This window comes from Streptomyces sp. NPDC097129, assembly GCF_055668065.1.
Genome location: NZ_JBVOQE010000016.1, coordinates 1 through 54,863 on the forward strand (window position 1 = coordinate 1; position 54,863 = coordinate 54,863).

Below are 54,863 nucleotides of genomic sequence, written 5' to 3' on the forward strand. Positions count from 1 at the left end.
CTCGCCCTGCACGGTCTCCACGATCACCGCGGCGGGCTTGTTCAGGCCGGAGCCCTGGTCCTCCAGCAGCCGCTCGAACCACAGGAAGTCCGGGATCTGGCCGTCGAAGTAGTTGTCGAACGGCATCGGCGTGCCGTGCACCAGCGGGATGCCGGCGCCGGCCCGCTTGAAGGCGTTGCCGGTGACCGCGAGGGAGCCCAGCGACATGCCGTGGAAGGCGTTCGTGAACGACACGATCGCCTCGCGGCCCTTCACCTTCCGGGCCAGCTTCAGCGCCGACTCCACGGCGTTGGTGCCCGTCGGACCCGGGAACATCACCTTGTACGGCAGGTCACGGGGGCGCAGCACCAGGTCCTGGAAGGTCTGCAGGAAGGACCGCTTGGCCGTGGTCGACATGTCCAGGCCGTGCGTGACGCCGTCCCGCATCAGGTAGTCGATCAGCGCCCGTTTCAGTACGGGGTTGTTGTGGCCGTAGTTCAGTGACCCGGCACCGGCGAAGAAATCGAGGTACTGGTGCCCGTCCTCGTCGTACATGCGGCTGCCCTGCGCGCGGTCGAAGACGGTCGGCCAGCCACGGCAGTAGCTGCGTACCTCGGACTCCAGGGTCTCGAAGACGCTGAGGTCGGGCTGGGTGAGCGTCATGCCGCGACCTGCTCACCCCGTGTGGCGAGGACGAAGTCGGTGAAGGTGTCCACGGAGACGAAGTCGTCCGCGTCCAGCTCCTCCGGGTCGACGACCAGGCCGATGGAGTCCTCGAGGAACATGAGCATCTCGAGCATGGTGGTGGAGTCCAGGTGCAGGTCGGCGAAGAGCTTCACGTCGCCGGTGAGACTGGTGACGGGGCGCTCCAGGACGTCGGTGAGGGCGTTCTCGAGGGCGGTGACGACGTGCTGGCGGTCCATGATCAGTTCCTCACGTGGGTTGGTTGTCGTTCTCGGACGTTGTTCTGGTGGGGCGTATGGGAGGGGGTCAGTGGGCCAGGCGTGCCTGGAGGGCCTCGGTGGTGACCGAGGCGGGCGGGTCCTGTTCGATCAGGGCGGTCAGCTTCTTGCGGTCGACCTTGCCGTTGCCGTTGGTGGGCAGGGCGTCGAGGCGGACGCAGCGGCGCGGGATCTTGAAGGGCTCGATGTGGTCCCGCATGCCCTCGCGCACCTGGTCGGCGGTGATGTTCGCGACGACGGCGAGGAGCGCGGTCCGCTTGCCCTCAGGAGGCAGTACGGCGGCAGAAGTCACTCCGTCGACCCGGGTCGCGGCGGCCTCGACCTCGGTGGTGCTGAGGCGGAACCCGCGCTCCTTATAGAGGTCGTCCCTGCGGCCGGAGAAGTAGAGGTAGCCGTCCTTGTCCTGCCAGCCGTAGTCGCCGGTGCGCAGCTCGGGGAACAACCCCTCTGTGCGCGGGAAGCGCTCGGCGGTCAGCTCGGGGCGGCGCCAGTACCCGGCCATGACGTTGGGTCCGCGGACGACGACCTGGCCGATCTCTCCCGCTGGCAGCCGGTCGCCGTCGTCGTCGACGATGAAGACCTCGGTGCCCGGCAGCGGCAGCCCGCAGGAGCCCGGGTGGTCCAGGTCTCCGTCGGGGGGCATGATCGTCGTGCGCTTGCACTCGGTGAGGCCGTACATGACCTGGATTCGCAGGCGGGGCAGGGCGGCGCGCAGCGCGGTCATGGTGGTCTCGGAGAGCGCCGCACCGGTGTTGGTGAGCAGGCGCAGGCGGCTCGGGCCTCCGCTGCTGCGGCCGAGCAGCCAGGCGAGCCGGTCCGAGACGGAGGGCATGGAGGGCAGGACGGTGGCGCCCGCCTCTTCCAGACTGTGCAGCAGCGGGGGGCCGACCTCGGCGACCGTGGCCAGGTGGAGCCGGGCGCCGCTGAGGGCCGCGAGGAAGACCTGGTAGAGGCCGTAGTCGAAGGAGAGCGGAAGCGGGCAGTAGACGACGTCGTCGCTGCGGTAGTCCAGGCACTCCTGGATCGCGGTGGCGGCGAAGAGAACCTGCTGGTGGGTGCTGACCACGGCCTTGGGCAGGGAGGTGGTGCCCGAGGTGTAGATCAGGCTGACGGGGTCCACGCCCAGGGCGCTCGGGCCGGCGGAGGTAGCGGCCTCGGCGGTGTCCGCGTCGAGTGCCGTGCGCACGAGCTCGTCGAGCGCGAGGGAGCGGACGCCGTGCTCGGCGGCGGTCCGTCCGGCGTCCGGGTCATCGGAGACCAGGAGTGCGGGCTCGCAGTCGCGCAGGACGTGTTCCAGCGGCCCGCCGCGTACTTGCTCGTGGAGCACGCTGAAGACGGCGCCGACGCGCGAGGCGGCGTAGACCAGGATGGCGATGCTGATGCCGTCGGAAGCGGTGACGATGATCCGGTCACCGCGCCGCAGGCCCTCGCGCCGCAGGCGGGCGGCCATGGCGGTGGTGGCGGTCGCGAGTTCCCGGTAGGTGAGGCCGTGATCGCGCGAGCTCAGTGCGGCCGACTCCGGATCGCGGTCGGCGGCTCGGTCCAGTATCTCGTGCAGGAGCTGCGGAGTGCGGGGCATCAGGCCTCCTCGGCCGTGGGGGTGCGGGCGGTCGCCATGTGCGCCCGCCGGTGGGGTACGACGGTGGTGGCGGTCGCGGCGCACACGAGTTGAGGCTCGTCGAGGACCTCGCCGGCGCTGTCGGCCTCTTCGGGACTGGCGCGGATGACCTTGTGCGCCTCCAACTCGACCACGCGGCGCAGTCGGGTCTGGCGGACCAGCCGTGCGTGCGCCTCGATGTAGTCGCCGGGCCTCACGGGTGCGGTGAAGCGGATGTCGCTGTACTGGGCCAGCAGCCCTTCGTCGCCGTCCGTGTGGAGGGTGATCTCGGTGACGAGGTCGCCGAACAGGCGCAGGATGCGCGCACCGTCGACGAGGTTGCCCCCGTAGTGGGCCTCTTCCTGACCGATGCGTACACGGAGGAGGGCGGTGGTCGGCGCTTCTCGCTCGTCGCGGGTACTGGTCCCGACGGTCGCGGTCGCGGGGGTGTTCGGCGGCGGCACGGCGTCAAGCTCCTTCGGTGCAGTGGGTTCGGTTCGTCCGTTCCTGGCGGCTTCGCTGGTGGCGTCGCCGGCGGTCGCACCATTGGCCTCGGGGAGGCTGACGGCGACGGCGGCCACGACGTTCTGCTTGTGGGTGATGGAGACCGAGACGGATGACGGGGCCAGTTGCGCTGCTCGTCCGCGGAGGTGGACGACGGGGGCGCCGTGCGCGGTGTGCTCCACGCAGATCTCCCGTGGCGTCACACCTTGCAGGAAACCGATTCCCAGGACTTTGAGGAGGGCCTCTTTGGCGGCGAACCGACCGGCCAGGAATTCCAGGCGGCGGTCTTCGCCGAGGGTCTCGGCGTGGGCTATTTCCTCCGGGGCGAAACTGAAGCGCAAGAACCAGGGTCTTTCGATGAGGCGGCGGAGTTCGGAGCGGTCGAGTACGTCCAGTCCGACTCGCGCGACCTGCTTCGCTGCGGTTCTCATTCGGATCAGGTTCTCGTTCGGATCAGGTGTCCATACGGATCACGTGTTCAGGCGGAGGCGGCGCGGAGATCGACGAGGCGCTGCTTCGCCAGCAGGTCCTCCGTCGTGTCGCGCTCCCGGATGAGGTGGGCGCGCCCGCCGTGGACGAGCACCTCGGCCGGGAAGCCGTGGCTCAGGAAGAGGCCGGGCGAGGCGGTCGGCCCGTAGGCCCCGGACCGCTCCACCGCGAGCAGGTCTCCCGGCCGCACTTCCGGCAGGCGGACCTTCTTGGCCACCACGTCGTTGGGCGTGCACAGGGGCCCGGTAACGCTGTAGGGGCGCGAGGCTCCTGCGGCTCGGTCCTCCAGGTGGCGGACCGGGAAGTTGCGCTTGACGAAGCTGCCGACGCCGACGGCCGCCATGTGGTGGTTCGTGCCGCCGTCGGCGACCACGAAGCTCTCCCCCATGGACTCCTTCACGTAGCGGGCGCGTACGACGTACGTACCGGCCGTGGCGGTGAGGAAGCGACCCAGTTCCATGATCATTCGACAGTCCGGGTTGCGCACCGAGAAGGGGGTGATGACCTCCGCGAGGCCGGCGCCCAGCGCGTCGAGGTCTAGGTCCTCCTCGTTGTCGAAGTAGGCGACACCGAGTCCGCCGCCGAAGTCGACGGTCTCCAGGGGGAAACCGAGCTGTCCGGCCAGGTCCTCCGCGGTGGCGAGGATGCGCCGGGTGTTCTCGACGACGTCTTCGTGGTTGAGGAACCGCGTCCCCATGTACGCGTGCACGCCCTTCACCTGGATGTTGCGGAGGGCCGCGAGGCGGTGCTTGGAACCGCGCAGTTCGGCTTCGTCGATGCCGAACTGCCGAGGTTTGCCGCCCATGGCCAGCCCGGACCCCTTGCTGCCGAAGGCCGGGTTCACCCGGAGGAGCACTGGGAAGTCGTCACGTCCTGCCGCTGCCAACAGCGAGTCGAGCAGGTCGAGCTCGTCCAGTGACTCGCAGACGATCGCGTGGATGTCGGCTTCGACGCACGCGGTGAGTTCCCGCTCGTCCTTGCCGGGGCCGAGGAAGATGATGTCGCCGGGGTCGACCCCCGCCCGCAGGGCGGTGGCCAGCTCGGCGTAGGAGGAGACCTCGGCTCCCGTACCGAACGAGTTCAGCAGGGCACAGACGCTGATGTTCGGGTTGGCCTTGAGCGAGTAGAAGATGTCGGCACCGTCGGGGAGCAGGCCGCGCAACGTGCGGTACGTGTCCGCGAGGACGTCCGCGTCGTAGACGAACAGCGGGGTGCCGTACTCCTCGGCGAGGTCCGCCATCGACTTTCCCTGGACACTGTTCTTCGAGGTCGTCATACGGTCACTGCCATCCGCCGTCGTCTTCGGGTGAGAGGCAAAGAATTCGCTGCTCCACCGCTAAGCCATCGGAGATGAACATTCGCTCTTTCATGACTCGCCTCTCTCGCTGGTTTGCTGTCCGGCGATAACGAGTCTGCGAACTTCGGAGCGGCGAGGGAAGGGCGGACGGTTGGCATAAATCGTCCCTGACCTGTTTAGGACCGCGGTCGGATTAGTCATCCGGCCAAAGGGCCACAGCGATCGCGACATTCTCCGGGCTGGACCGTTTGGGACACGGAAAAATGCGCATGTAGGTCCCACGCATCGCCCCGGCACGGGTCAACGACGTCCCGTAAGCCCTGATCAGACCTGTGATGATCTTGGTGTGGGTGCGGTGGTGACGGCGGCAGAGCCGCAGTGGGTGGGCCTGTTCGTGGGACTGAACGGACGTCAGTTCCGCAGGCTCGTGGGACTCGTACGGTGCCGGGGCGGCGGCAAGCCCACCGGCGGACGGCCGTGGGCCTTGTCATTGGAAAACCGCATACTGCTCGTGGCGGCTTACTGGCGGACGAACCTCACGATGCGGCAGCTCGGCCCCTTGTTTGGGGTCTCGAAACCCGCCGCTGCCCCCGTCATTGACGACATTGAGCTTTTTCCAACCTGCGGCAGAGCGCGGCGGGTGGCGCGATCGCCGTACTTGACTGCTTCATATGACGTCGGCGTCCAACCGCTCCGCGGACTTGAGCAGGTACTCGGGAAGTTTTGAACTGGCGGCCAGCACCTCGATGCCGATGAAGCGGCCGTGCTTGTCGAAGTCGAGGTTGATCATGCCGTCGACGTCCACCGGATCGCAGGGGTAGTGCGCAGACCGTACGCGGACCTGGGGTTCGGTGAAGTACACGTACGCTGCGTCCACGGACTTGTCGTAGGTGACTTTGACCTCTGTCACAGTGAGCCCTTTTCCAATCTGGGTGGCTTGTTGAGCAGTTGGGCTGACAACGTGGTGAAGCCCCTGGTAGATGGGTTTTCGACCAAGAGAACCGTCTCCACCAGAGGCTTCACATGATTGTTTACCCGTCCGGCGTGGACGTGTCCACCTCTTCCCTGCGCTTCCTCGCTCAGCAACTGCGGCGGCACCGCCGCGCGATCGGTTCTCGTTGGCGGCGTCTGAGCGCCGGCCGCCAAGCCCTCCTCGCACTCGCTCACCTGCGCGTGGGACACACCTACGCCCAACTCGCCGCCGGATTCGGCGTCGGCATCACCACCGCGTACCGTTACGTCGCCGAGGCCGTCGACCTCCTGGCCGACCTCGCATCCACTCTGGCCGATGCCGTCCGCAATGCGACGACGAAGGTGTTCGTGCTCCTTGACGGCACCCTCCTGCCGATCGACCGCATCGCCGCGGACCGGCCTTTCTACTCGGGCAAACACAGGAAGCACGGCATGAACGTGCAGGTCCTCACCGACCCTTTCGGCAGACTGCTGTGGGCTTCACCTGCCCTGCCCGGAGCTGTACACGACGTCCGCGCAGCCCGCGAGCACGGCATCAGCGACGCCCTGGCCGAGGCCGACGTCATGTGCTGGGCCGACAAGGGATACCGGGGCGCCGGCGGCACGGTCCGCATCCCGCACTGGGGACGGTGGGAGACGCTTTCCGCCGGACAGCAGGCTGTGAATCGGTCCCACGCGAAGATCCGTGCACTTGTCGAGCAGGCCATGGCCACCCTCAAGTCCTGGCGGCTCCTCCGCAAGCTGCGCTGCTCCACCACCCGAGCCACCGCTCTCGTCCAGTCCGTCCTTGCCCTGCGTCTGGCCTGCTCAGCCGGATGATGGAAAAGGCTCATTGCCCGCGTCTCGCGCTGTCCCCCGTCCGGGGCCGGCACCCGGCGGCACTGTGCTGATCGTGGACGGCACCCTGATCCCGACCCGCGACCGGAGTGTGGCCGCCTCCAGCTAGAACTACCGCTACTCCACCAACCCTCAGGTCGTCATCGACGCCAACACCCGGCTGGTCGTAGCGGCCGGACGGCCCCTGCCCGGCAACCGTCATGACGCCCGTGCCTACCGGGAATCCGGCGTGGACCGTGTTGTGAAGACCGCGCCCGGTTCTCGGTGACGCGGCTATCGCGGCACCCCTGCCCTCATCCCGCACTGGCCACGCAAAGACAGACCACTTACACCTGAGCGGCAGGCGACAACACCGTCCACCGCCGGGCCAGAGCCCGTGTCGAACACGCCTTCTCCCGGATGAAGACCTACAAGATCCTCCGCGACTGCCGGCTACGCGGCGACGGCGTCCACCACGCCGTTCTCGGCGTGGCCCGACTGCGCAACCTGGCCCTCGCTGGGAAAGCACACCTCGACCCAAGGCCATCCCAGTCATGACCCAACACGCTTTACGGGACGTCGTTTAGTGGCGGGGCGTGACACGGGCGTCGGGAGGAGCCGGGCTCACTCCACGTCGTAGGGGTGCAGGGGCACTTCGGCCCGCCGCAGGGACCAGGCGGCTAGGGGAGTGCAGCTGGCGGTCGCATGCTGCCAGATCCGCTTCGCCGCCGCCTCGGCCTCGTCCAGGCAGGCGGAGCGGAGGAAGAGGCTGACGACAAGGTGGGGCCGCGTCTGAGTGTGAACGCTGACGTGTTCGACGATGTCCGGCGCCGCGACCTGGAGCGCCTGCTTGAGCTCAGCCTCAGCGGGCGGGTGGGCATCGCCCGGGGGCGCGAGGGTGAGCTGCACGAGATACATGAGTGGGGTGTCCTGTTCGAATGGTCATTCCCTTTCGGCTGCCTGTCGATCGATCGGCGACGTAGGGCCGTCACGGCCGGATGAGGCCCCTAACAGCCGCGTGCAAGCCGGCCTGGAATCGACTTCGCGCTCCGAGGTGGTCCATGAGCTTCGTGGCGATCCGGCGGGCCGTGCGGCCTGACACGCCCAGCCGCGCCGCGACGTAGTCGTCGGTGTGCCCGAGGGACAACAGCCGCAGAGCTTCCAGTTGTTGCGGACTGAGGCCCTCTTCCTCACTCGGCTGGGCGGTCTCCCCCATAGGTTGGGCAGCCTGCCAAATATTCTCGAAAAGGGCGTACAGGGACGACACTACTCCAGCCGTCTGGAGAACCACCGCCCCAGCCGAGGTGTCGTCCGAGTCGACGGCGACGATGGCGATCTTCTTGTCGCAGATGATCAGGCGGTTCGGCAGCGAGGGCACGGTGCGTATGCGACCCCCACGTTCGGCGAGCCACTCCGCGTGCGCGACCGTGAGGGGATCGTTGCGGACGCTGTCCAGGTACACGGTGCGCATCCGCACTCCGCGCGCGAGCAGGGCGTCCGCGATCGGGCGCGAGCTGCGCAGGTTGGCCTCCGTCTGCGCTCCGCCCGGGGCGAAGGTCAGCAGCTCGTCCTGGACCTCGTCGTGCAGCGCCGCCAAGTAGTCGCGTACGGAGTTGACCCCGGTCAGGCGATGCATCTCGTCCTTGGGACTGTCCTGGGTGAACTCGGACTTCAGCTGTACGGCGGCGGCCTGGGCCTCCTGCACGCGCTGCTGCTGTGCCGCGAGCTCGGCCCGTTCCCTGGCGAGCAGGATCTCCGCGGCGAGGTGAGGTTCCACGACGTGGAAGCTCTGGGAGTCTTCGCGGGAGTGCCACACCAGGGCCAGCTCGCCGAGGGTGTCGAGCGCCCCTCGTACCTCCTGCTCGCTCAGTTGGAGCCTGTGCACCAGCTCGGCCACGCCCTCCTGAGGATGCGCCAGCATCTCGCGGTAGACCATTTCCGCCGTGGCGTCGATTCCCAGAACGTCCAGCATGTACTTCCCTCTCTGCACCTGCGTGCGGTGGCGGGACGAGGGGTGCGGGAGTCTGGTGGCAACTACGCCCTGCCCTCGTCGTCAACAGTGCTCGACGGTCGTCGAGCGGCAGCGTTCCGAACTAGCGAGCAGCACTCCGCGGCGCGGGCCGCTTCCAACGCACAGGGCGGTTCCTGGCGTTGGACACGATCGCGGTGAGCCACGACGGCGCGGCTACCCGCTCGGGACGGTCGTAAAGGGGGGCGTTCCGGCCACCGTGCAAACCAGGTCGGGCACCTGCCCGGTGGAGAGGAACGGCCAAGAGGCAGGCGCGCGGGGGTGAGGCCGCGCCGGTGCGACTTCAGCCGGCGCGCCTCGGGTCCTGGCGCTTGTTGGCGAGGAAACGCGCCTTCTTCGCGCGGTTCCCGCAGGTGTTCATCTCGCACCATCTGCGCGTGGCGCCCCGACTGGTGTCGAAGAAGGCGGCCCGGCACGTCGGGGACGCGCACAACGCCATCGCCCCCTCGCGCGCGCCCGAAACGATGTCGACCGCGTCGGCGGCGATCACGCTGAGGGCGTCCTCGACGGAGGCGGAATCCAGGTGCCACTCCCGTCCGCCCTGGGGCGAAAGGACCGCCGAGGCCCGGCCGCCCGTACTGCAGTCATTGATGACCTGAACGGCCGCGGCGGGAGGGGGGGCCTGCGTCGCGACGGCGGTAGCGGCTTCGTGGATCGCTTCACGCAGCTGCCGAGCATGCTCCAGCTGGGAGTCGCTGCACGAATCGACCCGGAGCCCGTTGACCGCCAACCAGTCGACCAGCCGCTCGGGGACGGGAACCCGCTCGACGGGTTCACCGCAGCGTTCCGTGAGGGTCGCCGTGAAGCTGGTCGCCAGCACCTTGCCAAGACGGAACTCGGGGAACTGCTTGACGGACATGGAACCACCTTAGCCGGTTGCTACGTGGGGAACAAGCAAGAGAACCGCTCCAGGCGGTTCCGTACTGCTGGAGGGCACGGCCCCTGCGTCCGCATCCCCGTGGACGGACACGCAATTCGCGGTCCTGATTAGGTCAAGGACGATTCAGGACACTCGTAGGCCCTTCCTTTGCCCTCTGCGATCTTGCAGTATCGAAAGAGCCGGAGGACGAACCAGTGAGCCGCAGGAAAAAAGGCCTGGAATTCCGGCACCTCGCCCCGCAAGCCGATGAATCACGCCCCTATGCGGGCAGAAAAAGCCGCCGCTCGCCTGAAAAGGAGAACAGCACATGACTGTCGCTCAGCGCCCCGACCTTTATCCGACCCGAGTCCTCGGCGAGGCCGTTCCTCAGCCGCGGACGGACCCGTCGGTGTGGGGAGAGGCTCCGGGCCCGCTCGACGGCAAGCAGCTCACGCAGTACGAGTCCAACGGCTACCTGGTCCTCGACGACCTGCTCTCCGCGCACGAGGTGGACCTCTACCTCTCCGAACTCCGGCGCCTCGGTGAGGACCCGGAGCTGCGCGCGAGTGAGCGCGTCATCCTGGAACCGGATTCCGACGAGGTCCGTTCCGTCTTCGAGGTCGAGAAGGTCAGCGAGATCTTCGCCGAGCTGCTGCGGTCGCCCCGGCTCGTGAACATCGCCCGCCAGGTACTCGACTCCGAGGTCTACATTCACCAAAGCCGGGTCAACTACAAGCCGGGGTTCGGCGGCGCCCCGTTCCACTGGCACTCCGACTTCGAGACCTGGCACTCCGAGGACGGCATGCCCCGGCCGCGCGCGTTCAGCGTCTCGATCTCCCTCACCGAGAACCACCCGTTCAACGGCCCGCTCATGGTCATGCCCGGCACTCACAAGACGTTCGTCCCCACGGTCGGGGCCACTCCGCAGGACTACCACAAGGAGTCGCTGCGCGTGGCCGCCCCCAGCGTCGGCTCCCCGGACCGCAAGCACCTGACGCGCATGGCGGAGGAGCACGGTATCGAGCAGATCACGGGTCCCGCCGGCTCCGCGGTGATGTTCGACTCCAACCTGCTGCACGGTTCCAACGGGAACCTGTCGCCGTTCGCGCGCTCGAACATCTTCATCGTCTACAACAGCGCGGAGAACACGCTGGAGGCGCCTTACGCCGCGGACGCGCCGCGTCCGCAGTACCTCAGCAACCGCGAGTTCTCCTCCCCGCGAGGCATGTAGGCGCCCGCGCCCGTCGCCGTACAGGTGAGGCCGTGCTGGCCCCGGCCGTGTCCGCGCCCCCTCTGCGGGCGCCGCACGGGCCGGGGCCCGGCTTGCGTAGTTCCGGCCGCCGGTCCGCCGCGGGGTCGGCTCCGGCACGTTACTCGCGAGGCGCCCCGGGCAGGAGCGTGGAACCGGCTTGGCTGGTTGCCACGAGAATCACGGACTGGTAGAACCGTCTTAGGTGGTTCCATATCGACTCGGAGACTTCATGGCGCCCTCGAGAACCAGCCCTGAGTGCCCTGCGGCGCACGCACGCCCCACCGGGCTCGTAGAGAGAAGACCGACGGCGGATTTAGCAGTCCTGCCGGGCGTCGTCGCAGTGGTCCCCCCCTTTGCTGCGCTCGCCGAAGAAAGCCAACTGAGACGAGGTCTGCCATGACCGCAACTGTCCTTGCTCCAGCGCGGTCCACCGCCGTGTCGAAGAAGGTCCTCTTCCCGCTGCTGCTGGTCCCCATGTTCCTGGGCGGTGTGGACTCCACGCTGTTCAACTCCATCGCCTACGACCTGCCAGTCCTGACCGACTCATGGCGCCTGTGGTTCATCGACGGGTACACCATCGCCCTCGCCTCCAGCGTCGTCCTCGGCTCGCGTCTCGGCGCACGCCTGGGGCCCGGCGTGACGCTGGCGACCGGCCTCTTCGTCTTCGCCCTCGCGGGGGCGAGTCCCGCACTGCTGGACTCGGCGGCGACGTGGACAGCGAGCCGGTTCATCCAGGGCTTCGGCTACGCCCTGATCGTCTCCAGCGTCGCCTCGGTCATCGGCGGACTGCCCGAGACGTCGGAGCGCACTCTCGGCTACTCCCTGTGGATCACCACATACAGCATCGGAGCCGGTGCGGCACCTCTGATCGGCCGGGCCTTCGTCGGCATGGACGCCTACGCGATGCTCTTCTGGCTGCCCGCCGCCGTCGCCCTGGTATGCGGGGTGCTCGCCACCGCGCTGCTGCGCGGCATCACCCTGGGACAGGCCTCGTCGACCAAGGTCGACGTCGCCTCCTCTGCCCTCGCCTTTGTGGGCTTCGGACTCTTCGTGGCCGGTCTGCAGAGCCATGGCGCCGCGCTCGGGCGCGTCCTCGCGACGGCCGCGGGCTGCCTGGTCCTGACCGTCTTCTGCACGCGGCAGCTCCGCTCGCGCGACCCGCTCATCGACGTACGCATGCTCAGCTTCTCCCGGCTCGGCGCGCCCTCGCTCGCGCTCGTCGTGAGTTCCGCCAGCTACACGGGATCAGTCTTCCTGTTCAGCGCGGAGGCCGACTCGCTCCTGTCGATCCTGCCGGTGTCGGTGCTGGCCCTGTGGGTCTCCCTCGGCGGGTTCGCGTTCCACAAGCTCCAGGCCCGCTTCACCGCCGTGCACATGCTCCAGGTCAGCCTGGCCACCTGCGCCGTCGGCCTCGTCGTGGCCGCCTTCGTCGGCCTGTGGCCCGCCAGCTTCCTGATCGGCCTCGGCGTCGGCGTCTCCATGGCCTCCGGCGACGCCTACCTGCTGGGCAGCGTCCCGCCGAAGGACGTCGCGCGCGCCGCGGCCCTCCAGGAGACGGCCCTCGCGGTGGGTGCGGCGCTGGGCGTGGCGGGTTTCGGCGGCATCTTCGCCGCCACCGGCTCGGTCGTAGGGACGGCCGTCATCACGGCGATCATCGTCGCCGTCGTCGTGGCGGTGCTGCGCTGCAACCGGGGCGTCTTCAAGGCGTAGCCCGAACGCCTCGCAGGTCACGCAGGTGGCCACCGGTCCACCGGTAGCCACCCGCGTTCCGGCGCCAGGCGAGCGCAGGGAGAACCTCGGCGGCGACGCGATGGCCGGACTCGACGGCCCGTCGATGACAGCACCGCTTCCCGGCACGGCATGCAGCGCGTCGCCGACGGCCACGGTCGTCTCGCCTCCGCCGCCGCAGCCTGGCCCATCTCGCCGCGCGGCCGACGACTTCCCTGCCGTCCTCGATACGGCCCTCACTCTCGGCTGGGAAGGCCGGCACCACCACGTCGAAGGCGACGTCTGGTGGCCTCACGGCGCCACGAACCGCTCGGCCACCGCCCACGCCGCCGCCCGCACCGAAGCCGAAGACCACGCAATCGGCCGGCGAACGCGCCATCCGCCAGGCGCAACATGCCTTCACACTCGCCTTCACCAGCCCCGGCCTTGTCACCGGCGCTTGCGGAACGTCCGGGCGGCAGCCGTGGCCTCCGCGCGGTCTGGGGCGCGAGAGCTGCCCTCGAGGGGCAGGACCCGGACCGTGCGCACCGCGTCGGTGCCGACCGTGCTGTGCGCCGTGGTGACGATCCGCGCGGTGATCAGGCGCAGCTGGGTGGCGTAGGCCGGGGAGTCTGGGCGCAGGTCCAACTGCCTGGTAGAGGCGGCGCGGGTCAAGTGGGGTTCAGCGGAGTGATGTCGGTACCCGCGTACAGCTCAGGTTCCAACGAGAGGACCGTCAGCGGCTCTCCCGCCTTTACCGCGTGCCAGGCGATCGCAGCAGCATGGGCCACTGGCCAGTCCACGTTTGTCCAGTCCATCGCATCCACTGCGTGCGCCGCGGTGAACGGAACGTTCTCCGCGAAGCGCAGGGATGCTGCGTGCTTGTCGGCGCCCGCAACCTGCCGTTCGGCAGCGAGCACGGAGAGGGAAGGGATGATGACACGGCCGGTGCCGCGCGAGGCCTCGATGTAGAGGCCCGTGAAGAAAGAGTCCGCGCGGTACAGAGCGGCCAGAGCCGTGTGGTCCAAGACGGCCGTCAGGTTCATGTGGCGGCGCCGCCCTGATGGGCGCGAATCTTCGCCCAGGCGTCCCGGCCGACCTGCTGAACCTGCTCGGTGTACTCAATGCCGAGCTCACGGGCCGCCTCGGCAGCACGCTGCTCCCGCTCGCCCTCCGTGAGCTCGCGGGTGGCGAGCTCTTCCAGCAGCTCCGTGATGGTGGTGCCGCACGGTGCGCTGCGCGGTGAAGGGGATGATGCCCAGCGAGACGGAGGCGAGGGGCATCACGGCCAGGAGGTGGCGCAGCTGCCCGCGCATCGCCTTGGGGTCGGCGGGGCGGTAGCGCAGGACGGACTCCTCGAGGAGGACGACGTAGAGGTGGCCGCCCTCGTAGAGGAACCGGGAGCGGGCGACGCGGGCGGCGACGGCTTCGGCGACGTCGTCGGGGGTGCCCTGGAAGCGGGTGATCTGCTCCATAAGGGCCGTCGCGAACGCCGGCGTCTGGAGGAAGCCGGGCGGCACGTTGGAGACGTAGACCCGGCAGTGGCGGGTCTGCTCGTGCAGGGCGTACCAGTCCTCTTGAACCTGGCGCATGCCGTTGCGGTGCAGGCGGCGCCACTCCATGTACATCGAGTCGACCGCGCGGGCGGTGGCGATGAGGTCGTCGGCCTGGTCGCCGGCGCCGCACGCCGCGCACCATGTACGGATGTCCGCGTCCGAGGGCAGGGCCGCGCCTTTTTGGATGCGGGTGGTCTTGGCGGGGTGCCAGCCGCACCGGGCGGAGAGTTCCTTGAGGGATGCGCAGTCCCAGGTCGCGTAGCTAGCGCTTTGTTCACCTCGACCGCCCCCGGACCAGCAGAGGCGTGGCCACTGTGGTGGGCGAAAGGCCACGGACCGGGTCTTCGTCTGACCAGCGAGGGCGATGTCACATCTCCGCACACGCTACCCACAGGACCGAATGTGGACTGTAGATGCCTGGCTGAACGGCTGCTAGAGTCCGCATTTGCTGCTCGGGACAGGGTGGCGAGATGGCCGGTCCGAACCCTGGTCTGCCCCTCAGCGGCGTACATCCGCGAGGCAGTCAGCCGTCGTGATGCCGTGACACTTCCGTACCGACGACGCCCGTGCCCCACCGGGTACCGCTCTGAGCTGCGTCATGCCGCCATTGATGCCCATTGGCCACCCGCCCCTTGTTGCTTGTCACCTGATAGAGGGGGAGATCCCGCATGAACGCACGACTTCTGCACCGCTTCTCCGCAGGCAGAACGGTGCTCCTGGGTGCCGTTCTGGCCCTGGCAGTGCCGGGAACCGCGTACGCCAACACCGTGAGCATGACCGTAAAGGCCCCCGGGCCCAACAGCGGCCCCGCCACCTCGAACTCCGAGATATCAACCCACGGGGACTGTGCTGGCGGCCTCATTTCCGGCGGTGGGATCAACCAGGCCGCCGGAACCGGTACGGGAGTGAACGGCAATCACGTCAACGGCACCTCACCCAGTTCCGACGGCACCACCGAATACACCGGCTCCACCGGTGTCGTCGGCACCGACGTGACCCGCTGGCTCGGCATCGGCGGAAGCGGGGGCCAGGTCAACGCCTCCTTCTCCACCACCCCTTACGCCATGTGCATCACCAGCACCCTGATCAAGCACACCCAGGTCGTCATGAACAAGGCCAACGCGCCCACCGCCGGAACGACGGTGAGCGCCGTCACGGCGACCTGTCCGGCCAGCACCCGCCTGCTGGGCGGCGGAGCCCGGACCACCCCCGGCACTACGGGCACCTTCAAGACGATCGCCAGCTTCCCCACCTTCAACAACTCAGCCCACAGCCTCGGCTTGAAGGCCGCAGGGGACGGAGAGTCCAACCCCGACTCCTGGACGGCCGTCGGCTGGGACTCCGGCCCCAGCAGTGCCAACACCACCTACGCATACGCGGTCTGCAGCGGCAACGGCATCAATGTCAGCGGCGCAACGGTGAAGGTCCGCCACACCGAGGTGAGCGGCCCGACCTCCGGGAGCACCGGGCAGACGGCGACCGTGGGCTGCGCCGCGGGTGACGGGAATCTGGTCAGCGGGGGCGCCGCCATCAGTGCAGGGAACGTGACCACCACCGACTTCACCGGCCCGGCTTCGGGCGGCGACCACCTCAACGGAAGCTTCCCCAGCACCTCCGGCGGCGCCGCGGTGAGCGACGGGGCCACCACGGCGGCGTACTGGACGGCCGCCGCCCACACCGGAGGACAGTCGTCGCCCGGTACCCACACCGACGTCTGGGCGCTGTGCGCCAACGACGGTGTCTGAGGCAGCGGTTGCCGCCGACCGGCCACACACGAGGAAACAAGAGAGAGAACGCATGAGCATGAGATTTCGGCGTGGCTCCGCCACGCGCAAGGCCCTGGTCCTGGCCGCCCTGCTGACCGTGGCAGTGCCGGGAGCCGCATACGCCAAGACCGTCGACCTCACCGTCAGCACCCCCGGGGCCACCATGGGCCCCGCGACCCCCTTCACCGGAGTCTCCTCGCATGCGGACTGCGCGCGGGGCCTCGTCTCCGGCGGTGGTGCCGGCCAGACCATCGGAAACGACGGGAGTTCCAACGGCAACCACGTGATGGGCATGGCGCCCAGCGCCGACGGCATTACGGAGTACACCGACACGCCCGGGATCGTCGGAACCGACCCAACGCACTGGATGGCCTTCGGCGGAAGCGGGAGCCACAGCAGCCCCGACTTCTCCACCACCCCCTACGCGATGTGCCTCCACAGCAATCTGATCAGGCACACCCAGGTGGTCATGAACAAAGCCCCCGGGCCCTCCACCGGGCTGTCGGCCCGCATCGTGACGGCGACCTGCCCGGCCGGCACGGTCCTGATCGGCGGCGGCGCCCGCACCACCCCGGCGAACGTCGGCAGCCTCAAGCCGATCGCCGTCTTCCCCACCTTCAACGACGCCGAGCACCACTTCGGCACCATCGCCGCGGGCGACGGCGAGAGGGGCCCCGACTCGTGGACGGCCGTCGGCGGGATCGGCGGCGGACGCGACCAGAACAACATGACCTACGCCTACGCCATCTGCAGCGGACACGACACCGACCTCAAGCACGTTGCGACGACGGTCCGCTTCACCGAAGTGAGCGGACCGAACACGGCATCCACAGCACAGACCGCGACGGCCGGCTGCTCCCGCGAGGACGGGAATCTCGTCAGCGGCGGCGCCGCCATCAGCGGGGGCAACGTGACCACGACCGACTTCACCAAGGCCACCTCCGGCGGTCCCCACCTCAACGGCAGCTTCCCCAGCGACGCCGCCGGCAACCCGTTCGGCGACGGCAGCTCCAACCCCTCGTACTGGACGGCAGCCACACACAGCGGGGGATCGCCTTCCCCCGGCAGCTACTCCGACGTCTGGGCCCTGTGCCTGGACGTGCAACACGGGAACAAGCAGTAGCTCCCCCGGAGTGGACACCCTACGCCGGGAGTCCACTCTGACAGCGCCCGGGCACGCCCCAACAATCTTGAGGAAGCACCCAAGAAACCGGTTCTCACGCGCGAACCCAGCGGTGCCGGCCGCATCGTGCAGCGGTGGTGCAGGGTGTCGAAGGCGTCGCGTTCCATGCCGGTGACGGTGTCGCTCCCGCCGCTGTCGCCGGTGATGTACCGGTGCCGCACAGGGTGAATCCGTCGTAGCCGTAATGGGCAGCGAGAGCGGTGGCCATCGGGTTGCCCGCGTCCGTGCCGGCGGGCTGGTGGTCCAGCTCGAGGATGGGCAGTTCGTTGAGCAGTCGTAAAAGGCGCCGAAGGAGGGCGTGGGACCGGCCCCGGTATAAATCCTCTGCGACTGGGTGAAGCAGTGTCCTGCGGCCACCATGACGGGAGTGTTGGCGCTCTTGCGGGACAGCGGGCAATCCGGCCGAACAATAGAAGGTGCCGGCGGCCAGTGCGGTGGTGCGTTCAGGATGACTTTCGGACGGTCAAAGAAGGCCGGAGTACCACGTTTGATTCCGGCACTGCCTCGTCGTTGATTTGCGCGATCAGCAAACGCGCCATCTCCAGGCCCATCGCCTCCAAAGGCTGGCGCACGGACGTCAGCGGCGGTTCGGCTTCCGCAGCAACCGGAGAGTCGTCGAAGCCAACTACGGCCACATCACGAGGCACTTGACGCTGTGCCTGCCGCAGAACGTGCAGAGCACCCACCGCCATGCTGTCTGAGGCGGCGAAAACAGCGTCCAGTTCCGGACAGCGAGTGAGAAGCTCGCGCATCGCAGCGATGCCTGAGACTCGGGTGAAGTCACCGTGGGCCTCCGCGACGGGATACAGCCCGTTCTCCTGTAGCACGTCGAAGTACCCGGTGCGGCGGTCGACACCCGCCTGGATGTCCAAGGGCCCGGTGATGGTGGCGATACGACGTCGGCCCTGCTCGACGAGATGCTGGACGGCCAATCGCGCACCGAGCACATTGTCAACATCGACCGACCACTGCGGCATGTGACCGGTCGGTCGGCCCACCAGCACAGTCGGAATGCCTGAGCGCTGAAGTTCACCGGGCAGTGGGTCGTCACCACGGAACGAGCTCAGCAGGACTCCGTCGACGTGGCGAGCTTTCAGGAAGGTTGTGAGCCGATGATGGTCTTGCTGGGTCTGGGCTATGGCCAGCAGCAACTGGACGCCTTCGTCAGCAAGGCCGGCGGTGGCTCCCCTCACGACGGCAGAGAAATAGGGCTCTTCCCAGAAGACCCGCTCCTCCTCGACGGCAACCACGAAGGCGACAGTGTCGGTGCGCTGCCGTACGAGTGCGCGGGCGGCTGGGTTGGGTACGTAGCCCAGTTCGCGGACGGCGCGCAGCACGGCCTCGCGGGAGGCCGTGCTGACCCTGCCGGAACCGTTGATGACACGCGAGACCGTTCCGCGGCCGACCCCCGCACGGGCCGCCACGGTGTCGAGCGTCGCCCGTCGTCCTTCCAACTGTCCCTCTCCTCTTCCACTTGGCGTGCTGTCCCTTGAATGGCCCGCGCCTCAGGTTAGTACTCCAGCTGTAGATCGTGATCTTGCGTCTTGTGGCGGCGAAGGCTGAGCGCGTGCCACCCGTCAACGGCAGTGGCTCCGCCTGGCCGGATGCGCTGTCGTGGTGCCCTGGATCGGTTGGGAGAGGCGACCGGCGGCTTCCCGGAGGATGACTTCGGCGAGGGCGCCGCGGCCGTCGTTCTTCGGCAGGGCGGCGGCGTGGCGCTGGACGTCGGCGGCCACCGCACGGGCGTGCCCGGTGAGCTGGACGTGTCGAAGCTGCGGACCGGATTGGCCTGGCGTGATGTGCCAGAACGCTATGGCTCCTGGCAGACCTTGTGTACGGTGCCCGTCCCGAAGGGGACTTCTCTCGTCCACGCTCGTCATGCTGCTTCTGATCCAGTCAGGAACTGATCGTCATCGGCGGCCTCGCCTACCTCGTCCACCGGCGCCCGGCCCTCGCACCGCGCCTCACCGCATAGGACACGGTCCTATCGGGTGCTGGGGAGGGTGGGCAGGACGCGGGTCAGGAGGAAGTCGAGGAAGAACTCGGGCCGCTTGTAGGCGGCGAAGTGACCGGCGTCCTCGATCAGGGCGAACTCCTTGACCGGGGCCTGGACGTCGTCGAAGAAGGTACGGGCGCGAGCAGGTGTGTTCACCATGTCGCAGGCGCCCTGGACGACGAAGAACGGGACGTCGAACCGGGTGCCGTCCGCCCAGTCGTCGAAGGAGGCAGTGCCCGGCAGGACGGAGGCGGAAGCCATGAAGCTCTTGAAGAAGGTGATGATCTCGCGCAGCGAGTGCAGCGGCGAGTACCACAGCGATTTCATCACCACGGACTTCATCGCGGCGAAGGTGTGGGGGTCGGTGGCGGAGGCGAAGCGGTTGAAGTGGCTGAACTGTTCGGCGCTCCAGGTCCGCCGGTCCGGGCCCATCTCGCGTACGGCGGCCGACTCCTTCTTCTTGCCCGCCTGCTCCAGCCGCTCGAGCGCGGCGTAGTAGTCGGAGGTGTCCCGGCCGCCGTCGAAGATCTTCTGGTCGGTTCCGATGTATGCGCTGACCAGTCCGGGGTGGCTGCGCGCGACGCGCATCGCCACGGCACTGCCGAAGGAGCATCCCAGGAGGACGACCCGCTGCACGCCGAGGCGCCCCCGTATGTGCTGCACCACCTCTACGGCGTCCTGCACCAGCCGCTCGAACGTCATCTCGCCCTGGCTCTCGGCGCCGGAGCGGCGCAGGGTCTTCCCGGTGCCGCGCATGTCCCAGCGCACCAGGGTGACGTGCCGCTCCCAGTCGCGGGAGAGGTTGGCCAGGACGGAGTTGGACGAGCCGGGACCGCCGTGCAGTTCCACCACGACCGGGTTGGCGTGGTCCTCACCTCGGAGGGAGAGCCACTGGTCGAGCCCGCCGATCCGAGTGAAGTACTGCTCGTCGATGCCATGGCCCCCGGTGATGCGCAGACGGCGGGCGTTGCCCGAGCGGACGATCGCGCGGTGGGCGAGGAGACCCATCACAGGGGCGGCGACGGTGGCGCCGACGGCGGTGATGACGGTGGCAAGCATGGACACCCCCAGAAACTGCACGGACCAAGAATTGTGTACGTGATACACGTTTTATTGCTGTGTATGTTATACACAGTTGATGGGTGGATGACAACACCTCTGGCATCCGTTGGCATCCCTTGGCGGCCTGGCCGCAGGAAAGGAGGCCGGTACCGTGCCGGCGAACAAGGAGAGCAAGCGGGACCCGGGCGCCAGCCTCGCGCTGTTGTGGGGCCGGGCCGACAGCCGTCCGCGACGGGGGCCCAAACCGAAGTTCACGCCCTCCCAAGTGGCTCTTCGTGGGGTCGAGATCGCCGATGCCGAAGGTCTCGAGGCCCTCTCCATGCACCGAGTGGCCGAGATACTCGGGGTCACCACGATGGCGCTCTACCGCTACGTCCCCGGCAAATCCGACCTCGTCGACCTGATGGTCGACACGGTGCTCGGCGATCCGCCCGACCTCGGCCGCATCCCGGGCGGCTGGCGCCCCCGCCTCGAAGCCTGGGCACGCGCCTGCTGGGACGTCTACCGAGCCCATCCCTGGATCCTGACCGCGACGGGCCTGCGACGACAGGCCATGGGCCCGCACCAGGTGGCCTGGCTGGACACGGCCCTGGCCGCCCTCGAACCGACCGGGCTCACCGCCCGCCGCCGCCACGACGCCGCCATCCTCGTCTTGAGCCTGGTGCGCAGCCTCACTCAGGAGGCGCTCGACAGCACCGAGGAGGGCGACGAGGAATGGGACCGCCTCACCACTGATCAGCTCACCGCGCACGCCGACCGGTTCCCCGCCCTCACCCGGGCCGTCGCCGAGGGAGCTTTCGTCCCCACCGACGACGACCCCCTCGCCTTCGGCCTCACCTGCGTACTCGACGGCATCCAGGGACTCGTGGAACGCGCCGACCGTGAATAGGGCCCGCTGGCGAGTCAGCTCGAGGACGCCCGGTGCTGACCCCTTGTGATCGGGCAGGGAAGTGGCGCTTGTCGTCGGCTCCGATTCGGCATGACTCAGCCGGCTCGGGGCAGGCGGCCCCGGTGCCACATGCGCCCGTCGAACTTGTTGATCAGGTGAGGTATGCCCTGCAGCAGGCAGGCCTCTGCCCCCATGATCAGGCCAACGACGGGCCGGGGCTCCGGGTCCTCGAGGTCCCCGCAGGTGTCCTGGTGCGGTGGACGGCATCGGATGGCTTCACTGCCCTGGCGGCTGACCAGCCAAAAGCCTCCTCGGACGGCATGAAGATAATCGTGCACGCCGCCGTGGCGGGCGTGCTGCTGCAGTGCGGACACACGGTCACGGAAGCCGACGATCAGCACGGCGTCGTGGTTCTGGCCGGCGGATCAGCGGCGCCGGGCGAGTCTGCGGGTCATGACCGTGATGAGGGACCCGGTCAGGCGAGCCTCGAAGTGCAGGGCAGGCGCTCGTGATCGCGGACCTTGCGGCGGGCGTTCATCAGCCAGCCCAGCGTCCGCTCGACGTTCCATCGGCGAGGGACGGCGACGAAACCGCAGCAGGCGGAGGCGCCCATCCGTCCGCGCACCACACCGTGCGCCCCTGAAGGGTACGGCGGGAGGCTGGCGTCATGGCCGGCGAGCGCCCAGTCGTGATCTACCCGCCCAACGAGTATGGCGGCCGCCGCGTCCGTATCAGCGGAGAGAGCGTCGGCACCGCCTATACGCTGAACGACATCGCGGTCTTCCTGGAGCGGGCGGGCCTGGAACGGTGGTGGGACGAGATCGATGTGGCTGCCGACACCGAGATGATCGAGTGGCGCGGCGGCGGCCCGGATGTGTAGGGCTAGGGGACGTCAGGGGGTCGGGTGAGAGGTGGCCTGCAGTCGCCAGCCGCTGCCACTGCAGCTGTCGTGCAGGGGCGGGAACCGGTGGCCCTTCACGTCGGTGCTGTACTCGTGGCGCTGCCCGCAGTCGCATTCATAGACCCGGACTCAGGGACGATCTCACCCGGGTGGTAAGTCTTCTCGCTCTCGCTGCTCTCGCTCATGCCGCCCAGCGTCCCCGGCCGGCGGGGCAGCGGCCGGTCGGCCCGGGCTGAACGGGTGACCGGGTTATGCCCAAGCCGGCCGTGGATGGTAACGCGGCGCCTCTGTCATTGCGGCTGCTGGGCGTCCTCCGTTCCCCCGCCAGCAGGCCGCTCAACATCAGCAGACGTGATCACCGGCCTCGTCCCCGACCGGATCGTCGGCCAGGACCACGGCCGCCACGATCCGCTTGCCCACCGGCTCCCGGTGCATCGCGAAACTGCGGCAGACCGCCATCACGATCTCCAGGCCGTGCTGACCGACCCGGCCCGGGTCGGCGACCTGGGCCACGGGCAAGCACGGCTCGCTGTCCCACACCGTCACCTCCACCGCACCCTCACGGACCTCCAGGGTCAGAAGACACGGCCCGGGAGCGTATTTGCGGGCGTTGGTCACCAGCTCGCTCACCACCAGCTGCACCATGCCCATGGCGCGCTCGGACACGGACACCCCGTGCACCGCCTGCACGTCCCCCAGGAACGAGCGGGCCAAGTGACGGGCCTCAGCGATGTCCTTACTGCCCTCGAAGGCCGCGGACACCATGATCACGCGATCCGTGGGTGACTCACGACCGCCATCCTGGACAGGCATTCCCATGCCGGCCGCCTCACTTCCGAAGCGTCGACTACAGCTCGGCCTCGTTTACCCCGAACACACCCGCCCTCACATACATGTAATCATTTTCTGGCATTTGTCAGGTGACAACTATTTGCCCGGAGCGCGACCAGCGGCAGGACGAGGGCAGGGTGAACCGCCGGAGCGCCGCGCCTAGCTCCGGCCGCCTGTGCGGCCGATGCGCTGGCGCTGTCCACCGAACACGCGACGGACTGCCTGATGTACGGCAGGAAGGGGCGCGGCCTACTACTTGGTCTTCCCCTGGGGATCGGTGTGGGCGCTGTTGCCTGCGTCGTCGCCTTGGCCGCGCCGGCCGCTCGGGTGCGGCGGGGGCGCTCGCCGCACAGGTCGTCGCGGAATGCGCGGCACTGCTGGTGATCCTCAGTTACGGGTAACCCGGTTGTCCTGATGCGCGGGGAGTGGAGGGCGGCGTCGGGCACGGCAGACGCACGGCGGCCGGGCGTCCTGTCGCCGCATCGAAGCGCTAGGTGATCCCGTATTCGCGGGCGAACCGGTTGGCTTCGGCGACCGAGCCGCTGAGAGCGCGCAGGTAGAACGCGTAGGCGACCGTCTCGATCTGCTCCGGCGTCCGCGCCATGCGCCAGCGGTTGTTCGGCCGGTCGAAGTGCGCGGTGCGCACCCGCTCGACCAGGCCGTCGGCCGGAGGGACGCGCAGCACCGGGCACAGGTTCACGTACACCCGCAGGGCGTCCATCTGCGACGGCCACAGCTCGACCGCCTGCTCCCCCTCGGTGGGCGGGGCGGGGGCGGGGGATGCCTCGAGGTAGGCCAGTACGTCGTGGCCCTGCGGGCTGAGGCGGGCCGCCCACAGCACCGGACGCCCCTCGTAGGCGGACAGCTCCGCGCGCATCTCCCTATCCGCCAGCTCGGCCAGGCCCTGGCCCGCAGCAGTCTGGACGGACTGCTGCACGCCCGGCTCAAGGCCCGTCGACAGAGCCCAGCCGTACACGGAATGCTCCTCCCGCTCGCGGAGGCAGCGAAGAACTTCCAAGCGAGTCTGCCGTGCGCCCATCATCACCTTCACCGTTGCCGGGTACCCCAGGAGACGGTAGAGGGTGTGCACGGCACTGTGCGAACGACTCCGCTCCACTCCCCCCGGCCTGACGCTCGCCGCCTGAGGCGAGCGCATAAGTGTGGGGCCACCCCCCGCCGACTAGGGGTGGCCCCACAGTGAGACGTCAGTGCTGGCTGAGCGTCAGTTCACGTCAGGTGTGCGGGTCAGTGGTGGCCGCCGCGGTGGTGGTGGCCCCAGGACTGGTCGTCGACGAAGCGGCCGCGGTCGTTGCGCAGGGTCGCGGTGTCGTGGTCGTTGTTCCACACGTAGTGGCGGCGGTCCTGGAACACGTCGTGCCGGGCGTCGCGGCCTTCACCGGTGTGGACGCGGACGGTGGAGCGGCCGTCCAGGCGGTAGTGGTGGAAGGTGTAGGTGTGGCCGGCCTCATCGCTGAGGGTCCAGCGGTCGAGGTTCACCGCCCGGCGCGTGTGATTGGTGATCTCCACCCACTCGGCGTTCAGGGAGCGGTTGGAACGATCGTCACGTCCCGGGGAGTCGTACTGCACCGCACTGATCGTCACCGCCGCGCGCTCACGCGAGGGGTGGTGGTGGCCGGCGGCCATGGCCGGCAGCGCGGCAGCGCCGACCAGGGCGCCGGCCACGGCAGTGGCGGCGGTCAGGCGACGGGCGGAAGAAGAAACGGACACCAAGGTCCCCCTTCAAAGTGCGCACACCCGGCCGGGTTCAGGCGGCATTGCCGCAGGTCCGGCGGGTGCGTTGTGCTGGTGTGAGGCCGGTCGGCCGCACACGCACACCATGCAGTCCGCACCCCGCCGTGTGTGGGAAATGCGGAGCGTTATTACGAATTCAACAGAGTTTTCTAACTCTCACATGTAATAGCCATCAAAGTGGCGAATGCACCAGGTTGACGCCCCGTTTCGCGCACAGGCGTTGCAGCGCCCGGGTCGAGGTGACGACCCGCCAGATCCCGCCACCCCACCGGCCGGAACACGATCACCCGAAAGTGAGTAACAACAGACACGGCTCTGGGGGCGTTCCGGGCGGCCTGTGATGGCGCCGATGACCGCTTCGGTGGTGTCGCGGCGGCGGACCTTGTAGAGGGCGCGGGCGCCGCGCAGATGGTAGGCCATGGGGACGACCGCCAGTGCTGCGAGTGCGAGGCTGATGAGGGGGCGCCAGTCGTAGCGGGGTACGCCCGGCCAACGGTTCCTCAACCTTCAGCCAGGGTCTGACCACGGGACGGCAAGGTTTGGACAGGTCGCCAGTTGTTCACTTGTTGGCTCTACTCGCATAGACCGCCGCAGTGGTGTCATGCCGTCAGATGCCCGGCGCACCATGCCGTGCCGTGACTGACGGAGCCCCCCATGCAACGGACACGCCGAATCGCCGCCGCATCCTCCGCGCTGGCTCTCGCCGCGGCTGGCCTGGTCTTGTCGACCACCAGCGCGCAGGCCGTCCCGACAGCCTCGTGCTCGCAGTCGTACCTGCCGCTGCCGGACCCGGCCTGCCAGCCCGGCGCCTACAACCCCGACGTCACCCAGGCGACCATCAACTCCACGATCTGTGTGTCCGGATGGACCAGCACGGTCCGGCCGCCCACCTCGTACACCAACCCGCTGAAAGTCCAGCAGATCACCGCCTACGGTTACAGCGACACCTCGACCGCCGACTACGAAGAAGACCATCTCGTCCCGCTGGAACTCGGTGGCGCACCCCGCGACCCGGCCAACCTGTGGCCCGAGCCCCGCTACAGCACCGGCGGGAAGACCGCCGGAAACAAGGACACCATCGAGAACAAACTGAAGACCGCCGTCTGCAACGGCCAAGTGAGCCTTGACGACGCCCGCCATGCCATCGCCACGAACTGGACCACCGCCCTTGCCGCCACCGGCATCGGCTGAGAGGTGCTGGTTTGGCTTGGCCCTGCCGGCCTTCCTTGAGAGGGATGTGGTGGATGTCGAACGAGACACTCTCCGCCCGGTGCTCGCGCGGCCATCGGCTGGCCGTCTGGCGATAGGTGCGCACCTGGTTGTAGAGCGCACCACTCACCCGGACCCGGACCAGCCACTTTGCAGCACTCCGCCCCGCCGATCCAATGATCGACGGGGCGGAGTCGGCCCCGGATTAACCAACAGCGTCCCTTTGCGGGTGGGGAGCCGGGGCATGGCTTGAGGCGGTGGTTCACCGTGCGGGCGGGACTGCCGTGATCACTTTTCGAGGCTCAAGGTGAAGCGGCATGGGATGTCTTGCATGTACCGGGAGCCGTCCTGATCGTAAGTGAAGCGGCATTGGGATGCCTCTCCCGAGATCTTCCCTGTCACGACGACCTTCACCGAGTAGTAGTAGACGTTGTCTTCCCTGGGCTTGAGCTTGATGGGGTGCTTCGAGTAGTCCGTGTATTTGGCCACGGGGAACTGGGAGTCACCGTCCGGAAAGATCAGCCCTACGCCATCGGTCTCCTTGCTGCTGAACGCTGCATATTTGCTGACCTTGAGGCCCTTGGGAAGGTCCAGAACCTTCGCGTCAGTGAGTTCCATTGGCTTCGACGACTTGTTCTGCACCATGGGCAGTGCGAACCACCAGGACTGCCCGCGATTCGTGCATGCTCGCTTCCCACGAGTGCTTGTGAACCCGGATCGTCCAGAGCATTACCTTGAGCAGGCTGCGAGTTTCCCTGCGTGGAACAGGAAGTGAGCGCCAGCAGGGCGGCGAGGATTACCCCACTAGTAAGAGTAGAAGACGCCTTCTCGGCCCGATCCTGCCCGGTCATAATATCCCCAAATGCTGTGGGTGCCCACCGTGCTGCCGCCGGCGGTGATCCTCTGCTCGTGGTCGTTGTCCAACTGGCTGGACGCCCCCAGCGACAGGCCGAAGACGGAAACCGAGCCCGTGATCTTCGCGCTTCTTCCTCTGTTCAGGGAATAGTAAGTGTTTGGGGCGACGCGAGCGCGCTTCCAGGAAGGCGAGTAGTAGTACCTCGTTCCGTCCAGGTGTGAGACATCCTTGCCGTAGATACCCGGGTAGCCGCCCGCAGGAATCCTGTAACCCGTGGCGAAAACTCGTTGGTAGTAGACGTTGGGCTGCCCCGAGCAGTATTCCGTGACCTGCTGCTTCTGGTAATTAACTGGGACGCGCCAGTGCTTTCCGAAGTACGGGCCCCGGTTAGCGAAACCGGAAGAGGAACCGGCCGATCCGCCCAGAGTTACCGACCCGCCGATGCTCCAGTTCCCAGAACCCTTGAGAGCTACCTCGACACTGGTCGACATCTTGTTCTTGTAGTCGACGGAAGCCTTCGCATCCCAGTACGCGTGTCCCTCACCGACGGTGGTGTACGCAATGGAGTTGGAGATGGCGTGAGTCTTCGTCCAGCAGGTGTCGATGCGGGAGGACCGCGCGTCGTCCGTGACGGGCATCGACCTGGTGTCTGTGCCGGCTACCAGATAAGGGTTGTACTCGGACCCGGGCGAAGCTCCCGTGTCGTTCTGCCACAGGGGTGTCTGAGCGGCATCGTCGGGCGACGCGGTCGGCAGCTGCTCATACTGAGCGGCGTAGGTCGTTCGCTCCTGGGCGGCAGTGGGGCCGGAGGTATCGGCGTCGGCGCCTGCAACCGCAGGCCGCAATGCCACAGTGTGGGCGGCCTCAGTACTTGCAGCCACGGCCAGGGCGGAGCGTGCCTGCGTTCCCGCGGCTTGCTGGGACGGTTCAGGAGCGGCCACGAGATGGTCCGCCGCGAACATGGGCACGCCCGAGGCTGTGTGGGCGAAAACCCCCGCACTGACATTCAGTACACCGCTGTTGGCATCCGAGATGGCCTGCAGATCAGCAGGGAGCTGTGACGGCAGAGTGAACGACCAGGTGCCGTCAGCCGCCGTGACCGCCGTACCGAGTGCTTTCACCTCCACCTCGGAGCCGTCCTCTGGGACGAGCGAGGCATCGACGGGTTCGATCCGAACGGTCAAGCCGGCCGCAGGACTTCCGTCACCGAGTGTGAATCGTCCAGAGACCGTGGCCGGACCTTCAGCAGGCGTCTCCTCCGGAGTGGGCGCCGGCAAGTCATCCGGCTCCGGCGCCGGCTGCCCGGCGAGGAGAGGCTTCTCCTCAAGCGCTGGGGCGAGGCATTCGGCAGGGTCGACCAGGACCGTCCCGTTGAATCCGACGCCCACCTCGGAGTTGGTCTGGGCGAATGGGGTGCCCGCGTAGCTCTTGACGTCGCCGAGAGCACCCTGGGTGTAGATGACGCCGGGCCCTGGGCTCCATGCCTCGCGTGCCTGGCCGAGGCCGGTAACGGCCACGTTGTCGCCGGGGTTCACCGTACCGCCACGGGCGGCGAAGCTCGGCAGCGCCTTTCTGCCGCTGGTGGAGGTGACTACGGGCTCGCTGTAGTTCCAGCCCCGCACCTCGCCGGCGGCCAGCGTGTAGACGACGGTTCCGATCGCCCAGACATCATCGGCGGCAGCCATCGCCGCCGCCGCGGGGACCGTAGCGGCAATCTTGTCGCTGAAGGCCGTCACCGTACCGTCGCCGGTGGCCGGGCTGCTCTGCACGAAGACGGTGATGGTGCCGTCACTCGCCTGAGCGAAGATGCGGCCCATGCCCACACCGGAGGACGGACCGCCGTTGGCCCACACCCGCTGGTAGGCGCCCCAGCCGCTGCCGTAAGTCTTGACCGGGGTGAGGAGGCTGCCGCCGGTGTCGCTGTTGTCCTTGTACGACTTGAGAACACCGTCCTTGGTGATCTCGTAGATCACGCCGAAGTCACCGCCGAAAATGCGGCTGCCGCCCGGGAGACTGGCGGTTATTCCGGTATCGAGGAGATGGTTATCGGCATTGGTGTTGGCCAGGTCCCAGCCCATGTACTTGCGAAGCGTACGCGGGGGCGCGGGGCTCACCCGGCCGGGCAACGGCTGCAGAAGATACGTCGCCGTATTAGTGGAGCAAGTCGCTGCCGCTGCCTGGGAAACGCCAGTTACGGCCGGCAGGGTGGTCAGTGTGCTGCATGTCAGCGCAACGGTCAGTACACCGACTGCCAGATTTCTTGGTGAAACGCGTTCGCGCTTCGACATGAATTTCCCCCCAGGTGAAGAACTTGAGTAAGATCTGAGCTTTCCGGCTCACATAGTGGATGGTGTGTGGACGGCCGGGAGCTGCCAGGCCCTCGCGATGTCCACGCGCGGAGTTCTGTGGGACGTGGGGATCTGACGAACGGCCAGTGGGCCCGGCTTGAGCCCTTGTTGCCGACGGGCATGAAGCCGGGTCGGCCGCGGGTGTGGACGCGGCGGCAGCTGATAGACGGCATACGGTGTCGGCCCCGGACCGGTGCTCCCTGGCGGGATGTGCCCGAACGTTATGGGCCGTGGGACCGGGTCTATGACCTGTTCCGCCGCTGGCAGCGGGACGGCACCTGGGCGAGGATCCTCACTCAGCTCCAGGCCGGGGCGGACGCGAATGGCCTGATCACCTGGGACGTGAACGTCGACTCCACCGTCTGCCGGGCCCACCAGCACGCCGCCGGGGCGGTGAAAAGGGGGACCTGCAGAAGGAACCACCCGGCGGGATCTTCGTCGAGCCGGCCGACCACGGCCTCGGACGCTCCCGTGGCGGGCTGACCAGTAACATCCACCTCGCGGTTGAGCAGGGGCAGAAGCCCTTGTCCGTGTGATCACGGCGGGCAGCGGGGCGACTCCCCGCAGTTCGAAGCGGTCCTGGAGGCCATCCGGGTTCCCCGGCTGGGGCTCGGCAGGCCGCGCAGGAGGCAGGACCGGGTGCGGGCCGACAAGGCGTACGACTCCCGTGGCAACCGCTCCTACCTGAGCAGACGCGGGATCAAGGCCACCATCCCGGTTCCGGCGGACCGGGTCCGCAACCGCCTCAAGCGCGGCTCGCACGGCGGACGGCCACCGAGGTTCGACAAGGACGACTACAAGCAGCGGCACGCGGTCGAATGCGGGATCAACCGGCTCAAGCGCCACCGGGCGGTTGCCACTCGGTATGACGAACTCGCCGTCCGCTACGAAGCGACAGTGCTGGTCGCAGCCATCAACGAGTGGCTGCGACCAGCACTTTCACAACACGCCCTAGGCGCGCCAACCACCCTGCGCAAGAGCACTGACCCACCCAGCTCACTGCGCAACACCAAACAACCAGCTCAACCCACGAATACCCCCGCGCCAGACACTCGATTCCGCGTACACCTCACCCACGGAACAGACCCACCGCTCAGCATAACTGAGCAACACCAGGCAACAACCAAGATCAATAAGCAACCACGACAGCTACGCCACAGTTGTGAATGCTCAGGAGGAGATTCTAGGACCTCCACTCTCGGGTGCTGGTGGGATCGTCATGCCGTTTACCAAGCCCTGGTCGCCGCGAAGGAAGGACAGGATGCCGTGCACCCGGTGCACCGGACGGTTTTCCTTCCTCCTGAGCGATAGGGCAGCAAGTAGTTCGTACCCGGAGCACAGGATCACTTCATATCCCTCGTATGACTCAAGGTTGACGACTGCGGCTTCCAGTAGACCGAACTCGCTGGGTAGTAATGGCAGTTCATCGTCCCCCCGGGTGGTGGCCAGCCCAGCCCTCGCATAAAGCGTGGATATGATGTGACTGCCACTGGCCTTTTCGGCCGTTTCTCGATCGACATCGCTCAGCTTGGCAATCTGAGAATAGGCATGTTCAAGAATCGTCACGAGAGCGGTCAATTCTCGAACCTTGAGCGACATTGCGAATTGGTCTTCCTGCCGATCACAGGAATTGGAGATTTGTGGATTTTTGCGCCAACGCATCGATGCTCCTAGAGATTGGCAGCGGGGTGGGGGACGCCGGTGAGCCAATATCTGTAGAAGTCGTCCGCTGGCGGGGGAAGCGTTTCACCTTTGAAGCGCCAGCAGTGATTGTTATTGACCGAGCCCTCTTACAATTTAATTACAGCAAGAGCTTTCTGTGCAATGTCGTTTGCTGCTCCCTCAGAGTGCTGCAGTCGCTTGGAGGGACGGATCTGTGAATGTCCGACGGCGGCGAGGCCTCGCGACGACGCGGCGTCTGACGTGCGTGATTGCATGCGCCCGACGCTGCCGCTGGGTTTCCGTCGGCTGGGTGCTGTTGAGAACTAGGCATCGCAGGCATTGCGGGTGTCGCTGATTACTTAACACCGCGCGCGTTTCACCGAGGGCGTCGTCGACGCAGTAAGGGGCCGCAGGTGTTCGGCCTGCGGCCCCTTCGGTCAGGCGTTCTTTCTTCTTCGATCACGCCTTAGCGCGTAGGCGGATGCTACTGACTGCGTGTACTGCTGAGGATCGTTGAGTCTCTTTGGTGGGGCATCGTGTGTCCACACCGCGAAGAACTCCTCGACACAGCTTTGTAGCTGTTCGAGTTGAGAAGCGGAGCTCTCTGCCTCGATGCCGAGTTCTTCTCCGGACTCGTCCAGAGTGAGCTTCAGGGCCCTGGCGCGCCCGTCAAAAGCGGCTGTAACGTCGTCCAGGAATGCCGGTTCCATATCCTGGCTTAGTTGTTCAGTGGACGAGTAGACGTACATCCACTGATCGTCGTCCACCACGATGATGGGGCTGGTGAACTCTTCGTTGCCCATCTCAGCTCTTTCTACCAGTGCCCTTGCCACGGACGGTGGTTTTTGATTCCGCCCGGGCCACGCCGGTGGTAATGCAGGATCTTCCACCAGGACATGCCCTTAATCCGGTGGCTATGCAGACCGAAAATCCGTTTGTGCTTCCAGATGAAGTCGGTTCCTCGCGCGGTTGCCTTGTGGCTGAATTTTACGCCGTACTTCCATGCCTTCATCCGGTGACCGATACCACGTCCGATACCAGCGTAAAGGGCACCGGAGAGGGCTCCCAAACCGGCCGCACGACCGAATCGGCTCCACCGCCAGCTGCGCCTTCCTGCGTGCATGGCGGCGTACGCCCCTGCGCCTGCCGCAGCGCCGACGGCCACTCCACAGACAATGGAGGCGCCACACGCGATGCCACCGATGATACCGCCGCCAATGGCCGCCCACTTCAGGCTTTTACGCCACCAGCTCTTACCGTCAAGGTCGTAGTTGTTGACAGGGTCGCCGTTGCCGTATTCATACGCGTTGGCTGAGCCGCCAGGGACAGGATCGACGGAGAGGAACCGTCCGATCGTCGGGTCGTAGAGGCGGACCCCCATCAGCGTGACGCCGTTGGGCGTTTCACTGGAGCGCTGCTTGCCGCCCAGCCAGCCGTAGCGAGTGGGGTCGGTGCCAGGCAGCAGGCTGCCGTACTCGTCGTAGCTGTTGACCACTGGGGTGGTGTTGTCCACCAGCGGAATCTGGGTGGCGATGTCGCCGTGCATGTTGGCGAGCTGCAGGACGACGTCGCCAGTAGCGCTCGTAGTGGCGATCAGGTTGCCGGCCAGGTCCTCGAGGCTACGGCTGATCGTGCCGTTGTCCGTCGAGGTCCAGTCGGGACTGTCGTCATCGCCGCCGTAGTGATTGGTCTTGTTCCCCGTCGTGCTCCAGGCGCCGTCCTCTGCCTGTTCTTCAGTGGTCCACGAAGCGAGGCGTCCAGCTGCGTCCAGGTTCCACGTCGTGCGTTTGCGGTCTGCGGTGATCTGGCGCACCAGGTCGTTGGTGTAGAAGGCATTCTGCGCACCGCTGGACTGAGCGGTCGTGCGGCCGAAGACGTCGTAGACGGTACCTGCGGCGATCAGCCTGTCCGCGCTGTCGTACGTGTAGTTGGCGGTGTTGGTGGTAGGAGCGCCTCCGTCGACGTCGTCGACGGTGGTGGTGACTGCCGTGCGATTGGTGTTGTTGTCGAAGGTGTACGCCCGGTGCGTGGTGACACCTGCTTCCGAGTCGTCCACCTTTGTCAGGCGGCCGGCCGCGTCATAGGTGTACTGCTGGTAGGCACCGCCGCCGGTGTAGACCGTACGGCTGACGTCCTGATCGTGGATGGACTGAGTGGTGGACTCCCCCTGGACGGTCCAGCCGGACTCCCAGTGCCAGTAGCGGGAACTTTCCGTGCCAGTGGTGTCGAGGTTGAATTCGACGTTGATGTTCCACGGCAGGACTTCCTTGTACAGGCGGCCGTCGGAGTCGTAGAAGCCGGTGACGTCACCGATGGTGCCCATGACCGAGTCGTGGACGCGGCTGGGGAGCCCAGCGGGGTTGTCATAGTCGTAGGTGACCGTGGACGGAGCCGAGTCGGTGACGCGGATCTTGCGGTCGCGGTTGTCGTACTCGGTGCGGGTAACGTTGCCGACGCCATCGTCGTAGGCGATCTCCCGGCCCAGGAGGTCGGTGGTGTGGGTGATCGTCTTCGTTCCGTTGGAGACGGTGGCGATGTCGCCGCTGGCCGGGTCGTAGGTTGTGGTCTGCGCGGGCACTGCGGTGCCGACGCCACCGGTGACCTGTGTCTGTGTCACACGGCCTGCGGCATCACGGGTTGTGACGGTAGTGCGGGTAACGCCGTTGACCGTCTCGGTGATCTTGGCCGGGTTGCCCCAGCGGTCATACTCGTTTGTCGTGGTGGGCAGTTCACTCGGGTTGGAGCCACCACCGGTGATTGTGCCTGCCGGGCCTGTCGAGCACACCAGGTCTGCCCACTCCGGGCGGCCGGCGCACTCGCCTGTGCCGGTGGCAGACCAGTACTTGGTCACCGTCGCACCGGCGTCCGAACCATTGGACTTGGGCAGGGTCGCCTTGACCACGCGGCCCAGAGCATCGTAGCTGGTGGTCTTCGTCAGCTTCAGACCGCTTGGGTCGGTCACGGTGCTGGTGGGGAGACCCTTGGCCCAGTCGTAGGCCGTCGTTGTGCTGCGCACGTCGCCGTCGGTCGGGTAGCCGTCGACCCATGCGCCCACACTAGTGGTCGTGATTTGATCGCTCACGGTGGCGGTGCCGTCGTTGGGGCGGCCTTCGTCATAGGTGTTGACCGTGTGTTGGCGCGCAGCGACTTGAGTACCGGCCGGGATGTTGGGGCTGTCCGAGTCGCCAGCGAGGGCCTGGGTCAGGGTGACCAGGTGCAGGGGGCCGAACTCTTCCAGTTGCCGCTTGCCGTCGGTGGAATAAACGGAAACGGTGGCGAGCTGGCGTGCTCGCTCGGCCGGGGAGTCGGCGAGGATGCCGAGTTCGCTCTGCGTGTTGACCTGATAGTCAGCGGTGCCGAGAGCCAGTTCGCGGTTGGTCGCGGTCAGCTCGAAGACCGTGTTACCGAACCGGTCGTACTGGGTGACGGTCACGTGGCGACCGGGCAAGCCAGTGTTCACCTGGCGTCCGGACGCGTTGGTGTAGGTGATCGTCGCCTTGTCGTAGCCGGTCGCGGCGAGGTCGTTTCCGGTGTGGGAAAGCGGGACCTGGTCGACGGGGAATACGGCCGTGGCGTCAGTGGGCGCGTCCGTCTGCCCCCACGCGGCGGCATCCCCGGGGGCCAGTTGGTTGGGCGCCGTAGTGCCCGACAGCGGCACATCGTAGACGACCGAAGTGATCGCCTTGGCGCCGTCGAGTTGGTCCTTGGTGCCAGCCTTGAGAGTCGGACGGGAGGCGGACAGCAGCATGCCGTCGCCAGCCACCGCGCTGTTGCCGGCCTTGCCGTACTCAAGCGTCCACGGCAGCTCACCGGGCCGGGTCAGGGTGGTCACTCGACCAGCGCTGTCATAGCCGTAGACCGTCTTCAGCGCAGGCGAGATGCGCGGGTCCCACTGCTCGCGCAGGCGAGCTGAGTCGTCGTAGGTGTACTGGGAAATAGCCGTGGCCGTAGCAGCCGAGGCTCCAGGGTCAGTGGCCCACAGACGGATCTGCTTCACCTGACCGGTGTAGTCGCCGAATGTGGTGGACGTGGCGGTGGTGGAGGTGCCGTAGACGTACTCCAGGACCCGACAGCCCTTAGTGGAGGGCGTGACCGCGCACGTATCGGAGGAAACCGCGGACGTGGGGGCAATGACGTACTTGGGCCGGGCGAGGGTCTTGCCGCCCACCGTGACCTTCTCGGAGATCACCTTCGTGGTCGACTGGTCTGCTGGAAGGAAGGTGGTGGCCAGCTGCCAAGTGGTGACGGTGGAGTCAACCTTGCTGAACACCGACGTGATGCCTTCGGAGTCCTTCAGGGTGAAAGATCCGGTCAGCGAGCCGGTCAGTGTCAGGTCCTCCGAACCGGCCTCAGGCTTCCAGCCGCCACCGCTGGTCGCGGTGAAACCGGTCTCCTCACCATCAACATCCACGACTGCGACAGACGTGGCCGACGTCTTGCGCACGTAGGCCCAGTCGCTATCCGAGATTTCGGCTGTCGTGCCAGCAGTCCACTGAGGACCGAAGATTGCAGCCTGGCCCTCCTGCTGGCTACCAGCGGACGGAAGGCGAGAGGAGAACGAACGCGAGACGCTCATATCGAAGGCCGAAGCGTCCGTGGTAGAGAAACTGAAGTCACCGGTGAGAGTGTTCAGGCTCCCCGGACCGACCTGCTCGCTGGGCGCCTGGCCAGCGTTGCGATCCACCGTGATCCGCGTAGCTGGGGATGCGTCCGTGGTGGTGCTGTCGGTGAAGACCGCCCGGACGTCCACCGGACCGTCCTCGCTGAGCGTGTCGGTGACGTTCCAGGTCAGTGCCGCGGCGTTGCCTCCGGTCACGGTGGCAGGCCAGGCGGGAAGGGTGGAGCCGTCCGCCTTGCGACGCACGTCCTGGGTGGGGATGTCCTTCCAGGTGTCCGTCTCACCGCGCCGGTACTGGTACCGAACGCCGGTGTCAGTGCTCTTGCCCTGGCCGGTCAGCTCGGTGCGCCGGGCGGGACGGTCACCGTCGCCCGGAGTGAGAAGGGCGGCGCCGGAGCCGGCGTAGAAGGTGTAGCCCGTACCGGCCGAGACGTTGCCAGCGGCGTCCTTGGTGCGCACCGTCAGGGTGTGCTTGCCCGCGCGGAAGACCGGCTTGGCGGTGACCGCACTGCCGGCAGTGGCGACCGACTGCCATGCGGCACCGTCCAGGTTCCACTGGACTTCCTTCACGTCGCTGGTGGGCGGGGTGAAGGTGAAGGCGCCGGTGAAGTCACCGTTGTCATTGGGCGTGCCCGACCACTGGCCGGCCGGGTAGTCGGTAGAGGACACGCTCGTCGTGGCCGGAGCCGTCGTGTCGACCGTGAGGGTACGGAAGGACGACCAGGCACTGGTCGCACTGCCGTCACTCGAACGCACGCGCCACTTGTAGGTGCCCTGCGGCAGGGCCGTGGGCGTCCAGGTGGCCGTCGCGCCGGAGGCGACCGCGGCGCTGGAGCCGGACTGCAAGGCCGTGGTGCCGTTGGAGGCCCAGACCTCGTAGTTCAGCGTGACCTGGGAACCATCGCCGTCGAGTGCTTTCGCCGACAGGGTCGGCGTGGTGTCGTTGGTGGCACCCTTGTCCGCCGGGGATATCAGCGTCGGTACACCCGGTATGGAGTTGTACGTCACCGACAGATACGGCGTGTTGGAGGCGGCGTTGCCGGAGTTGAACCGCTTCCAGCCGTACGGGTCGGACTCGTCCGAGGCGCGCAGGCCCAGGTGGTTGGAGCCGTTGCCGTTGGAGGCCCACGCCTGCACCATCGAGGTCACGTCGGCGTTGACCCAGCCGTCATTGCAGGAGCTGGAGAAGCCCTTGGTCTGCGTGCTGGTGGCGTACTTGGTGCCCCAGGTGGGCTGGGCGGTCCAGCGGGTCGCGGTGGAGGCGGCCCCCGTCGACCACACGTCCCAGCCCTTGGCCGTGCAGGACCAGGAGTGGAATTCGTACAGGTTCAGTTTCGCCGCGCTGATCTGCTTCCCGGTGATGTTCTTCATCGGGAAGGACAGGAACGAACGCGCCACCTGACCGGAGCCGTTGTTGCCGAGCTTGAGCTCGGTCGACGTCGACTGGTCGGTGCCGTAGCCCTGCTGGACGAACGTGTCGAAGCTTGTCCCGACGTTGATCGACGGGTCGATCGTCACAGGGAACTGCGTCTTGGCGTCCGCCAGGAACTTGGCGTCCGCGGTCAGGGTGATGGTGATGGTGTCGCCGTCCTGCGCGACTTTCACCCCGACCTTCGCGGTGTGGGTGTGCTCGCCGGAGTTCTTGTTCGTCTGGGCGTCCCACATCACCGGCGCCGGCAGCAGGCCAGCGTTCTTGCCCTTGGCGTCGGTGAACGTAACCGAGCCGTCCTCGTGCGCCTTCGCGGTCAGGCCCTTGGCCGTCAGGCTATAGGTGATCTGGCCGTTGGCATCGACGGCAGAGCGGTCCTTCAGCTGAAGGAACTGCTCGTAGCCGGTCCGCGTGGACTCGATCAGCAGATCGGTCGCAGGCAGGGCGTCCTTGTACCGGGCAACCGTGTCATCGGCACCCTCGATCACCGGCTGCGGCAGCGCGCCGTACCAGCCCAACTGCAGTTGCCGTCCCGCGCCGTCCTCAACTGTAACCAGCGGCACCGCTGCCGCGGCGGCAGCCTTCGCGCCGGAGGCCTTCAGGCCCTTAGGCGCCGCCTCCTTGCCCGCAAGCTTCAGCCCGTGCGGGTGGCCCTTGGCCTTGATCGAGCCGTCCTCGTCCTGCACCAGCGACGGGTCGACGTCCTGCCAGGCGCCCGAGTCGGTCTGGAAACGGATCGGGCCGGCGTATGCCTCCTCCGTCACCGTGCCGTCAGGGTTGACGTAGGTCGTTGACGTCTCGGTGCGATCGTCGGTGACCTCGATCCGGCGGCTCTGGATCTTCGCCTTCAACCGCGCGGCCGCTTCTGTTGGAGCAGTGGCGGGGCCGAGGGTCTTAGCCGTCTTGGCAGCAGGGGCGTCGCTGGCCCGCGTCTGCTGGGACAGAGCGACAGCCTGGCCTGTGGATTCGATGACCACAGCGGCTTCGGTCGCCATCAGCAGCGTCAAGGCTGCAGCGAGAGGGCGAAGACGTCGCGCGGACGCCAGCGGCCTGAAAGGCTGCTCCGTACCTAGCGGGTGTCGTATGCCTCTTCTGAGGCGCCTACTCATGTGAAGGATCCCCCTCCTCTTGCGTTTCCGAGCAGTGGATCCTCACACGTAGTTCTTACCTCTTCCATACATCTTCTTACTGCTCCTGGCTGGAATTTGACCGTCTGTCTAGTGCAGCGCAGTTCGCCGCTCGCCGTTCCCACGGCGGGGGCTCTTCTTCTTCCCGGCATCGCAGCGCTTCGCTGGCCACCCGATTCATAGGACGGCGGAAGACAACGGGCTTACCGAGGATCCGAGTTGAAGGATCCGCATGTGGGCACAGCGTTCTTCCTCAACACATTGTGTAATTGGCGGGATCAGAGCGGTCGCAGGACTCTTCCGTAGCGGTACGGCTGACGTGGCCGATGACAGGCTGAGGGAGAGTGCCAGATGTTCGGTCGGGCTGGCGCCCAGCTGCGGAGGAAGCGAGATCTGCGCGTAGGAAGGTCTCCGGTGCCGTGCGATAGCTCACGGGCGACACGAGAGAAGAGCATGGGCCTCCCGCATCCCGCGGTTGCGACGGCTGGCGAAGGCCAGCGGCCGCGCGGGCCCGACCAGAGCGCCGGTGCGGCTGCTGGTCCCGGCGCTTGCCGCAGTGGAGCACCCCCGTGCGGCGTGGAGTCCCACCGGACCGCATTCGCTACGATCTGCTTTCCCGCGACGGATACGAGTCCGGGGATCACTGCGCCGCCGTCAGCGACTCCGGCCGCAAGGCCCAACGCCAAACCCCTCCTGGCTGGCGGCAGCTGGCCCGTGTCAGGCAAGAACCCGCAGGCCCGTCCCCCTCCCACCAAGGACTCCGCCGGCGTCTGGCAGGTCAATCGCACCACCGTCACCCTGCGCAACACGGTGACGGATGCGGACGGCGACAAGGCTGACCGCTCCTTCCAGGTCTACACCACGGATGCCAGCGGCAACCCGAAGGACCAGGTCCAGCTCACTGACCCCGACACGGAAAGCCCGCAGCCTACGGCGTGGTGGTGTCCGACTTCGTGACGTCCGGCGGCTGGGCGAACGTCACCCTCAGGTACGGCGACCTGAAGCCCAACACCACCAACGCCTTTCGCACCAGCGCCTACGACGGCAGTCTGTACGAGACCACCTGGTCGGCGTGGGCGAAGTTCAAAACCCGTGGCCGTGCCGTGGACATCAAGCTCCCGGAGCCGAACAAGAGCGCACCGGCGGTGGACCTGGACAAGTACCAGGCACCCCAGGTCGGGCGCCGTAACCGGCCCGAGGTTACCGGCGTCGCGAAGGACGCCGGTAAGGGCAGCGAGACCTGTACTGACCACGGCCAGAAGATCACGTGCAGTGGCTGGGCAACTCCACCCCGGAATTCGATATCCGCTGCGACGTCGTCGCCTCCACCACGAGCCCCGGCTGCGTGTTCTCGGCCTATAAGCCGACCTGGGTGATTAACTTCGCCAAGACGCCGGCCGCCGTCGCCCACGCCTGGAGCGGCGACGGCTTCGGCGACGTCATCGGGCGTGCCCCTCCGCCGTCAGCGTCTCCACCACGGCCATGGTGTCGTCGTGGACGTAGAACGCCTCCAGCGGCCACACGGTGCGCTGCGCGGTGAACGCGATGAACCCGAACGAGACGGAGGCGAGCGGCATCACGGCCAGGAGGTGGCGCAGCTGCCCGCGCATCGCGTCGGGGCCGGCCATGCGGTAGCGCAGGACGGGCTCCTCCACGAGGTCGACATAGCGGTGCCCACCCTCGTAGAGGAACCGGGAGCGGGCGACCCGGGTTTCAGACCGTGTCCTACGGTGAGGCCTCGTTGACTCGGTATGGGGCGGGGTACGTGGAGTTGAATTGTTCCGGACGGGCTGTGGGAGATCGCGAAGCCGCTGATCCCGCCGCCGAGGGTGGGGCCGCAGGGCGGCGAGACGCAGGATGAGACGCTGTTCGCGGCCATTACCTACCTGGCGCCAACTACCGCCCTGTTTCGGTATATCGAGGTCGGCCGCCCACCGTCGGTTCCTGATTTGGTCGAGAGCCGGCGTCTGGGGGCGGCTACACGAGGCCGTGCTGCACCGGCTCGACGACGCTGGCCTCATCGACGTCACCCGTGTCGTCCTGGACACCGCCCACGTTCGGGCTAAAAAGGGGGCGAACACACGGGTCCGAGCCCCGTGGACCGGGGCAAGCTGGGTTCCAAGATGCACGTCCTGTCGGACGCGAACGGACTGCCCCTCCTTGTCGGCGTCTCGGCCGGCAACACACACGACAGCGAAGGGCTGAAGCCCACGAGACGGGTGAACGCAGCCTGCGCCGGGTCGCCGGGGTGATGCAGCGCACCACGCAGTCCCTGGTCTCCGTCGGCCTGGCCGGCGAGTCGGTGCGGGCCACCCCCGAGCACCCCTTCTGGGTGCAGGGCAAGGGGTGGACCGAGGCGCAGGCCCTGCGCCCGGGCGACCGGCTGCGGACGCTGGACGACAGCGATGCAGAGGTGGCCTCGGTGCGCCGGGCGGCCGTGCGGACGCAGGTGTTCAACTTCGAGGTCGAGGGCGAGCACACCTACTTCGTGGGCGGCAGCAAGCTGCTCGTGCACAACAGCTGCCGTATCTTTCCCAACCGGATGGCCACTACCCTCGAGGAAGAACTCTCCCTGGCGGAGCGGCTCGGTATACGGCCCGCCAAGCCGGGATCGGCGGACTGGGAGCGGTACATCGACTTCGACGGCGAGCCCGTCAAGTGGGCCGTACTGGAGGACGGACAACTGGTCATCATGCCGAAGACAGTCGGCCAAAAAGAGCTCTCCCCTCCGGTACTCAGCGGTGGCGGGGCGGTTAGGGCCGCAGGTGAGGCGGATCTCGCGGGCGGCAACGGTCAGTACTTCGGCCTGCGCATCGACAGCCACAGCGGTCACTACTACATCCCCGGTGACCCGTTCTGGGCACCCGGCGGCGGCGCGGAGCAGATCGGCAGGGAAGCCTTCGCTGCGGCCGGGGTGAGGTTCAAATGACCAGTCCCTTCAACGACCTCGGCCGGCTCGATCTCGGGCAGCACATCCGCCGCTGGTCGGCGCTCCAGCCCGGGACGGTCGACGGTGCAGTGAGCCAGTGGGAGTTCGCGGCGCAGCAGTTCGCGGCCCGGATCCAGCATGATCCGAGCCGGATCCGCGACGACCAGTGGGGCGAGCTCGCGCAGGCCTGGGCATCACTGCTCGCAGCGGCCCGGGCGGCAACCGGAGAACAGCGCAACGAGTGGCTGCTGCGCGACCTCTGGCTGCGGGCCGGCCTCGTGGAGGAGGTGGGGCCGCGTGCGGATGAGCCGCTGCTGGATCCACGGCCGGTCATCGAACAGGCGCTGGACGCCATGCCCATGAGCCATCAGGAGGCCGCTGCGCTCGCACCGCGGTGGCAGGAACTGGAGACCGAACGGATCCTGGCCCTGCGCATGATCCGGCGCCTGCTGAGCCCGGTGCGCTGGATCGCCCCGCTGCTCACCGGACATCCCCGCTACAGCGAGTACGAGGCGTGGGAGCGCCTCGCCGGCGACTTGCCGTGACCTGCCCGGTGTGATCCGGAACGCAGGGCCCTGTACAAACGCCGAGGGCGCCCTCTGACACAGGGGGGCGCCCTCGGCGCCGTACGGCGACCGCCTCGGGATCAGTCGGGTGAAGAAGCACCCGTGGCACAACTACTGCAGCCTGGGCATGTCCCGCCGTGCGTGAGGAAGATCCATGACGCACACGTGGCAGGTCCGGACCTGGCCGTAGTGGAGGTGGCGGCCGCCGATGATACGACCGCCTTCGCCGTCCAGGCGTTGCTCGGCGCGCGGTACGCCATCGCACCGGCGGGACCGTACGGACCCGCGAACCAGGCGAGCCGGGCGTACGGCTGCGCTGCTTTGTGCGCCTCCACCCGGAGCCGGACTCGTAGCAGTGCGAGCACGAGCCATCGGTGAGGGCGGCAGACGCCGGCCGCTGCGGCCGCCGGTAACTGCGCTTTACCTGGCGAGCACCACGGTGACCGGCACGTCGGGGCACCTGTTTAGGTTCTCCGACAGGGCGGTCTGTTCGCTTGCGTCGATGCTCAGTCCCCAGCGCATCTTGTCGGCGATCCAGTCGGTGACGTACTGGCAGCGGTAGCCCTCGGCCGGCGGCAGCCACGTGGTGGGGTCTTGGTCCGCCTTCGACCGGTTCGACGCGGGTCCTCTCGAAGATCAGCGATTGGTCTTGATCTTCGTAGCGGCCCCGGAAGCCGACGCGCCCGGGAAGCGGCGGTGGGTCCACTCGAGCGGGCAGTAAGTCAGATGGTCGCCTCGGGTGTGACCGAGCGCGATAGTTGGCCCGTCTGGCCAAGTAGGTGCTCAGATCCGCGCCCGCCAGTCAGCGGCCGTGGAGACCACCCTCATCGCGCCGGCCGTCACTCCTGCTTGCCCGCGTTGGAGTGGAGTACAGCCGCCGCAATCTCCCGCACGCGGTCCAGGGTGATCCCCGCGCGCTGTTCGACGGCGAGGGGATGGTCGGTGGGCTCGAGCTCGACGAAGGGGCGCTCGCCGACCGGACGGGTGTGCACGTGCGTCTTCAGGTTGAGGGTCGTGGCTGGGTAGACCGGCAGGTCGGTGGTGAGCCAGCCGAAGTACGGCGTCTCGGTCTCGCGGCCGGGGGTGTCCCACAGATCTGCGGCCCGGGAGAAGTTCTCGCGGCTGAGCGAGACCCAGACGCCCCAGGAAAACGGCTCGTCGCTGTCGATGACCGGTATCTCGATCATGCCCTTGACGAAGTAGTGCTGTGCGCGGACCACACACTGATCCGCGGACAGCAGACAGTCTTCGGCGACGGCGAAGGCCGGATCCCACACAGCCGGAGCCTCGGCCGTGTAGTTCATCGGCAGCTCAGGGTGGTGGGACCCGCAGCACGAGCAGGTGAAGCCGAAATCGCTGGTCATGGTGCTGGAGCCTAGTGATGGCTGCCGGGATCACCGCGGGCGGCTCCCCTTCCGGCCGCCCCTGCGGGCCAGCTATCGCGCTCAGTCACATCGGGCACCGCGTGCGGGTGTCGACGAGCGAAGAAAATCGAACACATGATTGAATTGAGTCATGCGGCCGATTCCCGCCTCCTGATCCTGCGCTTCTAGATCAAGCTCATGAGCGATGCAGTTCCGGAGGCGGTGCCGGCCCGGCCGTGGCGCCGGGAGGATGGGCGAGAGCCGGTCGTGTGGACTTGGCCTTCGTCTGACCCGCCTGCCTTGTGGGTCATGTCGGCGGGCCACTGGCGGCGGGCTGAGGTACGGGCCAGGCAGGACTGGCCCGACGCACGCGTCATCTACCAGGTGCTTGTGGATACGGATGAATCCGGCTCAAAGGGCACGCGCGCGTATCAGTGGCCGCAAGAAGGTCTGCGGGTCGCACACTGCAGCACACTGGCTCCCTCTCGCGACGCGCAGCAAGGCGGCGGACTGCCGCGCCCGCCCGGCGGGCGGGCGCGGCCCCCTGCCCGGCCGGTGTCCTCGGGCGGCGGGGACGGCGGCGCCGTAGCGTCGTGAGCGTGAACGATGCGCCCAGACGTATCGACCCCGCGACGGACGCGACGGACCGGGCCGCCGCGGCGCTGCTCCTGGGATGCCGGCCGGCCGAACCAGGTCGGGTACTGCGCGCGCTGGTGTGTTAACTGCACCTTCTCTGGTTTGCTGGGCAGGACATCCGAGCCTCTTGGAGGGGTATGGAGGACCTCCGTCGCGGACTCGCTCGGGACTCAGATCAGGTCCCACCACCAGGCGATCGAGCGGATGGGGACCGGTCCTGTTTCCAGACCGGCGGGGACGGTGTAGGTGATCAGGTCGGTGACCTGATGGCCGGAGCCGGCGTAGCGGGGGTTGCCGGTGTGCCACGTCACGATGTTGGCGATCAGGTTGAGGATGTTGGCCAGGAACGCGGTCATGGCGGGGCTGGGGTGTCCGGCCGCGAGCCGCTCGTGCAGGGACAGGATGAGCACCATCACGCGATTGCACAGGGTGATGGCCTCGATGGTGGCGTCGAGCTGGGTGGTGTAGCCACGGTCTGCGATCAGGGTGTTGAGCAGATTGTACCCATCGTCGGGCTCGTAAGTGGCGATGTCGTTGAACCACAAGAGGAGGAGGTAGACGGCATCGCACAGGGCGGTGAAGCCGGGTTGCGCGGCTTCCTGTACGGGGATGTCCGCCCCGATACCGATTTCAATGCCCGGGACAAACGGCCCTCCGGCGCCCAGCCGCAGGAAAGGCTGGTCGTCGACGGCAGGAGTGATCCGCCCAAGTCGGTGCGAGATCTCCAAGGGAATGTGGTGGTAGTAGCGGCCGTAGGCCGCGCAGAAGCGGGTGAACTGGGCTGAGGTCGCCAGGCGGCGGGCTCCGTCGGCGATGTCGCACCACAGGTTCCATGCGCCAGAGGGCACGCCCGGTGGAGGCAGTGTGCTGGGGGTCCTGAGCCGCTCCTGCATGACGGTGGTGACCGTCAGGGCCTCGTGGACCGTGGACAGTGTCTCCAGCCAGTCGTCCAGGGCGAACCCGCCGACCATAAGCTTGGCCACCCAGGTCATCGCCTCCACGCCCGCGGTGGGGCCGCAGTTGGCGGTGTAGGCGGCGGCCCCGGATGCCAGCAGCCCCTTGTGCTGGTCGGGGGTGGGGAAGCCAGGAGCACGGTCGGTGAACCAGTCGCAGACAGTGCGGTTGATCTCATCCGCCCGGGCGTGGGTGGTCGGAGTGAGGGGGCAGTACAGGATGCCAGGCATGCGTTCGCTCCAGAGGTGTTGAGTGCACTGTGACGACAGCCCGGGGTGGCGACTTCGAGGCTGGCATCGCTGTCAGCGGTCGCGTCGCGTCAATAGGTGGGCGAGGGCGGTGAGTTCGGCTTCGGCCAGAGGTTCGGGGGCGGCGAGAGCGAGACGGTGCAGGGCATCGGCGGTGTGTCGATGGGCCCGGGTCAGGGTTGCGCTCTTTGCGCCGGTCTGCTCGATCAGGTCGGCCGCGTACCGGCACTGCTTGTCGTCGAGTGGGCCGTCTTGGTTGTAGAGAACGCGCAGGGCGTCGGCCTGCGGGGTGTGGCCGGTCAGCGCGGCAGCCACGGGGAAGGTGGCCTTGCGCGAGCGCAGGTCGGATCGGGCGGGCTTGCCCATGGCTTCCTCGTCGCCCCAGATGCCGAGGACATCGTCGACGCACTGGAACGCGATGCCGAGGTGTCGGCCGAACGCCCGCAGATGCCCGGCCCGCTCGTGGTCCGCGCCGCCGGCAAGGGCTCCGAGCTCGCACGCACAGGCCAGGAGTTCGCCGGTCTTGCCGGTGGCGACGGCCAGGACCCGATCCTCGCTGATCCCGGTGCCCGACTCGAGGAGGGTGTCCAGATACTCGCCCTCGATCAGGGCCTGGACGGCGGCGAGCAGCACCGGGAGGTTGCGGTCGGCCCCAGGTGCGTCGGTCAGGGCTTGGACGGCGGCGAAGAACAGGGCATCGCCCGCGAGGATCGCCGCTGGGACGCCCTTGGCCGCCCACAGCGCGGGCCGGCCGCGCCGCAGTGGGTCCTGGTCGATGATGTCGTCGTGGAGCAGGCTGGCGTTGTGGACCAGTTCCACTGCCACCGCAGCGGGCCGGGCGGCGTCCTCGTCGCCGCCTACGGCTCGACAGGCCAGCAGGGCCAATGCCGGGCGCAGAGACTTCTGGCTGGCCGGAGAGTCGAGGACGGCACCTTGGTCGGTCCACCAGCCGAAGTGGAGTCCGGCGACATGCCGGACTTCGGCAGGCAGGCCGTTGATCCTGGAGCGGATCAACGGGCTTATCGCGGTCGCACTCTGGGCCAGTATCTTCGCGCAGTCACGCGGTAAGCCAACCACTCGGGCCCCACTTCTGAAGGTCACCGCCAAATCCGCTCTAGGGTGAGGTGTACGCGACACGTCAGGCAGGGCGCACATACCGGCGCGCGAAGCACGGCCCACAGAGAGATTCGCGGCTCGCCAACGCAAGAAGTCCCTCCCGCCTCGAGCAGGACAGACCGTGCCATCCGGGTGGAGTGCGGAGAAGCCAAGGGCTCACGGCGCGGTACGGGCGGCACGCCTGGTCCGTGTGCCCTGCCTGCCGCGCCGCCGGGCAGGACGCGGTTAGGCGCTGCGCGGCTTGCGGCTGCTTGCCTTCTTCGTCGCCGTCTTCTTCGCTGCGGTCTTCTTGGCGGGCGGTTTCTTCGCGGCGGCCTTCTTCTTCGGCTTCGGCAGCTCGTGCACCTCGGCCTCTCCCCCGTGCTCGCCGCGGGATTCGCGGGCCTTGTCCACCGAGGCGTTCAGTGCGGCCATCAGGTCCAGGACCTGCGCCGGCTCCTCCACCTCCGGCGCCTGCGGGAGCGGCTTGTCCTCCCGTTTCGCTTCGATGATCTGCGCGATGGCCTCGGTGTACTCGTCGTGCGCGTCGAGCTCGTCGAGGTCTTCGACGCTCATGGTGTCCATGAGGGCGAGCGCGCGCTCGATCTCCTCATCGGAGACCTCTACGGGTGGCGGGAGCAACTCGGCCGGGCTGCGGATCTCATCCGGCCAGCGCATCGCGTGGAGCACCAGGGCGTCGTCGCGGACCCGCAGCATGCCGAGGCGTTCGCGGCCGCTCCAGGCGTACTTGGCGATGGCGACCTTCTCCGACCGTCCCAGGGCCTGGACCAGCAGTTTTTAGGGCTTGGCGGCGACCTGGCCGTAGGACTGCAAGTAGTAGCCGTCGCTGATCTGGATCGGGTCGATGTCCGCGGCGGGGACGAACGCGACGATCTCGATGGCCTTCGCCGTCGGCAGGGGAAGGTCGCGCAGTTCCTCGTCGGAGATCGCCACGATCTGTGCCGCCTGGTTTTTCGTCTCGCGGGTCACTTCGTAGCCCTTGCCGATCTCGGCGCTGGATACCTCGCGGTCCTCGAGGTCGCAGAACTTCCGCACGCGGACGCGGCCGCCGTCCTCACGGTGGTACTGGTGGAACCGGATGCTGTGGTCCTCGGTCGCGCCGACCACGTTGATCGGCACCGTGCCGTTGACTGAACTAAACGATGAATATTCGCTGGTCAGAGGCTATATCTGCTAGCTTCCCGGCCATGCTTGAAACGGATGATGATGCCCGGGATTTAGCAGGTTTCGTGCTGCCAGAGACCGGGGCACTGATCGAGACGACGGACCCGTTGCGGCCATGGGTCCTGCTCGACGCGGACGGGACCGTCGTCGCCCCGGTTGAGAGGTTCTTCGCGGAACTCCAGGCCAACGCGCGTCCAGCAACGACGATCCGCTCCTACGGCATGGACCTGCTGCGGTGGTGGCGGTTCCTGTCCGGATGGGGCGTCGCGTGGGATCGAGCGAGCCGACGGGATGCGCGGGACTTCGCCCGGTGGATGCAGATCGCGCCGAAGGCTTCCCGGGTGCATTGGCGCCACCGGGCCTCCGGAGAGCAGCCTTCGGAGCCGGTGAAACGGCCCGCGGCAGGCGTGCCGAACCCCGTCACGGGCCGGGCTGCGCCAGGCTCGCTGTACTCGGCCTCGACGCGGGTGCACTGCGAGACGGTGCTGAGGTCGTTCTACGACTTCCATCTGGAGGAGGGCACCGGCCCGATCATCAACCCGTTTCCCCCAGCGGGGGTACGCCGCCGGTTGCCGGCGGCAGCCGGCCGGGCGACCCGGCAGTCGGCGGGTGGCAGGTACCGGCCCTCGCTTCCTCAGCGTCTGCCGCGGCGGCTGCCCGACGATTGCTTCAACGAGCTGTTCGCCGCGCTGCGTTACAACCGCGACCGTGCTCTTCTGGCTTTTGGGTGTCCAACGGGGCCCGGGCCAGCGAGTTGCTGACCAGTCGGCAGCGTGATCCGCTGCCCGGAGAGCAGCTGCTGGGCGTGATCCGAAAGGGAACCAGGGCATTTCAGCAGTTGCCGTCCTCGCCTGATGCGTTCGTATGGCTGCGCCTCTATCAGGAGGAGGCCTGGCGAGCTGGGGCGCCCCGGGGAGGACACCAGGCGTTGTGGTGGACGCTGCGGCGGCCGTTTCGACCGCTGGCCTACCACGCGGCCCGGGCGATGCTGAACCGAGCCAACGAGTTACTTGGGGCGAACTGGACGCTGCACGACCTGCGGCACACCGCCGCTTACCGTATGGCCCGCGATCCAGGGCTCGCTTTGACGGACGTGCAGTGGGTTCTTGGCCACGCGCACCTGAGCACCACCCAGATCTACCTGCCGGCTGGACGCGACGAGATCATTGAAGCGGTCCGTGCACATCACCAGCGCCAGAAGCGGCTGGCGCAAGTCCCTGCAGTACCCGCCGCTGGATACCGAGCCGAGTCGCTCCACGACCTCTTCGGAGGGGCCCGGTGAATGTTCGAGTCCGGGAGATGACCGGCGGCACACCCCTCCGGGCGGACGACCGTCCACCGGTGCGGGCGGCCGCAGGCGGCGTGATGCGGCAGGCACAGGCTCAGTTCCCGGCTCGATCCGCCGGCACACGATGGACGATGACGTGCTCGTCCGTCGAGGAGGTGCTGGCCGCTCTCGATCGCCCGCCGTTTCGAGCGGACAAGGCTCACACCCGGTGGGAGCGCAGGCATGGTGCGCATGCGGTTCTGGCGTGGTTGTCCGGCTTCTCGGGCGAGACCTGGCAGGAGCGATGGGAGGCATCCCCGGCAGCTGCCAGTTCTCAGGCCTGGGCCGAGGAGGGGCTGGCATGGGTGAGTACTGCGGCCGATGCGCAGTGGAGGTACGTGCAGACAGGGCTACTGATGCTGGCCAGCATCGATGCGCTGCGCCTCTCGATTCCCTGGCAGTTCGGCCACCGCACTACGCATCTGCGTCCCCTCGTCGAACGCACCCGGGACCCTGAAGGGCTGACCCGTCTGCAAGAGATCGTCGGCCCGAAGCGGTGGGCATCCGTCGGAGGCGGCCGCGCCCGCCTGGCGTTGGCTCGGATCATGCTCGCCAAGGGAGGAGGCCTGGCGGACATCACCGCCGGAGACGCCTTCGAGTACTACACCGAGTTACGGAAGTTGGTCCGTAGCCAGGCCGGCGGCACCCTCTTCTACTCCTGGCTGCGAGACCTGGGGAACATGCCGTCCGACGCCCCGGTGACCCTGCGTTTCCTCAACAAGGTCACGGGTCAGCTCACCTGCACGCAACTGGTCGACCGGCACGGCGTGGCCTGCCCACCGATCCGCGAGCTGCTGATCGACTACCTGGAGGAGCGCCGACCACGGCTTGACTACAGCACTCTCGACAACCTTGCCCGCAACCTGACCAGGAACTTCTGGTCTGACCTGGAGATACATCATCCAGGCATCGCCTCCCTCGACTTGCCGCCTGGAGTCACCGCCGCGTGGAAGGAGCGGTTCCGCACCAGGATCCAGCGGCGGAAACGGCCGGACGGCACCGTGGAAGAGACGCTCGTCGAGCGCGCTGAATACGACCAGTTGCTCGTGGCGGTGCGGGCTCTGTACCTGGACATCGCGCGTTGGGCGGCTGAGGAACCCACCCGGTGGGGACCCTGGGCAGCGCCCTGCCCGATCAAGGAGGCTGAAGTCTCCAACCGCAAGCGCGTCAAGCGGCGCAAGGCCCGCATGGACCAGCGAACGCGCGAGCGGCTGCCCGTCCTGGAGACCTTCGTCCGTGCTGCGGCTGATCACCACGCCGAGCAATCGGCCCGCCTGCAGGCCCTGCTCGCCGTCCCACCTGGTGCCCCCTTCACGATCGGCGACGCGGTTTTCGTCCGCACCAAAAACGCGACGACCGCCGGCGCGAGGGACGAGCAGGGCACTCTTCGCTATTTCGATCAGGCCGAACATCGCGCCTTCTGGGCCTGGGCAGCGGTGGAGTTTCTCCGCCACACGGGCGCCCGCATCGAGGAGATGCTGGAGATCAGCCATCACGCGATGATCCAGTACCGGCTGCCGACCACCGGCGAGATCGTCCCCCTGTTGCAGATCGCTCCCTCCAAGACCGACCAGGAGCGAGTCGTTCGTCAGCCCAGAACTGGCCGACGTCGTGGCCACCATCATCCGACGCGTTCGCGACCCGCGGACCGGGGCCATCCCGCTCCTGTCCGCCTACGACTATGAGGAGCGCGTCTGGAACCCGCCGTCCCCGCTGCTGTTCCAGTGGGACCGCGGCGGCGAGAGATCCCGCATGTCGGGCGAGTTCATCCGCAGCGCGCTGGGAGAGGTCCTCGCCTTCATCGGCCTCACCGACTCAACCGGCCAGCCTCTGGTCTTCGCGCCGCACGACTTCCGCCGCCTGTTCATCACCGATGCCATCCGCTCCGGCCTCCCGCCTCACATCGCGCAGGTCATCGCCGGCCACGCCAACATCAACACCACAATGGGCTACAACGCGATCTACCCAGAAGAGACCATCGAAGCTTCATCACCCGCCGCCGCGCCCTGCGGCCGGCAGAGGAATATCGCACCCCCACCGACGCCGAGTGGGAGGACTTCCTCGGCCACTTCGAACGCCGCAAGCTCTCCGCCCGCGCCTACGGCACCGCCTGCATCCACGAACACGCTTGCGTTCGTTGCTCGCTTCTCCGGCCGGACCCGGGCCAGCGCGACCGGTTGGAAGAGATCCGCGACAACCTCGTCGACCGCATCGCCGAGGCCGAGCGCGAGGGCTGGCTCGGGGAGGTCGAAGGGCTCCGGATCAGCCTGGCTGGAGCCGAGGACAAGCTTGCTCAGATGGACCGACGAGCTTCCGGCGGTACGGCGATCAACCTCGGCATGCCGCGCATTGCCGCAGCTCAACCCGCCCAGGCGGAAGGAACAGCGTCGCTGCCACAATCACTGGATGACCAGCAATGACATCAGGTTCGACTGCCGGCACCGTGACCACGGTGGCCCGCTCGTGATCGTCCCCCTCATCGACAAAGCACCACTCGCCGATTTGATCGACGGGTTCGAGATCGCCGCCGGGATGCAGCCCGCAGGCGACGCCTATGGCGGTCTGATCCCGGAGTTCTTCCGGTTCGGCCCGATGCAGGATCACTTCCTCGGACGGTCCACCAACGCGATTGGGCCGAAGACACCCGTTCTCGGCTGTGAATGCGGCGAGTGGGGATGCTGGCCCCTCATGGCCCGCATCACCGCGACGGCCGACTTCGTGACCTGGGACGCCTTTGAGCAACCGCACCGCAAGAGCCGCGACTATGTGGCATTCGGTCCGTTCCATTTCGACCGGCGCCAATACGATGACGCTTTGCAAGCCCTGAGCGCGGTGATCGGCCCCGACGCCGACGACACGTGCGCATGAGCGCCACCAGGCGCGGCCTGCTGAGCTAAGGGATGGGGAAGTGGTTCATGGAAAGGTTCGAGACGGAGAGTCTGGCGCTCATGCCTGGCCAGACGGTGCAGGCCAGGATCCTCAGCCATCACCCATGGGGTGTGCTCGTTGAGATCGTTGGTTACGAGAACGCTGGTCTCTCGGCCTCTATCGACATGATCCAGCAGTTCTCCCAGACGACGAGCAGCCATGACGAACTACTCGCGCTCTTTCCACCCATCGGTTCGCAGCTCAATGCAGTGATCGAGCAAATCCACCGCTGGCATCCGCCGGTATCAGTGCGGCTCACCATCCGACCTGCCGACCTGGAGTCGCTGGTCTGGAGCTGCGACTTCTGTGGTGAGCCGATCACGTTGGGCCCAGGTGGAGACGCCCTCGTCCTGGACTCGCGCAGCAATGACGGTCCAGGAAGCCACACCGTCATCTCCCACCGGCACTGCCTTGCCGAGCGTATCCGCCCGGAGAACAGCGGAGAGCGGGCGCGAGCACTGAAGATCGGGAAGATGTGCTGAAGTCGTGAGACCCGCGCCTACGGCATGGATGAGCTCGACCGCTCATTCGGAGGGAACAGAGCGGTAGTTCAGAGAAGTGACTAGGCCAAACGAGATGGCGCCGTTCCAGATCGTGCGGGGCATGCGTGTCCTCCACACGACCCAGCCTACGAAGGGCGCGCCGCCGGCGCACCACACCGTGCGCCCCTCGGGGCAGGGCGGGAGGCTGGCTGGCCAGTGAGCGCCCAGTCGTGATCTACCCGCCCAACGAGAACGGTGGCCGCCGCGTCCGCATCAGCGGAAAGAGCGCCGGCACCGCGTACTCGCTCAACGACATCGCGGTCTTTCTCGAGCGGGCGGGCCTGGAACTGGGATGGGACGAGATCGATGTGGCCGCCGACACCGAGATGATCGAGTGGCGCGGCGGCGGCCCGGACTTGTGGGGGTAAGGGAACTCACGGGTTCGGGTGAGAGGCGGCCTTCAGCCGCCAGCCGCTGCCACTGCAGCTGTCGTGCAGGGGCGGGAACCGGTGGCCCTTCACGTCGGTGCTGTACTCGTGACGCTGCCCGCAGTCGCATTCATAGATTCCGGACTCAGGGACGATCTCGCCCGGGTGGTAGGTCTTCTCGCTGCTCTCGCTCATGCCGCCCAGCGTCCCCCGGCCGGCGGGACAGCGGCCGGTCGGCCGGGACTGAACGGGTGACGGGTTGTGCCCAGCTGGATTGTCAGTGCCAGCGGCGATGATGCCGGTATGACGATCACCATGCGCAACTACGGATTGACCTGGACCGACCGCGGCGGCACGGCGCGCGCGTCGGCCGTCGCGTACGACAAGCCGAGCGGGCAGAGGCAGAAGCAGGGACTCGAGGACGCCGGGTGCACGGACGTGGAGCTGGTGGAGGTCAAGCCGGGAACGCTGCCGGATCCGCGGTCGTGAAGCGCGGCTCGGCCTGCCCGGCACTTGAAGTCGACGACCTCGCGCCCCGTACGGGCTGACGGCGCGTGGGCCCAGTCTGGGTACTGTGCGCACCGCGGATTGAGTACGTGCCTGGTGTTCCGTGTCCGGCGAACGGGATGAGATCGGGGCATGAACGAGACCGTCCACTCTCCGACGCCCGGCGTGCAGGCGGCTGCGGCACGGGACCGCTCCCGTTTCTGGTCCGCTGTGTGCGCCGGTCTCTTCCTGCCGGCTGCCGTGGCGGCCGTTGCGCTGGCACTGTCCACCGAGCGCGCGACGCACTGCGTGATGTACGGCGGGGACGGGTGCGGCCCAACCGTGCCTGCTTGGCTCTTCTTCTGGGGGATCGGTGTGGGCGCTGTTGCCTGCGTCGTCGCCTTGGCCGCGCCGGCCGCTCGGGTGCGGCGGGTGGCGCTCGCCGCCCAGGTCGTGGCGGAAGGCGCGGCACTGCTGGAGATCCTCAGTTACGGGTAACCCGGTCGTCCTGATTCGCGGGAGTGGAGGGCCGCTTCCACGGCAGACGCACGGCACCCTGACGGCCTGTCGCCGCATCCACACGGTAGGAGACCCCGTATTCGCGGGCGAACCGGTTGGCTTCGGCGACCGAGCCGCTGAGAGCGCGCAGGTAGAACGCGTAGGCCACCGTCTCGACCTGCTCCGGCGTCAGCGTCATCCGCCAGCGGTTGTTCGGCCGGTCGAAGTGCGCGGTACGCACTCGCTCAACAAGGCCGTCTGCCGGCGGCACCCGCAGCACCGGGCACAGGTTCACGTACACCCGCAGGGCGTCCATCTGTGACGGCCACAGCTCGACCACCTGCTCCCCCTCGGCAGGCGGGGCGGATTGCGGGGCGGGGGCGGGGGACGCCTCCAGGTAGGCCAGTACGTCGTGGCCCTGCGGGCTGAGGCGGGCCGCCCACAGCACAGGGCGCCCCTCGTGGGCGGACAGCTCCGCGCGCGTCTCCCTGTCCGCCAGCTCGGCCAGGCCCTGGCCCGCGGCGGTCTGGACGGACTGCTGCACGCCGGGCTCGACACCGGTCGACAGGGCCCAGCCGTACGCGGAATGCTCCTCCCGCTCGCGGAGGTAGCGAAGAACTTCCAAGCGGGTCTGCCGTGCGCCCATCATCACCTTCACCGTTGCCGGGTACCCCAGGAGACGGTAGAGCCTGTGCACGGGGCTGTGCGAGCGCCTCCGCTCCACTCCCCCGGCCTGGCGCTCGCCGCCTGAGGCGAGCGCACGACTGTGGGGCCACCCCCCGCCGACTAGGGGTGGCCCCACAGTGAGACGTCAGTGCTGGCTGAGCGTCAGTTCACGTCAGGTGTGCGGGTCAGTGGTGGCCGCCGCGGTGGTGGTGGCCCCAGGACTGGTCGTCGACGAAGCGGCCGCGGTCGTTGCGCAGGGTCGCGGTGTCGTGGTCGTTGTTCCAGACGTAGTGGCGGCGGTCCTGGAACACGTCGTGCCGGGCGTCGCGGCCTTCACCGGTGTGGACGCGGACGGTGGAGCGGCCGTCCAGGCGGTAGTGGTGGAAGGTGTAGGTGTGGCCGGCCTCATCGCTGAGGGTCCAGCGGTCGAGGTTCACCGCCCGGCGCGTGTGATTGGTGATCTCCACCCACTCGGCGTTCAGGGAGCGGTTGGAACGATCGTCACGTCCCGGGGAGTCGTACTGCACCGCGCTGATTGTCACCGCCGCGCGCTCACGCGAGGGGTGGTGGTGGCCGGCGGCCATGGCCGGCAGCGCGGTGGCGCCGACCAGGGCGGCGGCCACGGCAGTGGCGGCGGTCAGGCGACGGGCGGAAGAAGAAACGGACACCAAGGTCCCCCTTCAGGGTGCGCACACCCGGCCGGGTTCAGGCGGCGCTGCCGCAGGTCCAGCGGGTGCGTTGTGCTGGTGTGCGGCCGGTCGGCCACACACGCACACCATGCAGCCCCCACGCCCGGCACGTGTGGGAAATGCGGAGCGTTATTACGAATTCAACAGAGTTTTCTAACTCCCACATTTAATAGCCATCAAAGCGGCGAATGCGCCAAGTTGACGACCCGTTTCGCGCACAGGCCTTGCAGCGCCTGGGCGGAGGTGATGATCCGCCAGATCCCGCCACCCCACCGGCCGGAACACGATCACCCGAAAGTGAGTAACAACAGACACGGCCAAATGCAGACCTGCTGCCGGAAGACGGGCACCTGCCCTGCCATGGGGGCCGACCGGATACCCAGGTCGACCCGGCACGGCACCGAGTCTCCTGGCGGTACACCTTCGGACGCATCACCAAACGAAGAGCACTTGTCGGTGGGAGCTGCGAACAGTTGGTTCCTGCTGGGCCTCCGAATGTTGATGAGAAGTAGAAGCGGTCGCGTGCCACGGAATCGTGATGTCGTCAACGTGTTGCCGTCCGTATCCTTCGGCGGGTGAGTCTGATCGAGGTGGGTCCCGGGCAGGTGGAGCTCGTCGTGCGGGGGCCCGGGGCGCTGTCGACCTCTGTCCGGTTGTTCGACTGGTCACGTGCGGATGAGTACGAGACCGTCTTCGCGGTGGAGGCCGTTGCTGAGGGTGTGCGTGCACGGCTC

General features: G+C 67.5%; 53 protein-coding genes and 8 pseudogenes (1 of these 61 running past the window's edge). 29 read left to right on the forward strand and 32 right to left on the reverse strand.

The genetic code is table 11. The features are described from left to right. From AC0B9F_RS33590 to AC0B9F_RS33610, 5 genes are all read right to left on the reverse strand, one after another. A partial coding sequence (locus tag AC0B9F_RS33590; protein ID WP_472008972.1) for an aminotransferase class III-fold pyridoxal phosphate-dependent enzyme occupies window positions 1–642 on the reverse strand: 642 nt, incomplete at its 3' end. Then, window positions 639–902 (reverse strand): acyl carrier protein, encoded by a 264-nt coding sequence (locus AC0B9F_RS33595; RefSeq protein WP_472008974.1) that lies wholly within the window; start codon window positions 900–902, stop codon window positions 639–641. The genes AC0B9F_RS33595 and AC0B9F_RS33590, both read right to left, overlap by 4 nt. 67 nt (window positions 903–969) lie before the next feature. Then, a complete protein-coding gene (locus AC0B9F_RS33600; RefSeq protein ID WP_472008976.1) occupies window positions 970–2,520 on the reverse strand; it encodes a class I adenylate-forming enzyme family protein in 1,551 nt (516 codons plus the stop codon). Continuing rightward, a complete protein-coding gene (locus AC0B9F_RS33605; RefSeq protein ID WP_472008978.1) occupies window positions 2,520–3,473 on the reverse strand; it encodes a 4'-phosphopantetheinyl transferase superfamily protein in 954 nt (317 codons plus the stop codon). The genes AC0B9F_RS33600 and AC0B9F_RS33605 overlap by 1 nt, the downstream gene beginning before the upstream one ends. 47 nt (window positions 3,474–3,520) lie before the next feature. Further along, window positions 3,521–4,807, reverse strand: coding sequence for a type III PLP-dependent enzyme domain-containing protein (locus AC0B9F_RS33610; protein WP_472008980.1), 1,287 nt, complete (start codon window positions 4,805–4,807; stop codon window positions 3,521–3,523). A gap of 367 nt (window positions 4,808–5,174) precedes the next feature. Between AC0B9F_RS33610 and AC0B9F_RS33615 the strand changes: the two are divergent. Next, window positions 5,175–5,435 (forward strand): annotated as a pseudogene (locus tag AC0B9F_RS33615) (helix-turn-helix domain-containing protein); the annotation flags it as partial. A gap of 60 nt (window positions 5,436–5,495) precedes the next feature. Here the strand turns inward: AC0B9F_RS33615 and AC0B9F_RS33620 are convergent. Next, complete coding sequence (locus AC0B9F_RS33620) at window positions 5,496–5,738, reverse strand: DUF2283 domain-containing protein (RefSeq protein WP_472008982.1); 243 nt, start codon at window positions 5,736–5,738, stop codon at window positions 5,496–5,498. A 113-nt stretch (window positions 5,739–5,851) separates the two neighbouring features. Here AC0B9F_RS33620 and AC0B9F_RS33625 point away from each other — a divergent pair, with 113 nt between their 5' ends. Together AC0B9F_RS33625 and AC0B9F_RS33630 are read left to right on the forward strand one after the other, a co-directional pair. Further along, window positions 5,852–6,619 (forward strand): IS5 family transposase, encoded by a 768-nt coding sequence (locus AC0B9F_RS33625; protein WP_472008984.1) that lies wholly within the window; start codon window positions 5,852–5,854, stop codon window positions 6,617–6,619. A gap of 64 nt (window positions 6,620–6,683) precedes the next feature. After that, window positions 6,684–7,174 (forward strand): annotated as a pseudogene (locus tag AC0B9F_RS33630) (transposase); the annotation flags it as partial. A gap of 66 nt (window positions 7,175–7,240) precedes the next feature. Here AC0B9F_RS33630 and AC0B9F_RS33635 read toward each other — a convergent pair. The 3 genes from AC0B9F_RS33635 to AC0B9F_RS33645 all read right to left on the reverse strand — a co-directional run bounded on the left by AC0B9F_RS33635 (window position 7,241) and on the right by AC0B9F_RS33645 (window position 9,504). Beyond that, entirely contained in the window at window positions 7,241–7,534 is a 294-nt protein-coding gene (locus AC0B9F_RS33635) for a hypothetical protein (RefSeq protein WP_472008986.1), read from the reverse strand. A 70-nt stretch (window positions 7,535–7,604) separates the two neighbouring features. Further along, the gene (locus tag AC0B9F_RS33640) at window positions 7,605–8,588 is read right to left on the reverse strand and encodes a helix-turn-helix transcriptional regulator (RefSeq protein WP_472008988.1); all 984 of its coding nucleotides are present in this window, start codon (window positions 8,586–8,588) and stop codon (window positions 7,605–7,607) included. Window positions 8,589–8,928: 340 nt separating this feature from the next. Continuing rightward, window positions 8,929–9,504 (reverse strand): CGNR zinc finger domain-containing protein, encoded by a 576-nt coding sequence (locus AC0B9F_RS33645; protein ID WP_472008990.1) that lies wholly within the window; start codon window positions 9,502–9,504, stop codon window positions 8,929–8,931. 328 nt (window positions 9,505–9,832) lie between these two features. Here AC0B9F_RS33645 and thpD point away from each other — a divergent pair, with 328 nt between their 5' ends. Both thpD and AC0B9F_RS33655 read left to right on the forward strand, forming a co-directional pair. Beyond that, the gene (thpD, locus tag AC0B9F_RS33650) at window positions 9,833–10,735 is read left to right on the forward strand and encodes an ectoine hydroxylase (protein WP_472008992.1); all 903 of its coding nucleotides are present in this window, start codon (window positions 9,833–9,835) and stop codon (window positions 10,733–10,735) included. 417 nt (window positions 10,736–11,152) lie between these two features. After that, window positions 11,153–12,466, forward strand: coding sequence for an MFS transporter (locus AC0B9F_RS33655; RefSeq protein ID WP_472008994.1), 1,314 nt, complete (start codon window positions 11,153–11,155; stop codon window positions 12,464–12,466). 447 nt (window positions 12,467–12,913) lie between these two features. On the opposite strand, the gene AC0B9F_RS33660 is transcribed toward AC0B9F_RS33655, so the two are convergent. From AC0B9F_RS33660 to AC0B9F_RS33670, 3 genes are all read right to left on the reverse strand, one after another. Continuing rightward, window positions 12,914–13,111: a hypothetical protein gene (locus AC0B9F_RS33660; RefSeq protein WP_472008996.1), complete on the reverse strand. Its 198-nt coding sequence runs from the start codon at window positions 13,109–13,111 to the stop codon at window positions 12,914–12,916. A gap of 23 nt (window positions 13,112–13,134) precedes the next feature. After that, on the reverse strand, window positions 13,135–13,509 hold the full coding sequence (locus AC0B9F_RS33665; RefSeq protein ID WP_472008998.1) for a PIN domain-containing protein: 375 nt from the start codon (window positions 13,507–13,509) through the stop codon (window positions 13,135–13,137). 87 nt (window positions 13,510–13,596) lie between these two features. Beyond that, window positions 13,597–14,205 carry a Scr1 family TA system antitoxin-like transcriptional regulator gene (locus AC0B9F_RS33670; RefSeq protein WP_472009152.1) on the reverse strand — a complete coding sequence of 203 codons (609 nt, stop codon included), beginning with the start codon at window positions 14,203–14,205 and terminating at the stop codon, window positions 13,597–13,599. Between the two features lie 719 nt (window positions 14,206–14,924). Between AC0B9F_RS33670 and AC0B9F_RS33675 the strand changes: the two genes are divergently transcribed. Further along, complete coding sequence (locus AC0B9F_RS33675; protein WP_472009000.1) at window positions 14,925–15,764, forward strand: hypothetical protein; 840 nt, start codon at window positions 14,925–14,927, stop codon at window positions 15,762–15,764. A 52-nt stretch (window positions 15,765–15,816) separates the two neighbouring features. Beyond that, complete coding sequence (locus tag AC0B9F_RS33680; protein WP_472009002.1) at window positions 15,817–16,908, forward strand: hypothetical protein; 1,092 nt, start codon at window positions 15,817–15,819, stop codon at window positions 16,906–16,908. A gap of 503 nt (window positions 16,909–17,411) precedes the next feature. Here AC0B9F_RS33680 and AC0B9F_RS33685 read toward each other — a convergent pair. After that, window positions 17,412–18,422: a LacI family DNA-binding transcriptional regulator gene (locus AC0B9F_RS33685; protein WP_472009004.1), complete on the reverse strand. Its 1,011-nt coding sequence runs from the start codon at window positions 18,420–18,422 to the stop codon at window positions 17,412–17,414. Between the two features lie 177 nt (window positions 18,423–18,599). Between AC0B9F_RS33685 and AC0B9F_RS33690 the strand changes: the two genes are divergently transcribed. Next, the gene (locus AC0B9F_RS33690; RefSeq protein WP_472009006.1) at window positions 18,600–18,875 is read left to right on the forward strand and encodes a hypothetical protein; all 276 of its coding nucleotides are present in this window, start codon (window positions 18,600–18,602) and stop codon (window positions 18,873–18,875) included. A gap of 77 nt (window positions 18,876–18,952) precedes the next feature. Here AC0B9F_RS33690 and AC0B9F_RS33695 read toward each other — a convergent pair whose 3' ends face one another. Continuing rightward, a complete protein-coding gene (locus tag AC0B9F_RS33695) occupies window positions 18,953–20,023 on the reverse strand; it encodes an alpha/beta fold hydrolase (protein ID WP_472009008.1) in 1,071 nt (356 codons plus the stop codon). Window positions 20,024–20,177: 154 nt separating this feature from the next. Here AC0B9F_RS33695 and AC0B9F_RS33700 point away from each other — a divergent pair, with 154 nt between their 5' ends. Next, on the forward strand, window positions 20,178–20,915 hold the full coding sequence (locus tag AC0B9F_RS33700; protein WP_472009010.1) for a TetR/AcrR family transcriptional regulator: 738 nt from the start codon (window positions 20,178–20,180) through the stop codon (window positions 20,913–20,915). A 95-nt stretch (window positions 20,916–21,010) separates the two neighbouring features. Here the strand turns inward: AC0B9F_RS33700 and AC0B9F_RS33705 are convergent, their stop codons facing one another. Then, window positions 21,011–21,316, reverse strand: coding sequence for a hypothetical protein (locus tag AC0B9F_RS33705; protein WP_472009012.1), 306 nt, complete (start codon window positions 21,314–21,316; stop codon window positions 21,011–21,013). Between the two features lie 33 nt (window positions 21,317–21,349). Further along, window positions 21,350–21,507: pseudogene (locus tag AC0B9F_RS33710) on the reverse strand (IS5-like element IS4811 family transposase); the annotation flags it as partial. A gap of 75 nt (window positions 21,508–21,582) precedes the next feature. On the opposite strand from AC0B9F_RS33710, the gene AC0B9F_RS33715 reads away from it, so the two are divergent. After that, complete coding sequence (locus AC0B9F_RS33715; protein WP_472009014.1) at window positions 21,583–21,795, forward strand: hypothetical protein; 213 nt, start codon at window positions 21,583–21,585, stop codon at window positions 21,793–21,795. 363 nt (window positions 21,796–22,158) lie between these two features. On the opposite strand, the gene AC0B9F_RS33720 is transcribed toward AC0B9F_RS33715, so the two are convergent. The 3 genes from AC0B9F_RS33720 to AC0B9F_RS33730 form a co-directional block, all read right to left on the reverse strand. Further along, window positions 22,159–22,581: an ATP-binding protein gene (locus AC0B9F_RS33720; protein WP_472009016.1), complete on the reverse strand. Its 423-nt coding sequence runs from the start codon at window positions 22,579–22,581 to the stop codon at window positions 22,159–22,161. 556 nt (window positions 22,582–23,137) lie between these two features. Continuing rightward, window positions 23,138–23,623, reverse strand: coding sequence for a DUF6417 family protein (locus AC0B9F_RS33725; protein WP_472009018.1), 486 nt, complete (start codon window positions 23,621–23,623; stop codon window positions 23,138–23,140). A 269-nt stretch (window positions 23,624–23,892) separates the two neighbouring features. After that, window positions 23,893–24,375: a lamin tail domain-containing protein gene (locus tag AC0B9F_RS33730; protein ID WP_472009020.1), complete on the reverse strand. Its 483-nt coding sequence runs from the start codon at window positions 24,373–24,375 to the stop codon at window positions 23,893–23,895. Window positions 24,376–25,053: 678 nt separating this feature from the next. Between AC0B9F_RS33730 and AC0B9F_RS33735 the strand changes: the two genes are divergently transcribed. Then, window positions 25,054–25,590 (forward strand): hypothetical protein, encoded by a 537-nt coding sequence (locus AC0B9F_RS33735; RefSeq protein WP_472009022.1) that lies wholly within the window; start codon window positions 25,054–25,056, stop codon window positions 25,588–25,590. Window positions 25,591–25,896: 306 nt separating this feature from the next. Here AC0B9F_RS33735 and AC0B9F_RS33740 read toward each other — a convergent pair whose 3' ends face one another. Then, the gene (locus AC0B9F_RS33740) at window positions 25,897–26,253 is read right to left on the reverse strand and encodes a hypothetical protein (RefSeq protein ID WP_472009024.1); all 357 of its coding nucleotides are present in this window, start codon (window positions 26,251–26,253) and stop codon (window positions 25,897–25,899) included. 159 nt (window positions 26,254–26,412) lie between these two features. After that, window positions 26,413–28,542: a hypothetical protein gene (locus AC0B9F_RS33745; protein WP_472009026.1), complete on the reverse strand. Its 2,130-nt coding sequence runs from the start codon at window positions 28,540–28,542 to the stop codon at window positions 26,413–26,415. Window positions 28,543–28,869: 327 nt separating this feature from the next. Between AC0B9F_RS33745 and AC0B9F_RS33750 the strand changes: the two are divergent. After that, window positions 28,870–29,742: pseudogene (locus tag AC0B9F_RS33750) on the forward strand (IS5 family transposase); the annotation flags it as partial. Between the two features lie 240 nt (window positions 29,743–29,982). Here AC0B9F_RS33750 and AC0B9F_RS33755 read toward each other — a convergent pair. The 3 genes from AC0B9F_RS33755 to AC0B9F_RS33765 all read right to left on the reverse strand — a co-directional run bounded on the left by AC0B9F_RS33755 (window position 29,983) and on the right by AC0B9F_RS33765 (window position 37,528). After that, complete coding sequence (locus AC0B9F_RS33755) at window positions 29,983–30,474, reverse strand: hypothetical protein (RefSeq protein ID WP_472009165.1); 492 nt, start codon at window positions 30,472–30,474, stop codon at window positions 29,983–29,985. Window positions 30,475–30,911: 437 nt separating this feature from the next. Next, window positions 30,912–31,277: a hypothetical protein gene (locus tag AC0B9F_RS33760; protein WP_472009028.1), complete on the reverse strand. Its 366-nt coding sequence runs from the start codon at window positions 31,275–31,277 to the stop codon at window positions 30,912–30,914. Between the two features lie 11 nt (window positions 31,278–31,288). Continuing rightward, a complete protein-coding gene (locus tag AC0B9F_RS33765; RefSeq protein ID WP_472009029.1) occupies window positions 31,289–37,528 on the reverse strand; it encodes a DNRLRE domain-containing protein in 6,240 nt (2,079 codons plus the stop codon). An 834-nt stretch (window positions 37,529–38,362) separates the two neighbouring features. Between AC0B9F_RS33765 and AC0B9F_RS33770 the strand changes: the two genes are divergently transcribed. Together AC0B9F_RS33770 and AC0B9F_RS33775 are read left to right on the forward strand one after the other, a co-directional pair. Beyond that, a complete protein-coding gene (locus AC0B9F_RS33770) occupies window positions 38,363–38,605 on the forward strand; it encodes a hypothetical protein (protein WP_472009030.1) in 243 nt (80 codons plus the stop codon). Further along, complete coding sequence (locus AC0B9F_RS33775; protein ID WP_472009032.1) at window positions 38,590–39,024, forward strand: hypothetical protein; 435 nt, start codon at window positions 38,590–38,592, stop codon at window positions 39,022–39,024. The genes AC0B9F_RS33770 and AC0B9F_RS33775 overlap by 16 nt, the downstream gene beginning before the upstream one ends. 78 nt (window positions 39,025–39,102) lie before the next feature. On the opposite strand, the pseudogene AC0B9F_RS33780 reads toward AC0B9F_RS33775, so the two are convergent. Further along, a pseudogene (locus AC0B9F_RS33780) lies at window positions 39,103–39,507 on the reverse strand (Scr1 family TA system antitoxin-like transcriptional regulator); the annotation flags it as partial. Between AC0B9F_RS33780 and AC0B9F_RS33785 the strand changes: the two are divergent. From AC0B9F_RS33785 to AC0B9F_RS33800, 4 genes and pseudogenes are all read left to right on the forward strand, one after another. After that, window positions 39,424–39,858: pseudogene (locus tag AC0B9F_RS33785) on the forward strand (transposase); the annotation flags it as partial. The pseudogenes AC0B9F_RS33780 and AC0B9F_RS33785 sit on opposite strands and share 84 nt — an antisense overlap. Window positions 39,859–39,899: 41 nt before the next feature. Then, on the forward strand, window positions 39,900–40,577 hold the full coding sequence (locus AC0B9F_RS33790) for a Hint domain-containing protein (RefSeq protein ID WP_472009033.1): 678 nt from the start codon (window positions 39,900–39,902) through the stop codon (window positions 40,575–40,577). Beyond that, window positions 40,574–41,122, forward strand: a complete 549-nt coding sequence (locus AC0B9F_RS33795; protein ID WP_472009034.1) for a hypothetical protein — start codon at window positions 40,574–40,576, stop codon at window positions 41,120–41,122. The genes AC0B9F_RS33790 and AC0B9F_RS33795 overlap by 4 nt, the downstream gene beginning before the upstream one ends. 216 nt (window positions 41,123–41,338) lie before the next feature. Continuing rightward, the gene (locus AC0B9F_RS33800) at window positions 41,339–41,521 is read left to right on the forward strand and encodes a hypothetical protein (RefSeq protein WP_472009154.1); all 183 of its coding nucleotides are present in this window, start codon (window positions 41,339–41,341) and stop codon (window positions 41,519–41,521) included. A gap of 461 nt (window positions 41,522–41,982) precedes the next feature. On the opposite strand, the gene AC0B9F_RS33805 is transcribed toward AC0B9F_RS33800, so the two are convergent. The 4 genes and pseudogenes from AC0B9F_RS33805 to ku all read right to left on the reverse strand — a co-directional run bounded on the left by AC0B9F_RS33805 (window position 41,983) and on the right by ku (window position 46,622). Then, window positions 41,983–42,447, reverse strand: a complete 465-nt coding sequence (locus tag AC0B9F_RS33805; RefSeq protein WP_472009156.1) for a DUF2199 domain-containing protein — start codon at window positions 42,445–42,447, stop codon at window positions 41,983–41,985. Between the two features lie 866 nt (window positions 42,448–43,313). Then, window positions 43,314–44,327, reverse strand: a complete 1,014-nt coding sequence (locus AC0B9F_RS33810; protein WP_472009035.1) for a terpene synthase family protein — start codon at window positions 44,325–44,327, stop codon at window positions 43,314–43,316. Between the two features lie 72 nt (window positions 44,328–44,399). Continuing rightward, entirely contained in the window at window positions 44,400–45,359 is a 960-nt protein-coding gene (locus AC0B9F_RS33815; protein WP_472009037.1) for a polyprenyl synthetase family protein, read from the reverse strand. 327 nt (window positions 45,360–45,686) lie between these two features. Next, a pseudogene (gene ku, locus AC0B9F_RS33820) lies at window positions 45,687–46,622 on the reverse strand (non-homologous end joining protein Ku). A gap of 26 nt (window positions 46,623–46,648) precedes the next feature. Between ku and AC0B9F_RS33825 the strand changes: the two are divergent. The 8 genes and pseudogenes from AC0B9F_RS33825 to AC0B9F_RS33860 all read left to right on the forward strand — a co-directional run bounded on the left by AC0B9F_RS33825 (window position 46,649) and on the right by AC0B9F_RS33860 (window position 51,790). Continuing rightward, complete coding sequence (locus tag AC0B9F_RS33825; RefSeq protein WP_472009039.1) at window positions 46,649–47,386, forward strand: site-specific integrase; 738 nt, start codon at window positions 46,649–46,651, stop codon at window positions 47,384–47,386. After that, entirely contained in the window at window positions 47,353–47,907 is a 555-nt protein-coding gene (locus AC0B9F_RS33830; RefSeq protein ID WP_472009041.1) for a site-specific integrase, read from the forward strand. Before AC0B9F_RS33825 ends, AC0B9F_RS33830 begins: the two co-directional genes overlap by 34 nt. A gap of 17 nt (window positions 47,908–47,924) precedes the next feature. Continuing rightward, entirely contained in the window at window positions 47,925–49,637 is a 1,713-nt protein-coding gene (locus AC0B9F_RS33835) for a hypothetical protein (RefSeq protein ID WP_472009043.1), read from the forward strand. 67 nt (window positions 49,638–49,704) lie between these two features. Next, window positions 49,705–49,860: pseudogene (locus AC0B9F_RS33840) on the forward strand (site-specific integrase); the annotation flags it as partial. A 269-nt stretch (window positions 49,861–50,129) separates the two neighbouring features. Then, window positions 50,130–50,372: a hypothetical protein gene (locus AC0B9F_RS33845; protein ID WP_472009167.1), complete on the forward strand. Its 243-nt coding sequence runs from the start codon at window positions 50,130–50,132 to the stop codon at window positions 50,370–50,372. After that, on the forward strand, window positions 50,359–50,820 hold the full coding sequence (locus AC0B9F_RS33850; RefSeq protein WP_472009158.1) for a hypothetical protein: 462 nt from the start codon (window positions 50,359–50,361) through the stop codon (window positions 50,818–50,820). The genes AC0B9F_RS33845 and AC0B9F_RS33850 overlap by 14 nt, the downstream gene beginning before the upstream one ends. Window positions 50,821–50,867: 47 nt before the next feature. After that, complete coding sequence (locus tag AC0B9F_RS33855; protein WP_472009046.1) at window positions 50,868–51,362, forward strand: hypothetical protein; 495 nt, start codon at window positions 50,868–50,870, stop codon at window positions 51,360–51,362. A 230-nt stretch (window positions 51,363–51,592) separates the two neighbouring features. After that, a complete protein-coding gene (locus AC0B9F_RS33860; protein ID WP_472009048.1) occupies window positions 51,593–51,790 on the forward strand; it encodes a hypothetical protein in 198 nt (65 codons plus the stop codon). A 6-nt stretch (window positions 51,791–51,796) separates the two neighbouring features. Here AC0B9F_RS33860 and AC0B9F_RS33865 read toward each other — a convergent pair whose 3' ends face one another. Further along, window positions 51,797–51,985: a hypothetical protein gene (locus AC0B9F_RS33865; protein WP_472009050.1), complete on the reverse strand. Its 189-nt coding sequence runs from the start codon at window positions 51,983–51,985 to the stop codon at window positions 51,797–51,799. Between the two features lie 108 nt (window positions 51,986–52,093). Between AC0B9F_RS33865 and AC0B9F_RS33870 the strand changes: the two genes are divergently transcribed. Both AC0B9F_RS33870 and AC0B9F_RS33875 read left to right on the forward strand, forming a co-directional pair. Continuing rightward, window positions 52,094–52,279 (forward strand): hypothetical protein, encoded by a 186-nt coding sequence (locus tag AC0B9F_RS33870; RefSeq protein ID WP_472009052.1) that lies wholly within the window; start codon window positions 52,094–52,096, stop codon window positions 52,277–52,279. 150 nt (window positions 52,280–52,429) lie between these two features. Then, on the forward strand, window positions 52,430–52,774 hold the full coding sequence (locus tag AC0B9F_RS33875; RefSeq protein WP_472009054.1) for a hypothetical protein: 345 nt from the start codon (window positions 52,430–52,432) through the stop codon (window positions 52,772–52,774). Here AC0B9F_RS33875 and AC0B9F_RS33880 read toward each other — a convergent pair. Together AC0B9F_RS33880 and AC0B9F_RS33885 are read right to left on the reverse strand one after the other, a co-directional pair. Beyond that, window positions 52,761–53,420 (reverse strand): DUF6417 family protein, encoded by a 660-nt coding sequence (locus tag AC0B9F_RS33880; protein WP_472009056.1) that lies wholly within the window; start codon window positions 53,418–53,420, stop codon window positions 52,761–52,763. The two genes, AC0B9F_RS33875 and AC0B9F_RS33880, sit on opposite strands and share 14 nt — an antisense overlap. Window positions 53,421–53,625: 205 nt before the next feature. After that, complete coding sequence (locus AC0B9F_RS33885; RefSeq protein WP_472009058.1) at window positions 53,626–54,108, reverse strand: lamin tail domain-containing protein; 483 nt, start codon at window positions 54,106–54,108, stop codon at window positions 53,626–53,628. 596 nt (window positions 54,109–54,704) lie between these two features. Between AC0B9F_RS33885 and AC0B9F_RS33890 the strand changes: the two genes are divergently transcribed. Then, window positions 54,705–54,863, forward strand: partial view of a DUF6228 family protein gene (locus AC0B9F_RS33890; RefSeq protein WP_472009060.1) — the 5' end (the start) only. Its footprint extends 276 nt past the window's final position; the window shows 159 of its 435 coding nt (coding positions 1–159); the start codon lies at window positions 54,705–54,707; its stop codon lies beyond the right edge, outside the window.

Coding starts and splice junctions, on each gene's coding strand:
- AC0B9F_RS33595 (WP_472008974.1), bottom strand. CDS start 902: ATGGACCGCCAGCACGTCGTCACCGCCCTCGAGAACGCCCTCACCGAC.
- AC0B9F_RS33600 (WP_472008976.1), bottom strand. CDS start 2,520: ATGCCCCGCACTCCGCAGCTCCTGCACGAGATACTGGACCGAGCCGCC.
- AC0B9F_RS33605 (WP_472008978.1), bottom strand. CDS start 3,473: ATGAGAACCGCAGCGAAGCAGGTCGCGCGAGTCGGACTGGACGTACTC.
- AC0B9F_RS33610 (WP_472008980.1), bottom strand. CDS start 4,807: ATGACGACCTCGAAGAACAGTGTCCAGGGAAAGTCGATGGCGGACCTC.
- AC0B9F_RS33625 (WP_472008984.1), top strand. CDS start 5,852: ATGATTGTTTACCCGTCCGGCGTGGACGTGTCCACCTCTTCCCTGCGC.
- AC0B9F_RS33635 (WP_472008986.1), bottom strand. CDS start 7,534: ATGTATCTCGTGCAGCTCACCCTCGCGCCCCCGGGCGATGCCCACCCG.
- AC0B9F_RS33640 (WP_472008988.1), bottom strand. CDS start 8,588: ATGCTGGACGTTCTGGGAATCGACGCCACGGCGGAAATGGTCTACCGC.
- AC0B9F_RS33645 (WP_472008990.1), bottom strand. CDS start 9,504: ATGTCCGTCAAGCAGTTCCCCGAGTTCCGTCTTGGCAAGGTGCTGGCG.
- thpD (WP_472008992.1), top strand. CDS start 9,833: ATGACTGTCGCTCAGCGCCCCGACCTTTATCCGACCCGAGTCCTCGGC.
- AC0B9F_RS33655 (WP_472008994.1), top strand. CDS start 11,153: ATGACCGCAACTGTCCTTGCTCCAGCGCGGTCCACCGCCGTGTCGAAG.
- AC0B9F_RS33665 (WP_472008998.1), bottom strand. CDS start 13,509: ATGAACCTGACGGCCGTCTTGGACCACACGGCTCTGGCCGCTCTGTAC.
- AC0B9F_RS33680 (WP_472009002.1), top strand. CDS start 15,817: ATGAGCATGAGATTTCGGCGTGGCTCCGCCACGCGCAAGGCCCTGGTC.
- AC0B9F_RS33695 (WP_472009008.1), bottom strand. CDS start 20,023: ATGCTTGCCACCGTCATCACCGCCGTCGGCGCCACCGTCGCCGCCCCT.
- AC0B9F_RS33715 (WP_472009014.1), top strand. CDS start 21,583: ATGGCCGGCGAGCGCCCAGTCGTGATCTACCCGCCCAACGAGTATGGC.
- AC0B9F_RS33720 (WP_472009016.1), bottom strand. CDS start 22,581: ATGGTGTCCGCGGCCTTCGAGGGCAGTAAGGACATCGCTGAGGCCCGT.
- AC0B9F_RS33735 (WP_472009022.1), top strand. CDS start 25,054: ATGCAACGGACACGCCGAATCGCCGCCGCATCCTCCGCGCTGGCTCTC.
- AC0B9F_RS33740 (WP_472009024.1), bottom strand. CDS start 26,253: ATGGTGCAGAACAAGTCGTCGAAGCCAATGGAACTCACTGACGCGAAG.
- AC0B9F_RS33745 (WP_472009026.1), bottom strand. CDS start 28,542: ATGGGCTGGGACCTGGCCAACACCAATGCCGATAACCATCTCCTCGAT.
- AC0B9F_RS33755 (WP_472009165.1), bottom strand. CDS start 30,474: ATGCGTTGGCGCAAAAATCCACAAATCTCCAATTCCTGTGATCGGCAG.
- AC0B9F_RS33760 (WP_472009028.1), bottom strand. CDS start 31,277: ATGGGCAACGAAGAGTTCACCAGCCCCATCATCGTGGTGGACGACGAT.
- AC0B9F_RS33790 (WP_472009033.1), top strand. CDS start 39,900: ATGCAGCGCACCACGCAGTCCCTGGTCTCCGTCGGCCTGGCCGGCGAG.
- AC0B9F_RS33795 (WP_472009034.1), top strand. CDS start 40,574: ATGACCAGTCCCTTCAACGACCTCGGCCGGCTCGATCTCGGGCAGCAC.
- AC0B9F_RS33805 (WP_472009156.1), bottom strand. CDS start 42,447: ATGAACTACACGGCCGAGGCTCCGGCTGTGTGGGATCCGGCCTTCGCC.
- AC0B9F_RS33810 (WP_472009035.1), bottom strand. CDS start 44,327: ATGCCTGGCATCCTGTACTGCCCCCTCACTCCGACCACCCACGCCCGG.
- AC0B9F_RS33825 (WP_472009039.1), top strand. CDS start 46,649: ATGCTTGAAACGGATGATGATGCCCGGGATTTAGCAGGTTTCGTGCTG.
- AC0B9F_RS33835 (WP_472009043.1), top strand. CDS start 47,925: ATGACCGGCGGCACACCCCTCCGGGCGGACGACCGTCCACCGGTGCGG.
- AC0B9F_RS33850 (WP_472009158.1), top strand. CDS start 50,359: ATGACCAGCAATGACATCAGGTTCGACTGCCGGCACCGTGACCACGGT.
- AC0B9F_RS33855 (WP_472009046.1), top strand. CDS start 50,868: ATGGAAAGGTTCGAGACGGAGAGTCTGGCGCTCATGCCTGGCCAGACG.
- AC0B9F_RS33865 (WP_472009050.1), bottom strand. CDS start 51,985: ATGAGCGAGAGCAGCGAGAAGACCTACCACCCGGGCGAGATCGTCCCT.
- AC0B9F_RS33870 (WP_472009052.1), top strand. CDS start 52,094: ATGACGATCACCATGCGCAACTACGGATTGACCTGGACCGACCGCGGC.
- AC0B9F_RS33875 (WP_472009054.1), top strand. CDS start 52,430: ATGAACGAGACCGTCCACTCTCCGACGCCCGGCGTGCAGGCGGCTGCG.
- AC0B9F_RS33880 (WP_472009056.1), bottom strand. CDS start 53,420: ATGGGCGCACGGCAGACCCGCTTGGAAGTTCTTCGCTACCTCCGCGAG.